62 protein-coding genes and 1 tRNA gene (1 of these 63 running past the window's edge) are annotated in these 53,250 nt (G+C 67.1%); 25 read left to right on the top strand and 38 right to left on the bottom strand.

Features of this window, described 5'->3' with window-relative positions; all coding sequences use genetic code 11:
- The 4 genes from AC2DFQ_RS14320 to AC2DFQ_RS14305 form a co-directional block, all read left to right on the top strand.
- Positions 1–628 carry the 3' portion of a hypothetical protein gene (locus tag AC2DFQ_RS14320; protein ID WP_484508072.1) on the top strand. 200 nt of this gene lie to the left of the window's left edge, so 628 of the gene's 828 nt are visible here — the last part of the coding sequence; its start codon lies beyond the left edge, outside the window; the stop codon is at positions 626–628.
- Entirely contained in the window at positions 625–1,056 is a 432-nt protein-coding gene (locus tag AC2DFQ_RS14315; RefSeq protein WP_484534343.1) for a hypothetical protein, read from the top strand. The genes AC2DFQ_RS14320 and AC2DFQ_RS14315 overlap by 4 nt, the downstream gene beginning before the upstream one ends.
- Positions 1,053–1,655: a hypothetical protein gene (locus AC2DFQ_RS14310; protein ID WP_484534342.1), complete on the top strand. Its 603-nt coding sequence runs from the start codon at positions 1,053–1,055 to the stop codon at positions 1,653–1,655. The genes AC2DFQ_RS14315 and AC2DFQ_RS14310 overlap by 4 nt, the downstream gene beginning before the upstream one ends.
- A 65-nt stretch (positions 1,656–1,720) precedes the next feature.
- A complete protein-coding gene (locus AC2DFQ_RS14305) occupies positions 1,721–3,256 on the top strand; it encodes a LuxR C-terminal-related transcriptional regulator (protein ID WP_484534341.1) in 1,536 nt (511 codons plus the stop codon).
- A gap of 14 nt (positions 3,257–3,270) precedes the next feature.
- Here AC2DFQ_RS14305 and AC2DFQ_RS14300 read toward each other — a convergent pair whose 3' ends face one another.
- Positions 3,271–4,671, bottom strand: a complete 1,401-nt coding sequence (locus tag AC2DFQ_RS14300) for a serine hydrolase domain-containing protein (RefSeq protein WP_484508068.1) — start codon at positions 4,669–4,671, stop codon at positions 3,271–3,273.
- An 85-nt stretch (positions 4,672–4,756) separates the two neighbouring features.
- Between AC2DFQ_RS14300 and AC2DFQ_RS14295 the strand changes: the two genes are divergently transcribed.
- A complete protein-coding gene (locus AC2DFQ_RS14295; protein ID WP_484508067.1) occupies positions 4,757–5,395 on the top strand; it encodes a TetR/AcrR family transcriptional regulator in 639 nt (212 codons plus the stop codon).
- A gap of 18 nt (positions 5,396–5,413) precedes the next feature.
- On the opposite strand, the gene AC2DFQ_RS14290 is transcribed toward AC2DFQ_RS14295, so the two are convergent.
- The 12 genes from AC2DFQ_RS14290 to AC2DFQ_RS14235 form a co-directional block, all read right to left on the bottom strand.
- A complete protein-coding gene (locus tag AC2DFQ_RS14290; protein WP_484508066.1) occupies positions 5,414–5,584 on the bottom strand; it encodes a hypothetical protein in 171 nt (56 codons plus the stop codon).
- Positions 5,585–5,695: 111 nt separating this feature from the next.
- A complete protein-coding gene (locus AC2DFQ_RS14285; RefSeq protein ID WP_484534340.1) occupies positions 5,696–6,118 on the bottom strand; it encodes a nitroreductase/quinone reductase family protein in 423 nt (140 codons plus the stop codon).
- 63 nt (positions 6,119–6,181) lie between these two features.
- The gene (locus AC2DFQ_RS14280; protein WP_484534339.1) at positions 6,182–7,300 is read right to left on the bottom strand and encodes an alkene reductase; all 1,119 of its coding nucleotides are present in this window, start codon (positions 7,298–7,300) and stop codon (positions 6,182–6,184) included.
- A gap of 122 nt (positions 7,301–7,422) precedes the next feature.
- The gene (locus tag AC2DFQ_RS14275; protein ID WP_484508063.1) at positions 7,423–8,220 is read right to left on the bottom strand and encodes an SDR family NAD(P)-dependent oxidoreductase; all 798 of its coding nucleotides are present in this window, start codon (positions 8,218–8,220) and stop codon (positions 7,423–7,425) included.
- Positions 8,217–9,545 (bottom strand): MFS transporter, encoded by a 1,329-nt coding sequence (locus AC2DFQ_RS14270; RefSeq protein WP_484508062.1) that lies wholly within the window; start codon positions 9,543–9,545, stop codon positions 8,217–8,219. Before AC2DFQ_RS14270 ends, AC2DFQ_RS14275 begins: the two co-directional genes overlap by 4 nt.
- A 72-nt stretch (positions 9,546–9,617) precedes the next feature.
- Positions 9,618–10,142, bottom strand: coding sequence for a MaoC family dehydratase (locus AC2DFQ_RS14265; RefSeq protein WP_484508061.1), 525 nt, complete (start codon positions 10,140–10,142; stop codon positions 9,618–9,620).
- Positions 10,132–10,584, bottom strand: coding sequence for a MaoC family dehydratase (locus AC2DFQ_RS14260; RefSeq protein WP_484508060.1), 453 nt, complete (start codon positions 10,582–10,584; stop codon positions 10,132–10,134). The genes AC2DFQ_RS14265 and AC2DFQ_RS14260 overlap by 11 nt, the downstream gene beginning before the upstream one ends.
- Positions 10,581–12,170: a class I adenylate-forming enzyme family protein gene (locus AC2DFQ_RS14255; protein WP_484508059.1), complete on the bottom strand. Its 1,590-nt coding sequence runs from the start codon at positions 12,168–12,170 to the stop codon at positions 10,581–10,583. Before AC2DFQ_RS14255 ends, AC2DFQ_RS14260 begins: the two co-directional genes overlap by 4 nt.
- 19 nt (positions 12,171–12,189) lie before the next feature.
- Entirely contained in the window at positions 12,190–13,083 is an 894-nt protein-coding gene (locus tag AC2DFQ_RS14250) for an SMP-30/gluconolactonase/LRE family protein (RefSeq protein WP_484508058.1), read from the bottom strand.
- A gap of 32 nt (positions 13,084–13,115) precedes the next feature.
- Positions 13,116–13,790: a GntR family transcriptional regulator gene (locus AC2DFQ_RS14245; protein ID WP_484534338.1), complete on the bottom strand. Its 675-nt coding sequence runs from the start codon at positions 13,788–13,790 to the stop codon at positions 13,116–13,118.
- A gap of 2 nt (positions 13,791–13,792) precedes the next feature.
- A complete protein-coding gene (locus AC2DFQ_RS14240) occupies positions 13,793–14,275 on the bottom strand; it encodes a MaoC/PaaZ C-terminal domain-containing protein (RefSeq protein WP_484534337.1) in 483 nt (160 codons plus the stop codon).
- Between the two features lie 130 nt (positions 14,276–14,405).
- Positions 14,406–15,434, bottom strand: coding sequence for an NADP-dependent oxidoreductase (locus tag AC2DFQ_RS14235; protein WP_484534336.1), 1,029 nt, complete (start codon positions 15,432–15,434; stop codon positions 14,406–14,408).
- A 136-nt stretch (positions 15,435–15,570) separates the two neighbouring features.
- Between AC2DFQ_RS14235 and AC2DFQ_RS14230 the strand changes: the two genes are divergently transcribed.
- The 3 genes from AC2DFQ_RS14230 (at position 15,571) to AC2DFQ_RS14220 (ending at position 18,322) form a co-directional block, all read left to right on the top strand.
- Positions 15,571–16,449 carry a helix-turn-helix domain-containing protein gene (locus AC2DFQ_RS14230; RefSeq protein ID WP_484534335.1) on the top strand — a complete coding sequence of 293 codons (879 nt, stop codon included), beginning with the start codon at positions 15,571–15,573 and terminating at the stop codon, positions 16,447–16,449.
- Positions 16,450–16,522: 73 nt separating this feature from the next.
- Complete coding sequence (locus tag AC2DFQ_RS14225) at positions 16,523–17,221, top strand: SDR family NAD(P)-dependent oxidoreductase (RefSeq protein ID WP_484534334.1); 699 nt, start codon at positions 16,523–16,525, stop codon at positions 17,219–17,221.
- Positions 17,222–17,350: 129 nt separating this feature from the next.
- Positions 17,351–18,322, top strand: a complete 972-nt coding sequence (locus tag AC2DFQ_RS14220) for an aldo/keto reductase (protein WP_484534333.1) — start codon at positions 17,351–17,353, stop codon at positions 18,320–18,322.
- A gap of 33 nt (positions 18,323–18,355) precedes the next feature.
- Here the strand turns inward: AC2DFQ_RS14220 and AC2DFQ_RS14215 are convergent, their stop codons facing one another.
- From AC2DFQ_RS14215 to AC2DFQ_RS14200, 4 genes are all read right to left on the bottom strand, one after another.
- Entirely contained in the window at positions 18,356–19,105 is a 750-nt protein-coding gene (locus AC2DFQ_RS14215; protein ID WP_484508051.1) for an SDR family NAD(P)-dependent oxidoreductase, read from the bottom strand.
- A 173-nt stretch (positions 19,106–19,278) separates the two neighbouring features.
- Positions 19,279–19,617 carry a DUF7882 family protein gene (locus tag AC2DFQ_RS14210; protein ID WP_484508050.1) on the bottom strand — a complete coding sequence of 113 codons (339 nt, stop codon included), beginning with the start codon at positions 19,615–19,617 and terminating at the stop codon, positions 19,279–19,281.
- A gap of 141 nt (positions 19,618–19,758) precedes the next feature.
- Positions 19,759–20,100: a DUF7882 family protein gene (locus tag AC2DFQ_RS14205; protein ID WP_484508049.1), complete on the bottom strand. Its 342-nt coding sequence runs from the start codon at positions 20,098–20,100 to the stop codon at positions 19,759–19,761.
- Between the two features lie 156 nt (positions 20,101–20,256).
- Positions 20,257–20,595 carry a hypothetical protein gene (locus tag AC2DFQ_RS14200; protein WP_484534332.1) on the bottom strand — a complete coding sequence of 113 codons (339 nt, stop codon included), beginning with the start codon at positions 20,593–20,595 and terminating at the stop codon, positions 20,257–20,259.
- Positions 20,596–20,759: 164 nt separating this feature from the next.
- Here AC2DFQ_RS14200 and AC2DFQ_RS14195 point away from each other — a divergent pair, with 164 nt between their 5' ends.
- From AC2DFQ_RS14195 to AC2DFQ_RS14180, 4 genes are all read left to right on the top strand, one after another.
- Positions 20,760–21,038, top strand: coding sequence for a hypothetical protein (locus AC2DFQ_RS14195; protein WP_484508047.1), 279 nt, complete (start codon positions 20,760–20,762; stop codon positions 21,036–21,038).
- Positions 21,039–21,125: 87 nt separating this feature from the next.
- A complete protein-coding gene (locus tag AC2DFQ_RS14190) occupies positions 21,126–21,458 on the top strand; it encodes a DUF7882 family protein (protein WP_484508046.1) in 333 nt (110 codons plus the stop codon).
- An 84-nt stretch (positions 21,459–21,542) separates the two neighbouring features.
- Complete coding sequence (locus AC2DFQ_RS14185) at positions 21,543–22,913, top strand: TrkH family potassium uptake protein (RefSeq protein WP_484534331.1); 1,371 nt, start codon at positions 21,543–21,545, stop codon at positions 22,911–22,913.
- Positions 22,906–23,604: a potassium channel family protein gene (locus tag AC2DFQ_RS14180; protein ID WP_484508044.1), complete on the top strand. Its 699-nt coding sequence runs from the start codon at positions 22,906–22,908 to the stop codon at positions 23,602–23,604. The genes AC2DFQ_RS14185 and AC2DFQ_RS14180 overlap by 8 nt, the downstream gene beginning before the upstream one ends.
- A gap of 83 nt (positions 23,605–23,687) precedes the next feature.
- On the opposite strand, the gene AC2DFQ_RS14175 is transcribed toward AC2DFQ_RS14180, so the two are convergent.
- Genes AC2DFQ_RS14175 through AC2DFQ_RS14165 form a run of 3 tightly spaced genes read right to left on the bottom strand, consistent with a single transcriptional unit; the run spans position 23,688 to position 26,609 of the window.
- Positions 23,688–24,374, bottom strand: a complete 687-nt coding sequence (locus tag AC2DFQ_RS14175; protein WP_484534330.1) for an NADPH-dependent F420 reductase — start codon at positions 24,372–24,374, stop codon at positions 23,688–23,690.
- A gap of 14 nt (positions 24,375–24,388) precedes the next feature.
- Positions 24,389–25,474: an LLM class flavin-dependent oxidoreductase gene (locus AC2DFQ_RS14170; RefSeq protein ID WP_484534329.1), complete on the bottom strand. Its 1,086-nt coding sequence runs from the start codon at positions 25,472–25,474 to the stop codon at positions 24,389–24,391.
- A gap of 22 nt (positions 25,475–25,496) precedes the next feature.
- A complete protein-coding gene (locus AC2DFQ_RS14165) occupies positions 25,497–26,609 on the bottom strand; it encodes an LLM class flavin-dependent oxidoreductase (RefSeq protein WP_484534328.1) in 1,113 nt (370 codons plus the stop codon).
- An 88-nt stretch (positions 26,610–26,697) separates the two neighbouring features.
- Between AC2DFQ_RS14165 and AC2DFQ_RS14160 the strand changes: the two genes are divergently transcribed.
- The gene (locus tag AC2DFQ_RS14160) at positions 26,698–27,180 is read left to right on the top strand and encodes a MarR family winged helix-turn-helix transcriptional regulator (protein WP_484508040.1); all 483 of its coding nucleotides are present in this window, start codon (positions 26,698–26,700) and stop codon (positions 27,178–27,180) included.
- Between the two features lie 820 nt (positions 27,181–28,000).
- Positions 28,001–28,717, top strand: coding sequence for an SDR family NAD(P)-dependent oxidoreductase (locus tag AC2DFQ_RS14155; RefSeq protein WP_484534327.1), 717 nt, complete (start codon positions 28,001–28,003; stop codon positions 28,715–28,717).
- Between the two features lie 293 nt (positions 28,718–29,010).
- Here the strand turns inward: AC2DFQ_RS14155 and AC2DFQ_RS14150 are convergent, their stop codons facing one another.
- The 5 genes from AC2DFQ_RS14150 to AC2DFQ_RS14130 form a co-directional block, all read right to left on the bottom strand.
- A complete protein-coding gene (locus AC2DFQ_RS14150; protein WP_484508038.1) occupies positions 29,011–29,427 on the bottom strand; it encodes a nuclear transport factor 2 family protein in 417 nt (138 codons plus the stop codon).
- Positions 29,428–29,480: 53 nt separating this feature from the next.
- Positions 29,481–30,101, bottom strand: coding sequence for an NADPH-dependent F420 reductase (locus tag AC2DFQ_RS14145; protein WP_484534326.1), 621 nt, complete (start codon positions 30,099–30,101; stop codon positions 29,481–29,483).
- Between the two features lie 79 nt (positions 30,102–30,180).
- Entirely contained in the window at positions 30,181–30,612 is a 432-nt protein-coding gene (locus AC2DFQ_RS14140) for an Rrf2 family transcriptional regulator (protein ID WP_484534325.1), read from the bottom strand.
- 66 nt (positions 30,613–30,678) lie between these two features.
- The gene (locus AC2DFQ_RS14135; RefSeq protein WP_484534324.1) at positions 30,679–31,446 is read right to left on the bottom strand and encodes an SDR family NAD(P)-dependent oxidoreductase; all 768 of its coding nucleotides are present in this window, start codon (positions 31,444–31,446) and stop codon (positions 30,679–30,681) included.
- Complete coding sequence (locus AC2DFQ_RS14130) at positions 31,443–31,868, bottom strand: nitroreductase/quinone reductase family protein (protein WP_484508034.1); 426 nt, start codon at positions 31,866–31,868, stop codon at positions 31,443–31,445. The genes AC2DFQ_RS14135 and AC2DFQ_RS14130 overlap by 4 nt, the downstream gene beginning before the upstream one ends.
- An 85-nt stretch (positions 31,869–31,953) precedes the next feature.
- On the opposite strand from AC2DFQ_RS14130, the gene AC2DFQ_RS14125 reads away from it, so the two are divergent.
- Entirely contained in the window at positions 31,954–32,496 is a 543-nt protein-coding gene (locus AC2DFQ_RS14125) for a TetR/AcrR family transcriptional regulator (RefSeq protein WP_484534323.1), read from the top strand.
- Between the two features lie 176 nt (positions 32,497–32,672).
- On the opposite strand, the gene AC2DFQ_RS14120 is transcribed toward AC2DFQ_RS14125, so the two are convergent.
- Genes AC2DFQ_RS14120 through AC2DFQ_RS14105 form a run of 4 tightly spaced genes read right to left on the bottom strand, consistent with a single transcriptional unit; the run spans position 32,673 to position 36,153 of the window.
- A complete protein-coding gene (locus tag AC2DFQ_RS14120; RefSeq protein WP_484508032.1) occupies positions 32,673–32,999 on the bottom strand; it encodes an ArsR/SmtB family transcription factor in 327 nt (108 codons plus the stop codon).
- A gap of 8 nt (positions 33,000–33,007) precedes the next feature.
- On the bottom strand, positions 33,008–34,390 hold the full coding sequence (locus AC2DFQ_RS14115; RefSeq protein ID WP_484534322.1) for an MFS transporter: 1,383 nt from the start codon (positions 34,388–34,390) through the stop codon (positions 33,008–33,010).
- 39 nt (positions 34,391–34,429) lie between these two features.
- Entirely contained in the window at positions 34,430–35,275 is an 846-nt protein-coding gene (locus AC2DFQ_RS14110; RefSeq protein WP_484508030.1) for an HpcH/HpaI aldolase family protein, read from the bottom strand.
- The gene (locus tag AC2DFQ_RS14105; protein ID WP_484508029.1) at positions 35,275–36,153 is read right to left on the bottom strand and encodes a beta-keto acid cleavage family enzyme; all 879 of its coding nucleotides are present in this window, start codon (positions 36,151–36,153) and stop codon (positions 35,275–35,277) included. The genes AC2DFQ_RS14110 and AC2DFQ_RS14105 overlap by 1 nt, the downstream gene beginning before the upstream one ends.
- Positions 36,154–36,243: 90 nt before the next feature.
- On the opposite strand from AC2DFQ_RS14105, the gene AC2DFQ_RS14100 reads away from it, so the two are divergent.
- Positions 36,244–36,828, top strand: coding sequence for a TetR/AcrR family transcriptional regulator (locus AC2DFQ_RS14100; protein WP_484534321.1), 585 nt, complete (start codon positions 36,244–36,246; stop codon positions 36,826–36,828).
- A gap of 53 nt (positions 36,829–36,881) precedes the next feature.
- On the opposite strand, the gene AC2DFQ_RS14095 is transcribed toward AC2DFQ_RS14100, so the two are convergent.
- Positions 36,882–38,009, bottom strand: coding sequence for a glycosyltransferase (locus tag AC2DFQ_RS14095; protein ID WP_484534320.1), 1,128 nt, complete (start codon positions 38,007–38,009; stop codon positions 36,882–36,884).
- 54 nt (positions 38,010–38,063) lie between these two features.
- Between AC2DFQ_RS14095 and AC2DFQ_RS14090 the strand changes: the two genes are divergently transcribed.
- A complete protein-coding gene (locus AC2DFQ_RS14090) occupies positions 38,064–38,639 on the top strand; it encodes a TetR/AcrR family transcriptional regulator (protein ID WP_484508026.1) in 576 nt (191 codons plus the stop codon).
- Between the two features lie 154 nt (positions 38,640–38,793).
- On the opposite strand, the gene AC2DFQ_RS14085 is transcribed toward AC2DFQ_RS14090, so the two are convergent.
- From AC2DFQ_RS14085 to AC2DFQ_RS14075, 3 genes are all read right to left on the bottom strand, one after another.
- Positions 38,794–38,967: a hypothetical protein gene (locus tag AC2DFQ_RS14085; protein WP_484508025.1), complete on the bottom strand. Its 174-nt coding sequence runs from the start codon at positions 38,965–38,967 to the stop codon at positions 38,794–38,796.
- A gap of 127 nt (positions 38,968–39,094) precedes the next feature.
- The gene (locus tag AC2DFQ_RS14080) at positions 39,095–40,150 is read right to left on the bottom strand and encodes a LacI family DNA-binding transcriptional regulator (RefSeq protein WP_484534319.1); all 1,056 of its coding nucleotides are present in this window, start codon (positions 40,148–40,150) and stop codon (positions 39,095–39,097) included.
- Between the two features lie 49 nt (positions 40,151–40,199).
- Positions 40,200–41,297, bottom strand: a complete 1,098-nt coding sequence (locus tag AC2DFQ_RS14075; RefSeq protein ID WP_484508023.1) for a zinc-dependent alcohol dehydrogenase — start codon at positions 41,295–41,297, stop codon at positions 40,200–40,202.
- A gap of 195 nt (positions 41,298–41,492) precedes the next feature.
- On the opposite strand from AC2DFQ_RS14075, the gene AC2DFQ_RS14070 reads away from it, so the two are divergent.
- Genes AC2DFQ_RS14070 through AC2DFQ_RS14060 form a run of 3 tightly spaced genes read left to right on the top strand, consistent with a single transcriptional unit; the run spans position 41,493 to position 43,626 of the window.
- Positions 41,493–42,512: a zinc-dependent alcohol dehydrogenase gene (locus AC2DFQ_RS14070; RefSeq protein WP_484508022.1), complete on the top strand. Its 1,020-nt coding sequence runs from the start codon at positions 41,493–41,495 to the stop codon at positions 42,510–42,512.
- On the top strand, positions 42,509–42,937 hold the full coding sequence (locus AC2DFQ_RS14065; protein ID WP_484508021.1) for a hypothetical protein: 429 nt from the start codon (positions 42,509–42,511) through the stop codon (positions 42,935–42,937). The genes AC2DFQ_RS14070 and AC2DFQ_RS14065 overlap by 4 nt, the downstream gene beginning before the upstream one ends.
- Positions 42,934–43,626, top strand: a complete 693-nt coding sequence (locus tag AC2DFQ_RS14060; RefSeq protein ID WP_484508020.1) for an SDR family NAD(P)-dependent oxidoreductase — start codon at positions 42,934–42,936, stop codon at positions 43,624–43,626. The genes AC2DFQ_RS14065 and AC2DFQ_RS14060 overlap by 4 nt, the downstream gene beginning before the upstream one ends.
- Here the strand turns inward: AC2DFQ_RS14060 and AC2DFQ_RS14055 are convergent.
- Positions 43,621–44,643, bottom strand: a complete 1,023-nt coding sequence (locus AC2DFQ_RS14055; RefSeq protein WP_484508019.1) for a ketopantoate reductase family protein — start codon at positions 44,641–44,643, stop codon at positions 43,621–43,623. The two genes, AC2DFQ_RS14060 and AC2DFQ_RS14055, sit on opposite strands and share 6 nt — an antisense overlap.
- A gap of 111 nt (positions 44,644–44,754) precedes the next feature.
- Between AC2DFQ_RS14055 and AC2DFQ_RS14050 the strand changes: the two genes are divergently transcribed.
- From AC2DFQ_RS14050 to AC2DFQ_RS14030, 5 genes are all read left to right on the top strand, one after another.
- On the top strand, positions 44,755–46,383 hold the full coding sequence (locus tag AC2DFQ_RS14050; protein ID WP_484534353.1) for a sugar ABC transporter ATP-binding protein: 1,629 nt from the start codon (positions 44,755–44,757) through the stop codon (positions 46,381–46,383).
- Entirely contained in the window at positions 46,383–47,417 is a 1,035-nt protein-coding gene (locus AC2DFQ_RS14045; protein WP_484534318.1) for an ABC transporter permease, read from the top strand. The genes AC2DFQ_RS14050 and AC2DFQ_RS14045 overlap by 1 nt, the downstream gene beginning before the upstream one ends.
- Before the next feature lie 60 nt (positions 47,418–47,477).
- Positions 47,478–48,479, top strand: a complete 1,002-nt coding sequence (locus tag AC2DFQ_RS14040; protein ID WP_484508017.1) for a sugar ABC transporter substrate-binding protein — start codon at positions 47,478–47,480, stop codon at positions 48,477–48,479.
- A 69-nt stretch (positions 48,480–48,548) separates the two neighbouring features.
- A complete protein-coding gene (locus AC2DFQ_RS14035; RefSeq protein WP_484508016.1) occupies positions 48,549–49,526 on the top strand; it encodes an ABC transporter permease in 978 nt (325 codons plus the stop codon).
- A 63-nt stretch (positions 49,527–49,589) separates the two neighbouring features.
- Positions 49,590–50,312 (top strand): helix-turn-helix domain-containing protein, encoded by a 723-nt coding sequence (locus tag AC2DFQ_RS14030; protein WP_484534317.1) that lies wholly within the window; start codon positions 49,590–49,592, stop codon positions 50,310–50,312.
- A gap of 298 nt (positions 50,313–50,610) precedes the next feature.
- On the opposite strand, the gene AC2DFQ_RS14025 is transcribed toward AC2DFQ_RS14030, so the two are convergent.
- The 4 genes from AC2DFQ_RS14025 to AC2DFQ_RS14010 form a co-directional block, all read right to left on the bottom strand.
- A tRNA-Ser gene (locus AC2DFQ_RS14025) sits at positions 50,611–50,699 on the bottom strand.
- Between the two features lie 79 nt (positions 50,700–50,778).
- Positions 50,779–52,068 carry an LCP family protein gene (locus tag AC2DFQ_RS14020; protein WP_484534316.1) on the bottom strand — a complete coding sequence of 430 codons (1,290 nt, stop codon included), beginning with the start codon at positions 52,066–52,068 and terminating at the stop codon, positions 50,779–50,781.
- A gap of 105 nt (positions 52,069–52,173) precedes the next feature.
- Positions 52,174–52,590: a nitroreductase/quinone reductase family protein gene (locus AC2DFQ_RS14015; protein WP_484507969.1), complete on the bottom strand. Its 417-nt coding sequence runs from the start codon at positions 52,588–52,590 to the stop codon at positions 52,174–52,176.
- Positions 52,591–52,599: 9 nt separating this feature from the next.
- Positions 52,600–53,199 carry a TetR/AcrR family transcriptional regulator gene (locus tag AC2DFQ_RS14010; RefSeq protein ID WP_484507968.1) on the bottom strand — a complete coding sequence of 200 codons (600 nt, stop codon included), beginning with the start codon at positions 53,197–53,199 and terminating at the stop codon, positions 52,600–52,602.
- Positions 53,200–53,250: the final 51 nt, after the last annotated feature.

The raw sequence follows: 53,250 nt of genomic DNA, 5'->3' as shown, positions 1-53,250 counted from the left end.
CGACCAGAGGTCCCGCGACACCACCCTCTCGGCCGCGGCGGTGGTGGCCCTCGCCCACCGCGGCGACCCCGACCCGCAGCGTAACGCGGCCCTGCGTGCCGTACTCGACACACTCGGAACGCCTCCGGCGCACCGAGGAGGGCTCTCTGAATGGGCGGACGCAGTCACACACCTGCTCGCCACGGGGGATGTGGGCGCCGACATGGTGTCGGAGGGCGCATCGCCGGCCCCGGATCAGGCGATCGCGCACGCTCTGCAGACGGCGAGCATGGAGGGCGCTACCGCGCGAGAAAGAGCGCTCATCGCACTATCGCCGCGGTGGGTCGCGATGCAGATCGTGCCGGCGGCAACCGGAGCACTTGTCGGCGCGATGTTCGGGGTGGGCGCGCTCCCCGAGGCCCGCGCCGCTCGCCTCTCCGGGTGGCCGGGGACCGACAGTCGTGCGCTCTTGCGGGTGGCGTCCGCCGTTGCCGCACCGCGCGAGCGTGGCGTTTCCGGCACCGACGTGCCCGTGGGCCGCGGGCGGACAGTCGGGGACGAACCCTCCCCCGCGGCGTCCGCCGGTGGGAGCGGTTATCGCGTGAGACGCGTCGCGCTGACCGCGCTCGACACGGAGACGACGCGATGACCATGGAGAGATCGCTCTCGGCGGTGAGGGTTCATCGCATCCCGCCGGCGTGGCGCGCCGGTGAGGGGGCCGGTGAGTTCGTCGCCACCGCGCTGCCCGGTGGAGAGCAGACGGCCGTCATCACCGTGCGGGAGGCCGAGAACGCGAATCCGGACTACCTGCTCGAGCGGTACGGCGCTCGAGCAGCGGGACCTCTCGGGCGGCCCGTGGTGCAGAGCCTGCCCGACCTGCTCGCCGACGGCGTCTCGATCGTGTCCTTCCCGCAGGCGCAGGACGGCGCGCTGTACGCGCGCATCGATCTGGTGCGTCGCGCCTGGAATCTCGACGTCGTGGTCTCAGCCCGAGGCGTCGCCATCGAGAACGCCCATGCGCTGTTCTCCGACATGTTGGACCTCCTGTGGGAAGTCCGTCCGGAAGGAACCCCGTGACCGCGTATGACATCGTTCAGATCCCCGGATGGGAGAACCTGTCCCTCCGGGCAGCCGACGCGGCCGAGCTCGACCGCCGCCTGAACGAACTCGCCCACGACGCGGTGCCCGACGAGGTTCCGCGCGACACGGCGACTCCGTTCCGGGCAGAACTCCGCAAGCACCTCGTGCGGCTCGTTGACCGCGCGCGCTCGGCGGGGGCGGGGGTGCTGTGCCTGCCGACCCAGCGCATGGGCGAGGTGGCCGTGCCCGCCTCGTACACCGTGTCGGAGTGGCACGACCCGGATGCGGGGACGGTCACACCCGACGAGGTGCTCGCCGCGCTGAGCGCCGACAGCGCGGCAGCGGCCTCCGTCGTCGACATCGACGGACAGCCGGCGCTGCGCGAGGAGGACATCGAACCTCCCGACCCGGAGGCCGACCCCCTCGCCACCTATGCGGGGCGGCGCGTGACCTACACGATCTCCGCGCCCGACACCGGGGGGGCGTGGCTCGTGTTCTCCTTCGTCACCATCGGCGACGGCCGCGCGGACGGCCCGCTCGCCGAGGTACTGGTCGAACTTTTCGACGCGCAGATGGGCACGATCCGGTGGCGGTGATCCCTCTCCACAGGACAGGTCGCGTCCAGAGCCGCGGGCCTCTCACGCTCGTAGACTGGTCGGCGATGGGCCTGGACGGACGTACCGAGGATCTCGCCGCGGTGATCACCCGGGCGGAGCACTATCTCCGAGCATCCCGCCACGGCGAGGCCGCTGCCCTCATCCAGAGCACCAACCCTGCAGAGCTGCCGCTTCCCCTCCTCGACCGCGCCCTGCCCGTGCTTCTCATGGCCGTGAGCGTCGACGCGGGCGAGTTCGAAGCGCGTCGCGTTCTGGAGACGATCGCCACCGGCTCGGGCAACCCAGCCGCGGAGAGCATCGTCGATACGTACCGTGCGGAAGCGGCCAACGACCCGGAAGAGCGGATCCTGCTGGCCGAGTCCGCACTCGAACGACTGGATGAGGCGGCTCCGGTATCCCGGCACCGCGCGCTGTCGGCCGTGGTCACGGCGAAAATCGACCTGGGCAGGGGACTCGACGAAGAGCTGCTGGACCAGATGCTGGCTCAGGAGTCCTCCGTCGACCTCCTCGCACCCGTTGACAGCGCGCTGGCGCACCGCGGCTTCTACGCCTACCAGGTAGGAGAGCTCGATCAGTCGCGTACGGCGCTGCGCACGCTGGCACGCCAGGCGCACGATGCGGATCAGCCGTTCATCGAGAGGATCTTCCGCACCCACCTCGCGACCGTCGACGTCTACGCCGGCCGGCTCGGAACCGCCCACAGGGCGCTCGAGACCGACAGCACCGACCCCCTCTTCCCGGCAGAGGCGCGCGCGCGGGGCCTCCTCGCCATCCGCGTCGGTGACGAGGATGCGCTCCAAGCGGTGCTTCTCGAGCCGACGCTGCAAGGCTCGGAGGCCGTCGGGGAGTTCTCCCGGGCCGCGCTGACCGGGCTGGCCGCCGCAATGCGCGAAGACTGGCGCGAAGCGCACGTGCAGTTGGGGCGCGCGAGGGAGATGGCGGAGAGACTCGGGCTTCACGAGCCCGGTCGACGCCTGTGGATCGACTTCGATCTCGCCCACGCCTCGGCCGAGCTCGGCGACACGGTCGAAGCCACGCGGATCGCCGACCGCCTCGACGATCTCGCACGGGACGAACGGCCGCTTCTCACGGGCGTCGCTGAGCGCATCCGCGGGGTCATCGAGGCGTCCGTCTCCCGGTTGGAGGCGTCAGCGGCGATCCTCGCCGGCGCGGGATTCCCCGACCAGCACGCCCTGACGCTGCTGGCCCTCGGGCGCGCCCATACCGCGGCGGGACACGCAGCTCAGGCCCGACGCGCCCTCGAGCGGGCCGAGGTGCTGGTGCGGCGCACGGGGGATGTGGCGATCGGCAAGCTCATCGCGACAGCGCTCGCATCCGCGTCGTCCGACGGGCGCCTGGCGGTCCTGACCGCTCGCGAGCGCGAGGTCGCACGTGCTGCTGCGGCGGGCGCTTCCAGCCGCGAGATCGCGACTGCCGGGTTCACCAGCCGGCGCACGGTGGAGTCCCAGCTGTCGTCGGTGTACCGCAAGCTCGGCATCCGCTCACGCGCGCAACTGGCCGCTCTGCTGGCCGATGGCACGCGCGGCGGCCTGCACGACGCCGGCCACCGGGACCAATAGGCCCCCGGTCGCGGCTAGCCCGCCACGCCCGTGCGTCGGTGTGCCCGGCCACCGAAGTGCAGGTAGGTCGGTTCAGCGCCTGCGCCGGCGGGATCGAAGAACACGGCGAGAAGAGGTTCGTCGGAGATGGGGAGCTTGAGGAGGAACGAGTCATCCCGCGCCACCGGCTCCAGGGGCAGGTCGACCATCGGCGGCCAGCCCTGGTCTTGCGCGACCCCGTGCGAGGGCGTCACGGTGGCCCGCAGGCGGCCCTCCTCGTCCGCGGAGATCTGGAAGCTCAGCCCCTCCCGCTCGTAGGTGCCGGTGTATCGGTCGGGCTGGGTCACCCGTTCGTCGTCGAGCGCTGCAGGGTCGGGGCGCGGGCCGACGCCCAGGCGGCGCCCGAACAACCAGCCGGCGAGCTCGCGGTACATCCCCAGCGCGCTTTCCACGTTGGTCTGCAGGCAGAATCCGAAGCGCTGCTCGGGGGCCACGCGCATGAAGGCGTTCTGTCCGATGGAGTTGCCGTCATGGCCGATGACACGGACATCACCCCACTGGTCCAGGATCCAGCCCAGGCCCCAGCCCTGCCCGAGCACGGAGTCGTCAACCAGCTCGACCTGCTGCTCGAGCATGCTCGCGGCCAGAGCCCCGTCCAGCAGCCGGGCGCCGTCGGGCGCCACCCCGCCGTCCAGATGCATCCTGGCGAACGCGAGCACGTCGCCGGCGGATGCCACGACGGCCGAGCCCATCGGCCCGAACGCGCGCCACAGTCCCCACGTCGGGCTCACCACCGGCGTCGAGGGATCGTTCGGGTCGGGCACGTGTCCCACGGCGGTGGGGTGGACGATCGCCTCGTCCGCGAACGACACGGTGTGCTCGAGTCCGAGCGGCGTGAAGATCCGATCGCGCAGCGCCTGCTCGAAGGTCGTTCCCATGAGGACTTCCACGATCCGCCCGAGGATCGAGTAACCGCTGTTGCTGTAGCTCCAGATCGCACCGGGGGCGGCGATCTGCGGCAGGTCGGCGCATCCGGCGACGTAGGCGGCGAGCGCGTCGTCGCCGCGGCCGGTGTCGGTGAAGTGATCGCCGTCGAAGCCGCTGGTGTGGGTGAGGAGGTCGCGCGGAGTCACTTGGTCGCGGGCTCGCTGGTCTGCCACCTCGAAGTCCGGCAGGTAGGTGCGGATCGGGGCGTCCAGGTCGAGCCTGCCTTCCTCCACCAGCATCATGATGAGCGTCGCGGTGTAGAGCTTGCCGATCGAGCCGGGAAGGAAGAGCGAGTCGGCGGTCACGGCGAGCCCCGTGCGCACGCTGAGCACGCCCGCAGCGACCTCGGTCACCGTGTCTCCGTCCAGCACCGCCAGCTGCGCGCCGGGGACGTTGTGCTTCGTGATCAGCTCGGTGAGCTTCTGTTCCAGTTCCTGTGACGCGAACATTTCGGCTCCTCATGGGTAGACCTACAGTGTAGGTACAGCATACCTACACTGTAGGTGTCCCTGTCAACGACGTTATGCTCATCCGGTGGCGGCACTGACGCGAGAGCGGATCCTGGACTGCGCGGTCGCCATGGCCGATCGCGAGGGATTGGACGCGGTGACCCTGCGCCGGATCGCCGGCGAACTCGGTGTGCACGTCACGTCGCTGTACAACCACGTCGAGACCCGGGACGCCATCACCGACGGGATCGTCGATTCGCTGCTGGAGCGAGCACACCTGCCCGCGACGCCCGTGCACTGGGAGGAGTGGGTCCGCACGTTCTTCTCGGCGATGAGCGATCTGGCCACCCAGCATCCGGGCGCCTTCGCGGCACTATCGCGCCGGCCGGTGCAGGGTGTGCGCGCTGCCGCCTCGTTCGAGGCCGCCATGGCCGCCTTCGCCGCTGCAGGGCTTTCCCCCGGGGATGCCTACAGCGCGGTCAAGGCAGCGGTGTTCCCCGCGCTGATGGTGGGCGCCGAGCGCAGCATGCTGGCCCGGGGGGAGCTCCCGGAAACGGGGATGGAAGACCTCCCACCGGAGAACTTCCCCCAGTTTCACGCGCTCAAGGACTACGACCCCACCCTGGCGTGGTCGTTCAGTCTCGAGACCCTTGTGGCGGGCCTCCGGGAGCGGATCGCCCAATACGGCGCCGCCCAGCAAGGCAGCGCCGAAGAGACTGGATGAGACGCGGCTGAGGGGACGTCAGTCGGAGTGCCCGCTGTGATCGCGGGTGTCCGGTTCCGCACGAAGGACGTCGGCGACTTCCTCCTCCGGCCGCGGCGCGATGGTCTCGTCAAGCTCCAACTCGGGAACGGCCGGCTCATCCGACGCCGGAATGCGCTGCTCGGACGAGTGCTCGCTGGGGGAAGACATGGCGGATCCTTTGGTCGACGACATCCACAGCGTAGGCCGTTGAGCGCCGGAACCCGACCAGCCCGGGCCCGGCCCTGCTCAACGAGCGCGAGTCGCCCTCCTGTCTCGCGATCACGCGGAGGGCGATCGGGGCACGAACCGGATCACCGGCAGGAGCCGGCCTGCGTTCGCCTGGTACTGGCCAAAGGAAGGCGCCATCCGAACGAAGCGAGCGAACGCCCTCTCCCTTTCGGTGCCGCTGAGTTCCTGCGCGGTCACGGGCACCTCGCTGATGCCGTCGGCCTCGGCGACCTCGATCACGGTGCGCGGATGCGCGCGGAGATTCCCGACCCAGGCAGGGTCGCTCGGAGCTCCCATGGCCGATCCGACCACCATCCACGTCCCGCCGTCTCGCACCGACATCGCGGGGTTGATGCGGGCGAGGCCGGTGCGCACACCCCGATGATGGATCAGCACCAGCCGGTCGCCCCAGGCTCCCACAACGCCGTTGCTCTGCCGGAAATGAGCGATGACCCGCTCGTTGAATTCGGACATGTCGATTCCTTCCGCGTCAGGTCATGACCGTGACGCCTTGCCGGTTTCCTTTCCGGATGAGGGTCAGCGGACCGCCGCGGTCTCGGCGGAGCGGGGGTAATCCGTGTACCCGGCACTGCCGCCGCCGTACGCCTTGCTGAGATCGGGAAGAGCGATCTCAGCGCCCCGGGCGAGCCGCTCGACCAGGTCGGGGTTGGCGATGAAGAGGCGCGCGAACGACACGAGGTCCGCTGCCCCGTCGGCGACCAGCTCGACGCGCTGCGGATGTGTCAGCGGGTCGGCTGCGGCGGAGTTGAGGATGAGGGCGCCGTCCCAGAGCTCGCGCACCGTGGCGGTGAAACTCGGGTCTCCCGCCTCGACGAGGTGCAGGAACGCCAGGTTCAGCGCTCGCAGGCTCGTGACCAGCGCCGGATACACGTCGCGGTAGTCGGTCTCGACGGTGTCGCCCAGGCCGTTGTGGGGGGAGATTCGGAGACCCGTGCGGTCGGAACCGATCGCCTTCGAGACCGCGCGGGCGATCTCGACGGTCAGGCGGATGCGGTTCTCCACGCTGCCGCCCCACCGGTCGCTGCGCTGATTGGCGTTCGGGGCCAGGAACTGGTGCAGGAGGTATCCGTTGGCACCGTGGATCTCGACGGCGTCGAAGCCGGCGGCGACGGCGTTGCGAGCGGCGGCGACGAAGTCCTGGATCGTGGTCTGGATGTCGCCCTCGGTCAGCGCCACGGGCACGACGTAATCCTTCATCCCTGCGGGAGTGAAGATCTGGCCGGCGGCCTTCACCGCGGACGGGCCGACGGGGACGAGACCCTTGTTGCCGACAGCATCCGTGGTGGCCGGATGTCCGATGCGGCCGGTGTGCATGAGCTGAGCCACGATGACACCGCCTTCCGCGTGAACGCGGTCGGTGACGGCGCGCCACGACGCGACCTGCTCGGGAGAATGCAGCCCCGGGGTATCGGGGTACCCCTGCCCGACGGCGCTGGGTTGGATGCCCTCGGTGATGATGAGCCCGGCACCGGCGCGCTGCGCGTAGTACTCGGCCATGTCGTTCGTGGCCGTGGTTCCGACGGCGCGGCTGCGGGTCATGGGTGCCATCGCGATGCGGTTGCGCAGCTGAAGGCGGCCGACCGTGACCGGCTCGAACGCGGAAACGGTCTGCGTGCCGGAATCTGACGTGGTCATTGTTCTCCTTTTCGCGACCCGAGGGCAGGGCCGTTACTTGTTCGAACAACGTATACGCCCGCGCATTCCTTGTTTGAGCAACTTTTTATGCGGGGGGCCGCGATGCGGCTTTCGAAGCGGCGTCAGCGATGGGGTGTGCGCAAGGTCGTCACCCCCCCGTCCACGTCCAGGATGGTTCCCGTCGTCGAGGCGCTCATCGGCGACGCGAGGTAGAGCACCGCGTTGGCCGTCTCTTCGGCGGAGATCAGCCGGCGAATGGGGTTGCGACCGTGGAGCGAACGCTTTTCCGCTGCGGGGTCTGCGGCGCCGACGAGGAGCTTGTCGAGGAATGGCGTGTCCACGGTGCCGGGGCAGACGGCGTTCACACGGATTCGGTCGGAGATCAGGTCCACCGCGAGGGCCAGGGTGAGCGAGATCACAGCGCCCTTGCTTGCGCTGTAGAGCACGCGATTCGGAAGTCCGTTGCGTGCCGCGACTGACGACATGTTCACGATCGCGCCGTGACGCGAGCGTCTGAGGAACGGCAGGCTCGCTCGCGTGGTCCGAGCCATGCCGGTGACGTTGACATCCAGGAGGTGCGCCCACTCCTCGTCGCCGTTGTCCTCGACCGAACCGGTGGCGACGATTCCGGCGTTGTTGATCAGGACGTCGATGCCCCCGAGACTCCGCGCGGCGCGTTCGACGCCGGCTCGGACAGCGCCGTCGTCGGTCACGTCGGCGCCGATCGCGAGAACGTGGTCGGGCACACCGGAGCAGTCGACGTCCAGCGCGGCGACCTCGGCGCCCCGACGGCGCAGGTCTTCCACGACGGCGAGTCCGATTCCGGATGCTCCGCCCGTCACGATCGCTCTGATCCCGTTGAAGTCGCCGCCGTGCCCTCGCTCACCCTCGGGCCGCGCGGCGGATGAGGCGCTCGTCATGATTGCAGGGGCTGCCCCGAGCGCTCCCGCATGACCAGGACAGCGGGGATAGCGACGATCGCAAGCGCGATGAGGTAGAAGGCACCTACCAGGGTGCTTCCCGTGACGGCTCCCAGCCAGATAAGCAGATACGGCGCGGATCCGCCGAAAACCGCCACGGCCATGTTGTAGGTGATTCCGTGACCAGTGACCCTCACGTTGGTGGGGAAGAGCTCGCTGAGCGCGGGGTTCGTCACGCCGGCGTACCCCCCGATGGGGACGCTGAGCAGGATCAGCCCGACAACGATCAAGCCGAACTGTCCGGTCGAGATCAACAGGAAGCAGGGAAGTGCCAGCAGGAGCTGGCCGACGGCAGCGGTGATGAGCACGGGTTTCCGGCCGACCTTGTCGGAGAGCCACGCGGCGACGACCTCTGCGAGGATGGCGCAGGCGACGGCGATGACGGCTGGTGCCAGCGCCTGGAATCCCGTCAGATTCAGGCTCGCCGTCGCGAAGCTCGGCAGATACCCGGCGAGCATGTAGAACGAGGCGGCGTTGAGCGACGTGAGGAAGAATGCGATCGCCAGCAGCCGCCATTGTGCCCGGCCCGTGAGGGCGGTCTTCAGCGGGTTCTCCGAGCGCCGGCTTTCCTTCGCGAGGGCTTTGAAGTAGGGCGTTTCATCGAGCCGGCGACGGATATAGAGGCCGATGATGCCCAGCGGCAGCGCGATGAGGAGGGGAATCCGCCATCCCCACTCGACCATCTGCTCGGGCGTGAGGGTGAGCAGCATGATGCTCGGGACGACGGTGCCGAGGAGGGTGCCGAAGCCGGCACCCACCGTGATCATCCCCACGTTGAACCCCCGGCGGTTGGCCGGGGAGTGTTCCGCGACGAACGAGACGGCGCCGGAGACCTCGCCCCCGGCCGACACGCCCTGCAGGAAACGCAGGACGATGAGCACGATGGGGGCGAAGATCCCGATCGCCGCGTACCCCGGCGTCAGCCCCATCACGGCGGTGAAGACGCTCATGAGGATGATCGTGAACGCGAGGGTCTTCTTCCGGCCGATCCGGTCTCCGAGGGCACCCCAGAAGAATCCGCCGATGGGCCGCGCGAAGAAGGCGACCGCGAAGACGGCGAGTGTGGAGAGGAGGGCGGTTGTCGGGTCGCTGGTGGGGAAGAACACCACTGCGAGCGTGCTGGCCAGCACGCCATACGTGGAGAACTCGTAGAACTCGACGACGGAACCGACGGCCCCGCCGAGGACCGTTCGTCGGACGGCGCGGCGCGTGGCTGGAGTGAGTGTGCTGGTTTCGAGAGTGTGGATCTCGGCTTCGATGGACATGCATGACCTCTCTGTCGATGCGTGCGGGCTCCGTGTCCGTTGACACTGCCGCGGTGTTCGGGTCGTCCCCCGTCAGCGTTCGCTGAGGAGAGTGGTGATGCGGTGGACCTGCTGGCGTGTGCGTGCATCGTCGAGGTCTCCGAAGGCGGCTCGACGTTTGAGAAGAACGGTTCTGATGGCGGTGAGGACCTCCCGCTCGCGGACCATCGCGGTGATCCTGTAGGTCAGCACGCCGTTCGAGGGATCGGGACCGTCGGCGAGCTCGAGCACTTCGCTCGTGGCCATGAGGCTGTCGCCGGCCACGATCGGGGTGGGCGTTCGTACGTTGGTGCAGGAGACTTCGGCCAGTGCGTGCTCGCTCATGTCCTCACTGGTCAAGCCGACCGCGATCGCGAGAGCGACGGGCGCGCTCAGCGGTAGCTGCTGGAAGCTGCCGTCGAAATAGTCGGCGAGGGAGGCGCGGTTGAAGTGTGTCTGGGCCGTGTTCATGGTGAGCAACGACAGGATCTCGTTGTCCGACTCCGTGACCGTGTGCCCTCTGCGATGGTGGACCACTTCGGCCACTGCGAAGTCTTCGAAATAACGCTCACTGGCCATGGCGGCTCCTCACGAGGCTGGTTCGTCGGAATCTCACGACTTCCCGGTCACCGTCGTCGCCGATGGTCTCCCACTCGACGACTCCCCAGCCCGGCCGCGACGAGGACGGTCGCCGCGAGATGACCCGGCTTCCGGCGCTCAGTGTGGTGCCGACGTGGACGGGCTCGGCGAAGACGACGTCGTCCGCCCCGAGGAAGGGGCCACCCGACTCCGACAGGTCCTCTACCGACAGGCCGATGACGATACCCAGCACGAGATAGGGGCTGACCGGGAGCACGGCATGACCCGCGGATCGCGCGATCTCCGCGTTGAAATAACGGGGTTCGTAGAGATGCGTGAGTGTGGCGAAGAGGATTGCGTCGGCTGTCGTGACCGTGCGTCCCCAGTGGTGGACGAAGACGCGGCCCGGCTCGAAGTCCTCGTAGTACGAGATCGCGCTCATCCCTGGATTCCCATCTCTGCCAGGACGTCGGTCCGCAGCGCCAGCAAGGACGCCTTGCCGCTGGCCAGCTTCGGGATGCTCGCGTCGTCGCGGAAAAGGACGTGCGCGGGCGTGTTGTAGCCGGCCGAGTGCTCTCGGACGAATTTCTTCAGTTCGGCCGGCTGGGTGCTCTCCCCTTCGAAGAGCTCGACGACGGCGGCGATGGCCTCACCCTTTTCCGCATCCGGCACACTCACGACGAATGCCTGGCGCACCGCGGGGTGGCGCTGGATGACAGATTCCACTTCGCGCGGGGATACGCTCACGCCGCCCACCTTGATGAGGTCCTTCAACCGGGAGTGGTAGTGCAGCGCCCCCGACGCATCGATGCGGACCAGATCACCCGTGCGGAAGAATCCCTGCGCGGTGAAGGCTTGTCGCGTGGCCTCAGGGTCGTCGAGGTAGCCGGGACTGAGGGGGCCCCGTACGAGCAGATGTCCGACCTCTCCACCGGGCACTTCGCTCTCCGTCTCCGCGTCGACGACCCGGAATTCCCACCCGGGGAGGGCGGTGCCGTCCATTCCCAGACGGACATCCACCGCGTCCGTCGCCGACGACATCGCGCAGAGACCGTGGCACTCGCTCAGCCCGTAGATGCCGCAGATCTCCGTGACGCCGAGATCCTCGATGGCCAGACGCTTGTCCTCCCGCGAGTACCCCGTCAGCCCTTTCCGCAGCGCCAGACGCCTGGGCCGCTCTCGCTGGGCCTTGATCAGCGCCCGCGTCATGTTCCCGAGCCCGTAGTACGCCGTCGCGTTCGTGCGCTCCATCGTGTCGAGGGCCTGGTCGGCGTCGAACGCCTCCTCCAGGACGAGCGCCGTGCCGTGCGTCCAGCAGGCGGCGATCGCGTTGGCGGCGGCGAACGCGTAGAAGAGAGGAACAACCAGCCACAGACGGTCCTCGGCGTTGAGCCCCTGCCGCTCCCCGATCCAGTAGTCGTTGCGGACGGTGTAGTCGTGTCTGGTGATGACGCCTTTGGGCTGTGCCGTGCTTCCAGAGGTGAACAGGATGAAGAGGTCGCTGTCGCCGTCGACGGCCCGCTCTCGCTCGGCCAGCGCGGCAGCTTCCACGGCGTCCCCGCGTCGGAGGAACTCCGTCAGAGGAAGCGATGCGGCGGGCCCCCGCTCCCCCATTGCCACGGTCAACCGCACGGACGAGCGGTGAGGGAGGATCTCCTCGAGCATGGCTGTGAAGTCCTGGTTGCGGAGCCGGTCGGCTGCGAGAATCGCCACCGACTTCGAGCGATCGATCGCCGATGCCAGCTCGTCGGACTTGTGCCAGGTGTTGAGTGCGGTCACCACTGCCCCGATCCGCGCTGCAGCGAAGGAGGCCAGCAGCCACTCGGGACGGTTGGGTGCGAGCACCGCGACGCGCTCACCCGGCCGGATGTCGGCGGCCATCAGGGCCCGGGCCCATTCATCCACGGCGGCATCGAACTCGCGGAAGGTGAACTCGCGGTCTTCGAAGATGACCGCCGGCCGGTCGGGCCAAGCCGATGCGGCGTCGCGGAGCATCCCCCCGAACGTGGTCGCAAGCTTCGGTTCCATGATCCGTCCGTCCGCGTTGTCAGAGTCCCAGAGAGAAGGAGAGTGCAAGACCTCGACGCTCCACGTCGAGGGCGACCACGCGGCCTCCCTTGGCCAACGTCACCACGAGCTGGTCCAGATCCGTCCCGGCGAAGCAGAGGTTCGTCGGCATGGAGCCCCCACCGAAGTGGAGGCTTTCAACGAAGGCGCCGTCGGCGTCGTAAATGTCGACGGCGCCCGAAGACGTCCCCGCGACCAGGACCTCCCCGTCCGCGGTGATGGCCAGGCCGTCAGGGTAACCGTGGTCCATGGTGATCGTGCCGATCTCCTCGAGGGGACCGTCGCCGAGGGCGAAATGACGAACTCTTCCGTAGCGCGTTTCCGCGACGTACAGGGACCGGCCGCCCGGACCGAAGGCGAGCCCATTCGGATACCCGTCAGTCACCAGCTGTGTCTCGAGCTGCGCTGTGCGCGGATCCCACGCCTGCACGCGGCCATTGCGCTTGTTCGAACCGTGCGGGTCGCCGTTCGGCTCAGTGAACCACAGCCTCCCGTCGGGGCCGATGGCGCAGTCGTTCGGCGCGCCGGTGGAGACGACCAGGGGTTGCTGAAGCGCTCCTTGGCTGACCATCTGGATTCCGGCGATGCGGGGCGTCACACTCGCTCGCGGGGGCATGTGGACGCGCCCATTCTGTGCGATCCAGATCGTCCCCGTTTCCGGGTCGACGGCAAGGCCGTTCGGTCCGCCCCCGACCTCGGGCCCGGGGGAAGCGCCCGTGCCGTCGAGACCGACTCGGTAGAGCTGGGCCCGGGTGATACTCGTGACGATGACCGCGTCCCCGGTCCAGATCGGACCCTCTGTGAAGCCGATGTCGGATGCCAGTGGGCGCATCGCCGCCCCTTTACGGCCGGATCCGAGAGACGTCGTCGTCATGTCTGATATTTGATCAAATATCAGACATGGTGTCAAGAGGGCAGAGGCGCGCGCCATAGCCCCTCCCGAGCGAGCCGCTCGATCACGAGGTCAGCCTCGACCTCCAAGTGGCGGCGCGTGAGGCCGGCTGCCCGTTCCGGGTCCCGGAGCTCGAGCGCCCGGATCAGCTCCGAGTGCGCCGCCGCCGCGTCCACATCGCGCGGCGAGATGGCGGTGAACAGGCTGCGCGGGAGGTTGTGGGAGAGCTGCTGCAGGATGGCGCGCAGCCGCCGCGTCCCCCCGACCCGGTTGATGAGCTGATGAAACCGCCAGTGCAGATCGTAGAGCCGCCCGGGGTCTTCCTCCACCGACATCTCGTTGTGCAGGCGGCGCAGTTCTGCGAGGTCCTCCTCCGTCATCTCCGTCGCCGCGCGCGAGGCCGCCAAGCCGTGGACCAGTCCGCAGACCGTGTAGTGGTCTCGAAGGTCTTCGGGCGTGAACACGGCAACGAAGGTTCCCCGATGCTGCTCCGTATAGACGAGGCCGTCGGCTTCCAGGGCGATCAGGGCCTCACGCACGGGCAGCCTGCTGATGCCCAGCTGCTCCGCGATCGCGTCCTGGGGAATCTTCTGGCCCCCGGCCAGGCTGCCGCTGAAGATGAGTTCGCGAATCTCGTCCGCCACGCGTTCGGACGTACTCGCCCGCTTCACGCGACGGCGCTCAGTCACGGTCACTCATCGTCTGGGACCGACCCTTCCTGTGTCGCGGCGTCGTCCCGGAGGACGAGGGCGACCTCGACTTCGAGAAGATGGTTCTCCCCGCGCACAAGCGCCCCGGACAGCGTCACATCCACGGTGTCCCCCGTTCCGCGCCGCACGTCCATGACCTCGACCTCTGCATGGACGACATCCTCCGGCATGGCGGGACGAAGGAACTTTACGGAATTGAGAGCCCTCGCGGCAACGATCGGCTGTCCGTGCAGAACGTCATCGGACACCAGAGACTGGTAGACCGCCAGCGTGTACAGCCCGCTTGCGATGATGCCCCCAAACCTCGTTTTGCCCGCGGCTTCCTCATCGACATGTGCGGGGAGCGGATCCCACGCTTGGGCGAAGGCCATCATCTCGTCCCGCGGCATTGCGCGCTCGCGAGTCTGCCACCGTGCGCCCACGGTGGTGATCGGCTCCACACGCGACGCCGGTAAGCCGCTCATTTCGCAATGATATGACAGGGGCGCCGCACCACATCCCCACACTGCGAGGACGGGTTCGGGAGGGTTGCGCTCTCGTGCTCGCCGAAGGGATGCGGGGCACTCCTGCGGCGAGCACGCGCGGATGGACGGGTCAGGCGATCCTGGCGATCATCTTCCCTGCGCCCCGGCCCGTGAACATCTGCGGGAACGCAACCGGGATCGCCTCCAGACCCTCGATGATGTGCGTCTCGTTGTGCATCTTCCCGGCCGTGACATGCGGGGCGATGTCGTCGAGGAACTCCGGGTACGAGCCGTAGAACTGCGTCACGTCGAATCCGTGGACCGACAGGTTGCGGTAGAAGATCTTGCGCAGCACATCGGGCAGGTCGTTGGCACCGGCCGTCAGATCGGTGTTCGTGATCTGCGACATGACCCCTCCCACCGCCACGTGGCCGTTGACGTTCATGTGCTGCATCATCAGCGGGAACTGCGTGGCACCCACGTTCTCGTACAGGAAGTCGATGCCGTCCGGCACCGCCCGAGCGAGCTGCTCGGCGAAATCGGGCGCCTTGTAGTCCACCGCGGCATCCAGGCCGAGGTCGTCGAGAAGGTGCCGGGTCTTCTCCGGGCCGCCGGCGACCCCGACCACGCGAAGGCCGCGGATCTTGCCGATCTGCGCCGCGGCCGAGCCGACAGCGCCCGCGGCTGCCGTGACGACGAGCGTCGCGCCGGGAACGGGGTGGATGATCTTGGTCAGGCCCACCCAGGCGGTCAGGCCCGTCACGCCGAGGAGGCCGAGGTGCGCGGTCAGAGGCGCCGCCTCGGGGTCAACCACCCGGATGTCGGAGCCATCCGAGATCGCGTAGTCCTGCCATCCCGTGGTGCCGAGGAATCCGACGACGTGCTCGCCGACGGCGAAGTCGGGGTGGTTGCTCTCCGCCACGATGCCCACGGTGAAGCCGAACATCGTGTCGCCGACGTCGAGGGGGGCCTGGTCGCTGTTGGCGTTGCCCATGAGGATGCGGTTGAACGGGTCGAGGGAGAGCAGCGTATTGCGGACGAGGACCTGCCCGTCGCCGGGGACCGGTACCGGCCGTTCCACGATCTCGAAATCGCTCTGCTGGGGATTTCCCTGCGGTCGTGCGGCCAGAAGGATCTGACGATTCATCGGAGTGCCCATGCGGTGTCCTTTCATCGGTGAGCAAGTGGTGCGATACCCACCGAACGCGTTCGACCCCACCCGGACCAGTACCCCGACCTGCCTAGGGCGTGACAGGGCCATCCCACGCGGTCCGACCTCGGGTTACGGTTCCGGTATGACCGACAAGTCGAACCCTCTCGGCGACTACCTTCGCGCTCGCCGCGAACTCGTCACTCCCGACCAGGTGGGGATCAGCGACCCCGGCGACCGGCGCGTGCCGGGCCTTCGCCGCGAGGAGGTCGCGATGCTCGCCGGCATCAGCGTCGACTACTACCTGCGTCTGGAGCGCGGCCGCGACCGGAACCCCTCGGTGCAGGTGCTCGAATCCGTGGCCCGCGTGCTCCAACTGGACGAGGACCACATGGCCTACCTGCTCGGACTCGTCGCGGACAAGCCGAGTCGTCGCCGCTCTCGCCCGCGCAGGGAGGTCGTTCCCGCCAGCACGAGGGAGCTCGTCGCGAGCCTTCCGCATCCGGCCTTCATCGAGGGGCGGTACTTCGACATCCTGGCGGCGAACGCCCTGGCAACCGCCCTGTCCCCCCGCCTGGCCGTGGGCCGCAACCAGCTGCTCGACGTCTTCCTCGACCCGGCGGAACGCGAACTGCTGACCGACTGGGATGGCACTGCCCAGTGTTATGTGTCGAGCCTTCGGCAGGCGGTGGGCACCGATACAGACGATCCGCGCTTCCTCGATCTCGTCGGGAAGCTCTCCGTGGCCAGCCCGCCTTTTCGGCGCCTGTGGGACCGCCACGGGGTGGGTTCGCAGCGCAGCGCTCCCGTGACCTTCGACCACCCGCAACTCGGCGAGATCGAGCTGCATCGCGAGCGCCTCGCCCTCAGCGGAACGGAGGGCATCACGCTGGTGCTCTACCACGCAGTAGCCGGTTCCCCCGCCGCGGAGAAGCTGACGCTCCTCGGCGCGACCATCCCGGCCCCGGCCGATGACCCCGGCACGCGCTCGCGCGCAACGGTCGACAGCGACGAACAGCACTGATTCGTCGCATCCCACCCACCCTCCCGCCGAGCGCGTCGGGGGGCGGTTCATCGTGAAAGAAAGCAGGCTCCCCATGTCCACCGAACAACGAATCGCCGTCATCACCGGTGGCACCGGCGCCATCGGCAACGCGATCGCCACCGCGCTGCAAGCATCGGGATACCAGACTGTGGCGCTCGGCCGCCGCGGGGGCGATATCCGCGCCGACCTGACCACCGAGGAGGCGACGCGAAGCACCGCCGCGGCCGTGCTCGAGCGCTACGGACGCGTCGACGTGCTGGTGCACTCCGCCGCGGTGATCGATCAGATGCATCTGCACGAGCTGACCGCGGATCGCTGGCGCGCCGTCCAGGCCGTGAACGTCGAGGCGCCGCTGTGGCTGGCGCAGGCCTTCACGCCGGGGATGATCGAGCGGAAGTTCGGCCGGATCATATTCATCGCCTCCGACACGTTGTGGTCACCGCCCGGCGGAGAATTCCTCCCCTACGTGGCCAGCAAGGGGGCCATGATGGGCATCGTGCGCACCCTGGCGATGGAACTGGGCGGCGATGGGATCGCTGTCACCGCCGTCGCGCCGGGACTCACCGACACCCCGATCGCCCGCAGCGTGAACGATTCCGCCCAGATCGAGGCCGTGGTCGCCACGCAGGCGATGAAGCGCCCGCTCGTCCCCGAAGACACCGCGCACGCGGTCGCCTTCCTCGCCTCCGAGGGCGCCCAGGCGCTCACCGGACAGGTGCTCGTCGTCGACGGCGGGTCCACCATGCGTTGAGGGCGGAGCCCCGGCCGCATCCCGTCAACAGAAGAAGGAGAAGTCCATGTCGGACAATCTCATAGCGCGCGTCGCCACTCCTATCGCGTCGACGGTCCGCTTCGGCCGGCCGACTGAGGGGGTGACCCTATGAAGACCACGAACCTCGGAGCCCTGACCGTGTCCCGTATCGGCTTCGGAGCCATGGGGATGTCGGCGTTCTACACCGGCGCCGGCCAAGCGGAGTCCGAATCCCTCCGCACCATCCGGCACGCACTGGACCTCGGTGTGACTCACCTCGACACCGCCGAGGTCTACGGCCCCTATGTCAACGAGGAGCTCGTGGGGCGCGCCATCCGCGGTCGACGCGACGAGGTCGTGCTCGCCACGAAGTTCGGCCACATCTCCCACACCGGGCGCCCGGGACGAGACAGCAGCCCCGCCAACGTCCGCGCGGCGATCGAAGGATCCCTGCGCCGCCTCGGCACCGACTCCGTCGACCTGTACTACCAGCATCGCATCGACCCGAACACCGCGATCGAAGACACGATCGGGGCGCTGGCCGAACTCGTCACCGAGGGAAAGGTGCGCTTCATCGGCCTGTCCGAGGCGAGCGCGGCGACCATCCGTCGCGCGCACGCGGTGCATCCCCTCGCGGCCGTCCAGACCGAGTACTCCCTCTGGACGCGGGATGTCGAGTCCGATGTGCTGCCGACCCTGCGCGAACTCGGAATCGGGTTGGTGCCGTACGCGCCGCTCGGTCACGGCTTCCTGACCGGCCGCATCCGTTCGCTGGATGAACTCGACGCGGACGACTGGAGACGCACCAACCCTCGCTTCACGGGCGGGAACCTCGAGCGCAACCTCCGGATCGTGGACGAGGTACGAGACATCGCCGATGAACTCGATGCGACGCCGGCGCAGGTGGCGCTGGCCTGGCTGCTCGCCCAAGGCGAGGGCATCGCGCCCATCCCCGGCACCACCCGTGCCGACCGGGTGGCGGAGAACGTCGCCGCCGATGCCCTGTCGCTGTCGGCTGCTCAGCTCGAACGGCTGAACGCCTTGCCCGCGCCCACGGGGGATCGTTTCGACGAATCGGGCATGACCGAGATCGACGCGTGAACGCCGGCCGGCGCGCACCGAGGCGACCCGGGGTTACTCCGCCTTCAGGACCGCGAACCCTCCGTCGACGTTGAGAATGTGACCGGTGACGAAGCTCGCGTCTGCACTGAGGAGGAAGGCGATGGCGGCGGCGACCTCTTCCGGGGCGCCCAGCCGCTTCATCGCCGTCCATGAGGCGCCTACGGATGCGTCGACCAATCCGATGCGCTCCACCTCTTGCAACATCGGCGTGGCGATGTAGCCCGGCGTGACGGCGTTGACTCGAATTCCGCGCTGGGCCCACTCCACGGCGAGGGTCTTCGTGATCGAATGGACCGCGGCTTTGGCGGCTCCGTAGGCGACACGACGCGGATGCCCGAACTGGCCGGCAATCGATCCGATGTTGACGATCGAACCGGGTCGCCCGTCGAGCATTCGAGCGACCTGCTGGCACCACAGCATCGTGCCGTCGACGTGGACGGCCATCACCGCGCGGAAGTCGGAGATATCGATGCTGATGCTGTCGTCGTTGCGGACGATGCCCGCACCGTTGACGAGGCCGTCGACGGGTGGCGTGTCGCGCCCGATCCGCTCGGCGGCAGAGGCGACGGCTGCCGGGTCCGTCACATCGCACTCGAAGAGCCCGAGGCGGTCCTGGAAGGGGCGGAGCTCCTCCGGCAGCGAGGGGATGGTCCGGTCCACGAGCGCGACGTGGCGGCGCTCGTCATCGGTGAGCAGGCGTAACGCCGTGGCGGCCCCGATGCCTCCGACCCCTCCGGTGATGATCGTGGTGTGTGACGACATCGATGCGTCCTCCGTCCTGTCGTGCGCGGCGCGCGGGTGACACAGCGCGCGGCTCACGCTCGAGGGCGCGCGGGTGTAGTCGCGCACATCCTATTGTTCGGCTGATCCCCTCCCCGCACGCAGCAGCCGAACTCCGATCACCCGCACGACACCCACGCCATGACCGAGTACGGCTAGACCAGCGAATCCTCGTTCTGCAGGGCCGTAGACGGCACCTCCTGCGGTTCGCGGATGATGTACAGCCCGGTGGGCTGATTGGCGGTGTACGCGAGCGCGTCCAGCCACGGTCGGCTCATCTGAGGGCTGCGGCTGCCGCTGTACTTGAACTGCAACGCTGTCGCGGGATTGAGCCACACGGAGCGGCGGCCCCCACCCACGCTGACATCTTCCTTCCAGGTGAAGAAGAAGCTTTCCTGTCGGCGGAGCTTGGTGCCGATCACGACCTGCAGGTGCGCGAGGAGCCGGTCGTCCAGATCGATCTTGGCGGTGTTGTCGTAGGTGAACGTACCCATCTGACCCTCCGGTCAGACACGCTCAGGCGTTGGATGATCCGGGGTCGGACACGAAAGGCCCACGCCTGCCAGCATGCCGCATCCCTCACCACGGTCCTCGCCCCGCGAACGCCTGTCAAGCACGCCCGCGGTCATGCCCCGCTACGGTCTCGGCGGCGCGTCGTTCGCCGGCTCCGGAATGAGCCGGAGACCCTGTGCACTGTTCGCCGAGTCGGCCAGGAGTGCGAGCCATCGCCGATTCAGCGGGCGATCGCGAGGCCGGTCATAACTGAAGTAGAGGGATGAACTTTTCGATATCCACACGGTGCCGTAACGCCCGGTTTCCGGGACGGCGGCATCTCCGTCGACATCTGGTTCGTCGTCCCAGCTGAAGCTGAAGCTCTCGTTGCGGCGCAGCCGTGTGAGCATGACGGACTGAAGATGCCGAAGCCCCCAGTCGTCGATGCCGATGGCGGGCGCCACGCCGTAGATGAGATGGCCCATACTCCCCCCTTTCGTTGCCGGCAGCCGCCGAGGACGGCGGGAGGTGCGCTCAAGATCGCGTCTGCTCCAGGATGATCCGGTGCAAGGAGCTTACGCCTCGTCTCCGCTGCGGGAGAGGGCTCGCCCGGTGTACCTCGGGAGCGGCGCCCGTCGCCCCTACGCGATCTCCTCGTCGTCCATATCGACGAGGTGTGGTCCGTCGTCGAATCCCGGCGAGGGGGGATTACGAAGCTGGGAGATGCGCTCCCTCATATAGGCCAGCGCCTCCTCGTTGCCCGGCAGTCGGCCCTGAAAGTTGGTGGACTCGGCCACCAGGTTCGTCGCGGGGTTGAGCACGAACGTGGCCTCGCTCTCGTTGCCGTCCTGCCCCATCACGTGGAGGGTCACCGTGTCGGCGATGTTCTCCGTGCCGAGGAGCGCGGCGTACTCCGTCAGGCAATCCGCGGTCTCGTCGTCCACGAACATCGTCTTGTCGGCAAATGTGATGTGTTTCACGCGGGCTACTGTGGCCCGATCCCCCAGCAAACCGTGAAGGGGTTGACAGCGCGCTCTAACGCCGTCCGCGCCCACTGGGCCGCCGCGGTGCGGCCTGTTATATGGGCGCGCTGGCCCCGGCAAGTACCTGCACCGCCCAGATCGTCTAGTTTAGGGTGATGCGGGTGACCGAGACTCAGACGATGGTGCGGACCGAATTGACGGTCAACGGTGAGAGCTATCTGCTTGCACAGGGCCAGGACCTCGACGAGTTGCGCCTCGCGATGGAGGAAGCGTCCCGCGACGGCGGCCGCTTCGTCGACTTCGTCGTGGTGGGCAACCGGTCGGTTGCTGTTCTCGTCTCGGCCCGCACGGAAGTCGTGATGTCGGTTCAGACCGTCCAGTTCGACGCGCGCGACACGGGAGACGACGACGTGCCGTTCGGCGGCTTCTTCGATCTCTGAGAGGAGGGGCGCCCCGGCGGGCGCCCGCGCTCATGACCAGACATGCAGACACTGCGTGCAGTCGCACGGAGTAACCCAGGAGCCAGAATGGGTAAGTTCTCCTACAACACGCAGGCCAGCGCCACCTTCGAGGATCGGCTGCTCGCCCACCTTCAGATCGTCATCGGCACCAAGCTCCGCCGCGCCGAGCCGTTCTTCTTCACCTGGAAAGACGATGTCAGCCTGGGGAGCGGCCGCACCTCGTTGTGGATACATCCCGAGGCCTCGCTGGTCTTCAAGTTCAGCGGAAACCGCCAACCGCAGATCAACCGCGCGTGGCTGGAAGTGCTCACGACGGCGGCGAACTCGCCGACAGGCCTCTACATCATCAGCGAACCACAGCGAGTCGAAAAAGAAGGCGACCGTCCCCTTTACGGCTGACGCGTCCGCCGGTCCCGACCGACGCGTCTGCCACGCCACGCGAATACGCGCCGTCGTCGTACAGCGCCCCGCTAGAGTCTGCTCGTGACCAGAGTTGCGCCCGCCACGACGTCGGCCAGCCGAGGTCGTCGGTGGCGACCGCATCCAGCCCAGGCGGTGCTCGGCGGATTCGTTCTCGTCATCGTCGTCGGGACGGGGTTGCTGTCGCTTCCGATCGCCAAGGTCGGGCCGGGCGGAGCGTCGTTGATCGAGGCACTGTTCACGGCAGTTTCGGCGGCCTGCGTCACCGGCCACGTCATCGTTGACACCCCCACCTTCTGGATGCCGTTCGGTCAGGCGGTCATCCTGCTGCTGATCCAGATCGGCGGATTCGGTGTCATGACGTTCGCATCCGTCATCGGCCTCACCGTTATGCGGAGGCTCTCGTTGCGGTCCACGCTCGCGGCCGCCGCGGAAGTGAAGAGCGTCGGTCTGGAAGATGTGAGGAGCCTTGTCCTCGGGGTCGTCCAAATCTCCCTGACGATCGAAGCGGTGGTGTTCGTCCTCCTGTTCGCACGGTTCGCCACCGGGTTCCAGCACACGATCGGGGAGGCGGCCTGGCTGGCGCTGTTCCATGCCGTGTCGGCCTTCAACAACGCGGGGTTCGCGCTGTTCAGCGACAACCTGATGTCCTTCGTCGCCGATCCGTTCATCTGCCTGCCGATCGCCGCCGCAGTGATCCTGGGCGGGCTGGGGTTCCCGGTGATCATGCAGCTGCGAAGGTACGCGCGGTCGCCACTGAAGTGGACGATGAACACCCGCATCGTGCTGACCGCCACGGTGACGCTCCTCATCGCCGGCACGGCGTACATCACCGCCATCGAGTGGAACAACCCGGCGACGCTGGGCCCACTGGCCTGGCCCGCGAAGCTGCTCGCGGGCTTCTTCCAGTCGGTGCAGACCCGTACGGCGGGGTTCAACAGCCTCGACATAGGGGCGATGGACGAGGCGAGCCTCCTCGGGATGGACGCGCTGATGTTCATCGGTGGTGGACCGGCCGGCACGGCCGGTGGCATCAAGGTCACCACCTTCGCGGTGCTCTTCTTCATCCTCCTCGCCGAGATCCGGGGGGACGGCGCGGTGAATGTGTTCGGCAAGCGGCTGTCCCGGGCGGTACACCGTCAGGCGATCACGGTGGTACTCCTCTCGGTCGCCGTCGTCATGACGGCGACGGTCGCGATCATGCTCATGACCGAAATCAGTTTGGATCGCGTGTTGTTCGAGGTCGTGTCCGCCTTCGGCACGGTGGGCTTGTCCACGGGTATCACGGCCGACCTCCCTGTCGCAGCGCAGATCATCCTGATCCTTCTCATGTTCATCGGTCGACTCGGGCCGATCACGTTCGCGTCCGCCCTCGCGCTCAGAGAACGACGGGTGCTCTACGAACTCCCCAAAGAAAGGCCCATCATTGGCTAAGCTCCCCTTTCTCGGCGGCAAAGACCTGACCCGGATCGCAGAGGCGGATTCCGTTGCCGTCATCGGACTCGGCCGGTTCGGTCGAGCGCTGGCGCTCGAACTGATGTCGAAGGGCACCGAAGTGCTCGGCATCGACAGCCGAGAGGACATCGTTCAGAGCTTGAACGGGCAACTCACGCATGTCGTGACGGCCGACTCGACCAGCGAGGAGGTCCTCCGGCAGTTGGCTTTGCCTGGTTTCGACCGGGTGGTGGTGGCGATCGGCAGCGACATCGAGGCGAGCATCCTCACCACGTCCCTCCTCCTACGTTTCGACATCGACCAGGTCTGGGCCAAAGCTGTCAGCGACGCCCACGGCACGATCCTCGAGCAGCTCGGAGTGACGCACGTCGTCTACCCCGAGAAGGACATGGGCAAGCGGGTGGCGCATCTGGTGCGCGGCGCGATGCAGGATTACATCGAGATCAGCGATGACTTCGCACTCGTCAAGGCCGCGGCCAACCAGACCGTCAGTGGAGTCTCCCTGGGAGAAGCGAAGATCCGCTCCAAGTACGGCGTGACCATCACCGCGGTGATGCGGCCCGGGGGCGAGTGGACGTACACGACTGCGGAGACGGTGGTCAACTCGGGTGACCTCATGCTGATCGCAGGACCGACCCGGAAAGCCGAAGCTTTCAGCCAACTCCGCTGAGGCGTCATGCCGACCACCAACTGCGGAGGCGAGCCACACCTGCCGTCCGATGGCGGTCAGCCCCCCCGGTCGCTGGCAGGTGTTCAGGAAATCGACTGGGAAGTCTCCGGGTTCGCGGCGGCCGTGGCATCGATGAGTGCGCGCAGATCTTCGGCCGGGAGGTTGGCGCCGAACGTGGGATTGCCGGGCTGCAGGACGACACCCGCGGCGAGGGGACCGGCGATGACGGGGTCGAACCCGAGCGCGTCGATGAACTCTGCGATCTGCGCGAGGTCGACTTCCCGGTCGCCCGCGATGGCGATGGCCTTGCGGCCCGAGGAGCCGGCGGCGCGGGCTTCTTCCTCGAGATCGTGGTACCCCATGTGGTTCAGCGCCTTCACGACGCGGGAGCCGGAGAGGAAGTCCTGGACGACTTCGCTCGTCGAGGTGCGCGGATCGTTCAGGTCGTCGCGAATCCCGTCGGTTTCCCACCAGTAGTTCATGGCGTCCACAACGAGCGTGCCTTCGAGCTGCGCCGCCGGTATCCGCCGGTACTTCCCGAGAGGGAGCGCAAGCACGGCAATGTCGGCCTCGCGGGCGGCTACTTCTGCGGCGACGGCGGTCGCGCCGGGTGCGAGCACATCGATGGTGAGGGCGATCCGCTCGGGATCCCCGGAGCCGGCGATCAACACCCGGTAACCTGCGGCGACGGCGAGGCGGGCGAGCACTGTGCCGACCTTGCCTGCCCCGAGGATCCCCACCGTGACGTCTTTGCTGATGTTGGTGTCCATGTCGTTCCTCTCGCTCATCGCCGGAACGCCGCTCCGGTCATGGTCGGCCGCGCCGGCGTCTCGGCGAGCATTTCTCGGACCATCGGGATCACCTGCGTGCCGTACAGCTCGACAGCGCGAAGGCGTGCGCTGGCGGACAGCGCGCCCCCGGCCGTGTAGATCAGGTCGAATCGGCCGACGTCCAGCGTGCGGATGGCATCGGCCATCCTGCGGGCAACCGTCTCCGGCGAGCCGACGTACAGCGACCCGTGCTCGACGTCGGCTTCGAACTCGGAGCGCCGCACCGGGGGCCATCCGCGGAGCGCCCCGATCCGGTCCCGGATCACCTTGTACCCCGGGTAGAAGAGCTCCTTGGCTTCGTCATCCGTCGCAGCGATGAAGCCGGGGGAATGCATACCCACCGGATGGGCAGTCGTGCCCAGCTGCTCGGTCGCTCGACGATACAGATCCACATATGGCGCGAAACGGCCGGGGGCGCCTCCGATGATCGCGAGCATGAGTCGGAACCCGTACTGTGCGGTTCGCACCACGGACTGCGGGGTTCCGCCGACGCCGACCCACGTGCGCAACCGCCCCGAATCGGTCTTCGGGAAGACATCGGCCTCGTGAAGGGGCGCCCGCGTCGCGCCTTGCCAGGTGACCGGCTTCTCATCGAGCAAGGCGTGGAACAGATCGATCTTCTCGTCGAAGAGCAACTCGTAATCGGCGAGGTCATACCCGAAGAGCGGAAACGATTCGGTGAAAGAGCCGCGCCCCAGGATGACTTCGGCCCGCCCATTCGAGAGCGCGTCCACTGTCGCGAAGCGTTGGAACACCCGCACCGGGTCGTCGGAGGACAGCACGGTGACTCCGGAGCCGAGACGGATGCGGTTCGTCGCCGTCGCGATGCCGGCCAGTACGGTCTCCGGGGAGGAGATGGCGAACTCCGGGCGGTGGTGCTCTCCGATGGCGATCGCGTCGATCCCCAGCTGGTCGGCCAGTACCGCCTCCGCCACGGTGGCGCGGATCGCCGCTGCGTAGGAGACGACCGCGCCTTGGTCGTCGCGTGGCAGGTCTCCGAATGTATCGACGCCGAACTCGAGGTCGGTGTAGTCGCTCATGATCGCTTTCCTTTCGTGAATGTCAGGCATGCGCGGCCTTGCCGCCCTTGACGATCTCCGCCGTGCTGCGCCCGGTGAGGCGCCAGTCGCCGGGATCCTCGTGGAGCAATTCGCGCACCCGAGGGACGACTCGTTCGCCGAACAGACGGATGCTGTGCTCACGCGCTTCCCGCGGCAGATGCAGCAGGTCGTACTTCAGGTCGAAGCGCGACAGGTGGTTGGTACGGACGATGCCCGCGATCTTCTGCGCCACCGTTTCGGGCGATCCGACATACAGCGCTCCACGACCGACCTCCGTCTCGTATCTCTCGGCGGTAGGGGGGTAGAAGCCTCGCTCCTCATTGAGCGCAGCCACGACCGGCTGCCAGTGCGGCCAGTGCGTGTTCTTCGCCTCCTCGTCACTGTCGGCGATGAAACCGAGGGAGTGCTGACCGATCGGCAGTTCCGGGCGCCCGAACTGGGCGAGCGCACGCAGGTACAGCTCGGCATGCCCGGCGAAGCGCTCCGGACGTCCACCGATGATCGCCATCATGAGCGGAAGGCCGTGGCGGGCCGCACGAATGACGGAGTCGGGGCTTCCGCCGATCCCGATCCACGTAGGGATTCCTCCCTGGGGCATTCGAGGATGCAGACGCACGTTCTCCAGCGGAGCGCGGTAGTCGCCGGTCCACGAGACACGGTCCTCACGCATCAGCCGCAGGAACAGGCCGAGCTTCTCCTCGAAGATCTGCTCGTACTCGGCGATGTCGTATCCGAACAGGGCGAACGACTCGATCGCCGATGCGCGGCCCAGCACCAGCTGCGCGCGGCCTCCGGACAGGCCGTCGACCGTCGCGAACTGCTGGTACAGCCGCACGGGATCCTGCGTCGACAGGACGGTCACCGAGGTACCGAGACCGAGGGTCGAGGTCGCCTGCGCGATCGCCGCCAGGATCACCGGGGTGGCCGAGTCGACCATGCCCTCCCGGTAGTGCTCCCCGACGCTGAACACGTCGATCCCGACCGACTCTGCGAGCTGCGCCTCCTCGACGAGCAGCCGGAGCGTCTCAGCATCCGACATCACCCGCCCCCCGTCGGTGGCGATGTCGCCGAACGAGTTCAGTCCGAACTCGACGTCCGCGATGTGGATTGCCATGATCAACGCCTCTCTCGCCACCGGCGGCCCGGATTGACGTGTCAATGCTGCAACATGGAGGTTGACATGTCTATTCCGAGGAGAAGAGATGGCCGATCACCACCGGAAGACGCCCTCGCGCGAGCAGTTGCGCATCTGGCGGGACTACATCGAGACCTCGGAAGTGCTTCGTACGCGCCTGGGTGGTCGCATGCAGAGCGAGACATCCCTGTCGGCCGGCGACTACGGGGTGCTCCTCGCCCTCAGCGAGGCGCCGCAGCAGACTGTGCGGTCATCGGAGCTGGCGGAGCTCGTCGGATGGGAGCGAAGCCGGCTCTCGCACCACCTGGGCCGGATGGAGAAACGCCACCTGATCCGGAGGATCCCCTGCGCCGGCGACGTACACGGGGTGGACGTGACAGCCACGGAACTCGGTCGCGATAAGTTCCGAAGGGGATCCATCCCACATCTGCGCGCCGTGCGCGAGCTCTTCGTCGACGCGCTGACCCCCGAGCAGTTCGCCCATCTCGACGACATCTCCGCCGCGCTGCGTCGCCACCTCGGATTGGACGGCACTGCCACGGAGGAGTGAGCAGCGTCGAGGAGAACCCGCGAACTCCGAGCCGGGGGTCCGTAGGCTGACGTCGTGAACGAGCGCGCCGCGGATCCGCGGCTATGTCCGACCTGCGGCGACCCGCTCAGGTTCGAGATCCTCGACGACGAGAGGTTCCTCGTCGCTTGGTCCTGCGTGCACTGTGGCCTGATCCGCACCTCCGAGCCGTCATAAGGAGTCGCGGGTACAGCGACGTGTCGCAAAAATGAAGCCCCCGGCTTGCACACTTTCGCATGCGGGCCGGGGGCTTTTCGTGTTTTCCAGGCGTTGCCCGGGTCACAGCTCGGTCTGTCGCACGCGTTCAGCCTCTCCCGCAACCCCAGGCGGTTCGACGCTGACTGCGTGCATCCGACAGTCCGTCCTTGCCGTTCGCCCCACTCCCCAGTGGCCCGAACGCACTTGCAACGCTATCGGCCGGTTACCCGCCGTTTCGCCGTCTTCGGGATTCCTTCATGGACCCTCGCGCGCATCTTGCGGGACGCCGAACCAGCGGCTGCACCCCCTGCCGCCAGGCGCTGCGTGTCACCCCAGGAGCCCCTTCATTCCACCCCCGCGAGTTGGTTCTGTGCCATTCATTCGGGATGCCCCTTCTCAAAACGGACTATTTCGTCCCCCAGGCCGATATTTGCCAGAACCGGGCCCGGGAATCTGAGGAGACGTGCACCAGCAGGGCACCCCTCCAGCGCTGCGGTCTGCCACCGGCCGGTCTAGCCTGAGGCGCACGACCTGCTTGTGGCGCGGCCGCCGATCGGAGAACGAATGCGCTTTCGCTCCACGTTCCACGAATGGAAGTCCTGAGATGGCGCGCATCTTCATCACCGGGTCCTCCACCGGCCTCGGCCTGGGCGCCGCCCGTGCCCTCGTCCTCCAAGGCCACGACGTCGTCGTGCACGCCCGTTCGGCCGGACGCTTACCTGAAGTGCCCGCGGGCCACGCATGGCACGGCGCGGTTACCGGCGATCTCGCCGATCCGGCGCCGACGCTCGATGTCGCGGCGCAGGCCGCCGCGTTCGGCCGGTTCGATGCGGTCATCCATAACGCCGCTGTCCTGGACTCTCCAGGGGTGGCTTCGGTGAACGTGATCGCCCCGTACATCCTCACCGCCAGAATGGAACGGCCCGCCCGGCTGATCTACCTCAGCAGCTCGCTGCACCGCGGCGGATCCACCGATCTTCGCCGGCTCACCCGCCGGGCCGCGACCTACAGCGACACCAAACTGTGGGTCACCGCGCTCACGATGGCTCTGGCGGACCGGTGGCCTGAGACCACCAGCCACGCCGTCGACCCCGGCTGGGTGCGCACCAGGATCGGCGGCCGGGGAGCCCCCGATGACCTCACCGCTGGATACCAGACGCAGGTCTGGCTCGCCACCCACCCCGACGTCACGCCCGTCACCGGCGGGTACTGGCATCATCAGCGCACGCAGCACCCGGACCCCGCCGCCCTGAACGAGCAGTTTCAGGACACTCTCATCGACCTGCTCGCCCAGCAGACGGGGATCTCGTTGGATCCGTGAAGCATGCCCCGACCGGGGTCGCTCATCGGACCGGACGGATTCAGCCTCGTCGTGCCCACCGCGCCTGCCCGCCCGGGATCCGCGCCCGGCAGCCGCGGGCGCGGTCGGCCCTCCCGCGATCTCCGTATGCTTTCTTGGTCCACCGGGAAGGAGAACGATCGTTCAAGACGTCGGCGTCGCCCTCGCGCGACGACTTTTGCTCACGTCGAAGAAGCCGCCAGGATTCGCCTGCCGAGCGAAGAGGCCGGGCGCCATCTGACCCCGACCCCTTCCTCGTCCCTGCGGCGGGTCCGTCACGCGGCGGCGAACGCCTCCGCGACGACGAGAGTGTCCTCGTAGAGATGCATGCGCACGATCTCGCCGTCTTCGATCCCCAGGTGCATCGCGACCGGGGTGGTGTATCGCCGGCCGGTGTCCACGACCGTGTGCCCGAATGTTGCCAGTACGATCGCGTCGCCGCCGTCGATGAGGAGCTTCTCCAGGGTGACATCGCTCTCACCGGGCACGAAACGGGGCCACATCGTGGTGAAGTACGGCGCGACCTCCTCCCGCCGGATCCGATGCCCCGTCCACGGCAGCGTGTCGCTCCCGGGGACGTACCAGTCGATGTCTGCCGCGAACAGCTCTTGCACCGCATCCTGGTCTTGCCGGCCCAGCCGCTCCAGGAATTGCTCGGCGATGGCGCGTGTGGTTGGGGTGTCTGTGGTCATAGTGGGTGTTCCTCTCTTGTGGTGATGGTTGGTCAGGTGGAAGCGCGCCCCGGTCACGTCTGCGCGAGGAAGTGCTTGCCGCTCAACGCGCCGCCGAGTTGCATCAGGGCACCGCCCTCCCGCAGCGCGCCGAGGTCGACCGGTGCGAACCCGAACCCCGCCACCATCCGCGCGAACGCCTGCTTCGCTTCGTTCTCGTCGCCCGCGAGGAACACGACCTGGTTGCCCTCCTCGTGCCGAGGGTCGGGTGCCATGAAGGTCGCGAACATGGCGTTGAACGCCTTGAGCACGGTGGCGCCGGGCAACTGCTGCGCGACCCACTCACTTCCAGTCAAGGGCGAGACGTCCGCGAACCCGCGGTAGGGGTTGACCTCGGCGAATTGGTTCGTCATGTCAACGACGACCCGCCCGGTCCAATCGTCCAGCCGCCGACCGACGGCCGGCACGTTGATGAACGGGACTGCGAGCAGCACGAGATCTGCCGCCACGGCCTCCTCGAACGTGGCCGCGGTGGCACCGGGTCCGACGGCGTCGACGGCTGCTGCGAGTGTTTCCGGTCCGCGGGTATTGCTCAGCAGAACCGGATGACCCGCCCGCGCCGCGTGCGCTGCGACGGCCCGCGCCGCCGCGCCTGCGCCGATCGTACCGATGGTGGTGAATTCCATGTCTCTCATGTCCTCGTCCTCCCTTCTGTCGTAACCCTTTTAGTTACAACAAAGGGCAAAAACGATCGGCACGACCCACGAGCCCGCGTCACGCGGCGCTCAGCACATCTCGCAGGACATCCTCGAGCGTGACCTTGGCGAGCTCTTGGTTCACGGCAGTCTCGGCGTGCGCATAGACCGCCGTCATGGCCGAGCCGATGCGTGAGCCCACGACGCAGTCGGGATCCGGGGTCGAGCGGTGCAACGCGAACAGCGGACCGGGCTCGATCGCTCGATAGACGTCCAGCAACGTGATGTCGGCCATATCCCTCGAGAGCATCCACCCCGCGCCCGCTCCGCGTCGCGACTCCACAAGGCCGGCCGCGCGCATCTCCGTCAGCAGACGGCGGATCACGACGGGGTTCGTGTTGACGCTCTTCGCCACCTGTTCCGACGTGGCGACATCATGACCTCTCCGCCGATAGAGGCCAATCCACGTCAGGGCGTGCGCCGCAATGGTCAGCCTGCTGTTGGCACTCACCGGTCACCGCCCCTTCCCGATCGAGTTGTAACCATAACAGTTACATCCAACCCCGTCCACCGGACTCTAGAGAAGACTGCCGCCGGAGACCTCGATGCGTTCGGCCGTCATCCAGCGCAGCTCGCTCGACGCGAGGGCTGCGATGGCATCGGCGATCTCGTCGGGCTGGCCGACGCGGCCGAGCGCGGTCGTGGCGCTCAGGCTGCTACGCAGCTCGAGGTCGTCCCGCATGGCGCCCCCGTTGAAGTCGGTAGCCGTCGGGCCGGGGGCGATGCTGTTGATGCGGATGCCGCGGGGCCCGAGCTCCACGGCGAGGCTGCGGGTGATGGCCTCCACCGCCTTCTTGGACGCGGCGTAGAGCGAGGTTCCGGGGCTGACGTGGCGGGTGAGCGAGGTGGAGACGTTGATGATGCGACCGCCGTCGCCGATGTGGGGTGCCAGTGCCTGGATGAGGAAGAACGTGCCGCGCACGTTCGTTCCGATAAGAGCGTCGAACTCGTCGACGGTGGCGTCTTCGAGCCGGCCGAACAGCCCGATCCCGGCATTGTTCACCAGCACATCGATGCCGGAACGCCCCCACCGCTCGTCGAGGTCGCGCCGCAGCGAGACCGTGAAGTCGGCGAAGGAGGCGACATCCGCCAGATCGAGTCGCGCGGCCATGGCCTCACCGCCTGCGGCGTGGATCTCCTCCACGACGCGGGAGGCCTCGTCGGCATCGCCCCGATAGGTGAGCGCCACCGCGAAGCCCCGCTGGGCGAGAGCGCGGGCGGTCGCTCGGCCCAGGCCCCGGTTGGCCCCGGTGACGACGGCGATTCGAGGGGTGTTCTCGGTCATTCGGTGTCTCCTTCCGGGAAGTTCACGCTGATGAGCGGACTTCCCTGCATCCATTCGTCGAGGGGTGCAACCGGCTGCCGGATCCCGGCCGGGTTCCACGGTTGATTGAGGTCGTCGATGATCGACGAGAACACGGCCTCCCGCTGAGCGCGATCGAGCACCGGAGTGCCCACTGCCGGCAGATCCGCCCGCACCCCGTTCTTGAGATGGAACACGAAGTCGGGGTTCGCCACGATGTTCGCGTACCAGCTGCGCCTCGCCGGCGTGGTGGAGAGATAGATCCGCCCGTCGACCCGGTAGAACCACACCTCGATGCGCCGCGGCTTGCCGGTGCGCGCGCCGGTGGTGGTGATGTCGATCGTGCGCTCCCGAGCGCGTGAGGCCGGGGTAATAGCCAAGGCCCGTTCGATTCTCAGTTCCATCACACTCCTAAGTAAGTAGCAATTTACTTATAGACTAGACGCGAGACGGAGATCCTGTCAAACGACGGCACCGAACGGAGTGAGCATGGCGCAGCGCGACGCGGAGGCGACTAGGGCGCGGATTCTCTCGGCCGCGGTGACGGAATTCGCCGCGCATGGTTACTCGGGCGGCAGGATCGACCGCATCGCGAAGGATGCCGAGAGCAATGTGCGCATGATCTACGCGTACTTCGGCAACAAGAGCGGCCTTTTCGACGCGGCGCTATCGGACGCGATCATGCGGATGGCGGGAGAGGTTCCCCCTCATCCGTCCGATCTGCCAGCCTGGGTCGGCGAGCTCTTCGACTTCCATCAGCGTCGGCCCGAGGTGCTCCGCATCTGCCTCTGGGCTCAGCTCGAACGGCCGGAGGCGGCCTCCGAGCCGCTCGAGGCGTATCTGGCGAAAGTCGAATCAGTGCAGCAGCAAGCGTCGCCCACCATCGGCGCCGTTGACCTCCTCGTCATCATCTACGCCGTCGCCCAAGCCTGGCAGCTCGCGCCGATCGGCCTCCTGTCGGCCGACGCGCGTGCCAGCAGCGACACGAGGCGGGCCGCCGCGGTCGAAGCGATCACTCGCCTCCTCGCCTGACCTCAGGCCGGGCGGCCGGCGAAGAAGAGCCCGAAGGAAGACGTCCCATCAGGAAAGCCGACTCCCGAGGTCGCGACATTCGGGTAAATCATCTGCGCGTCGTTCATCCGGGGAGATGCTCCGAGATGAGTGCGCCGAGATGGAGAGCAAAACGCAACCTCCCTGGGTATCGAGGGCTATGCACTCGAGGACTGCGTCGCGGCTGCGGCGTCAAGCAACGGGTACAGCCAGTCCTCGAGGGCGTTCAATGACCCCGAGGTCAGGCTGTGGAGCGCCTTCCGGTCCGACCGAACGCACTCGACGAGACCCGCTTCGCGGAGGACGCCGAGATGGCGGGACGCCGAAAACCGGCTCATGTTCACGCGAAGCGCCACCTCGGATATGGTTCTGGCGCCCGACCCCTGGGGCACGGATTCGGCGGCTCGAGAGAGCTCTGCGAGTATCGCCAGCCGATCCGCGTTGGCAAGAGCCGAGAACACCCGGGCAAGCTCTGGGGAGCTCATCGCCCGGCTCACTCACCGGAAATCTCCTCGAGGGCGCGTTTGGCTGTCCGCTCTCCCAGCAAGCCGATGATGAGCCCGACCACCACCACGATCACCGCCAGGGCGAGGTAGAGGCCCTGGAAGCCGATGACGGCGAAGATTCCCGCGACCACGAGTCCCTGCAGAACGCCCCCGATTCGGCCGACGCCGTTGATGAGCCCTGCACCAATACCTCGAACGTGCGTAGGCAGGATCTCAGGGATATAGGTGTAGAAGGCCGCCGAGCCCACTGCCAGCATCGTCTGACCGATGAAAGCGGAGACGACCATCACGATCGGAGAGATGGCGAACGAGAACACCGTGAAGCTCGCTGCCGCCACCAGGCAGGCGATCATGATCGTCGTCCTGCGGTTGAGTCGATCGGCGATGGGAAAAAGCAGCACCGGGCTGAGGAAGGACGAGAAGGACAACACAGAGACGAAGCTGAGCGCCTCCGTTTGCGACATCCCGGTCTCTACGAGCACGGTTGCCACCCATGACAGGTGCCCGTAGACGACGAAGAGGAACAGGAACCACCCTGCCGTGGCAACCCCGATGCGCTTCAGGTAAACCGGTGACAAGAGTTCCCGGTAGGTGCCCTTGGGCGTTGCCAGCTCGGGCACCGCGGCCGGGTCGGCCAGCGGCCGACGCGTATAGGCGACGGCTCGGCTTTCAAGATTCGACACAATCTGGTCCGCGACAGCGTGGCGTCCCACTGATTGAAGCCACCGAACCGACTCAGGCAAGGCGATCGCTGCCAGGATGGCGACCACGAGACCTGCGGCGCCCAGCACGAACAGCCACCGCCAGGAGCCGGCGTCGCCTTCGGTCGCGAGCCGGAGCGCGAGGAGAGAGGTAACAGGACCTGCCGTGAGGCCAATGAATGTGAGCGCGCTGAAGAATCGGCCCCGTGAGAGCCGAGGGAACATCTCGGCAAGGTAGACCATGATGACCCCCGTCGCTGCTTGCACTCCGATCCCGGTGACGACGCGGCTCACGGCGAGGATCTCGTAGTTCGGAGCGAGCGCTGACATGAGGGACCCGAGGGAGTAGAGCACCGACGACCACACGAGCAGGCGCTTTCTTCCGAATCGGTCAGAGACTCTGCCGCCGACGATCGCGCCGATCATCATGCCCACGAACACAGCCGACGTGATGACTCCGATCGACTCGAGGGGAAGGCCCCACTCGGCGCGGATCGTGGGCGCCGCGTAGGCGAAGACGGAGTTGTCGAAGGTCTCGACGAAGTAGGCGAGGCCCAGCACGATCACCCAGAAGACCTGTATCCGGGTCACCGGGAGACGATCGAGGCGGGCGACGATACGCGCGCCGGTGTCTGGTAGCGGCTGCGTAGCGCCGGGAATGGTGTTCATGTCTTCTCCTTTGAAGCGATGGACGGTTTGCGGGTTCGGTCAGCTTTGCCGGCGGGCGCGTGCGTAGGCCCGGGCTTCCGTGATGCTGGCCTCGTCCCAGTTGGGCGTGGATATGAAGTCGAAGCCTTCATCGATTGCGCGGTGAAGGTCGGTTGCGGCGGGGTTGCCGACGGGGATCCCCGCTGCCTTGCACGATGCGACGACGGCCGCCCGGTAGGGATCGAGTACCGGGTCGGCGACGTCGAAGGTGTGGATGCCGAGGCTTACGAGACCGTCGCCCGGTCCCCAGAGCACGGCGCCGACACCTGGCACGGCGACCAGTTCGTCGATGTTCTGCCAGGCTTCGACGCTCTCCACCAGCAGGACGAGCATCAGTTCGCCCTGCGGGTTGAGCGGCCAGAGATCCGCACGGGCGAAGTACTCCGTGTGTGAGTCCATGCCCAGGTACCGCATCGCTGTACCGGGTAGCGCACCACGCCGACCGGTGGGACCGTCGTCCTCCCGCCGGCGATATCGCATGGACTGCACCACCTCGCGGACATCTTCGGCCCGTGACGCTTGCGCGAGCAGGAGACCCATCGCGCCGTAGTCGAGCGTTTGCTTATGGACCCACGCTGCCCGATCGTCTGCGGTGACAGGGGTTCGCACGATAGGCGAGGCCGGGGCCGGGCGGAGATGAGAGGTGCGCCGGCTGAGGAGCCATTGCAACGTGTGGCCGAGCTCGGTGAATCCGAAGCCAGTATGCTCCATGTCCACGATCACGAAGTCCGCGGAGGAATCCCCCGCGCGCTGCGCGGCGGAGAAGTCGCCGTTCTGGAGCCACGCGCCGAAGGCGACATCGCCCTGTTCCAGCGTTGCGATGAGCCCATTCACGCGATCAGACATCAGGGCACGATCCCGAGCATTTCGCGCGCCTCGTCGGGGGTCGCCAGCTCGCGTCCGTGCTTCCGCGCGAGGTCGACGACAGCCTGAGCGAGTTCTTGGTTGGTGGGCAGGCCGAGCTCGGGGTAGGCGTAGTCGCCGATGCCGATCGAGATGTGCCCCCCGTTTTCGAGGACGTCAGGGGCGATCTGGAAGAGATTGTCCGCGAACACGGTGGCCGACCACTCCCCCCGCAGGTTCTCAGGCACGAGCGAGCGGTAGGCGTGCAGGCCTGCGGGGGTGGGCGGGTGATTGATGAAGGACCGCCCACCGCTCATCCCGAACGTCATCCACACCGGCGAGTCGAGAATCCCCATGTCGACGAAGATCTCGGCCAGCCTCAGGTTGGGCGCGTTCCAGATCTGCAAGTACGGCTTGATGCCCTCGTCCCGAAGGATCTCGGCGAACTGCTTGAGCGTGCCCGTGGTATTCACGTACACCTTGTCGGTCGTCTCGAAGTCCGAACCGTCCGGAGTCAGCAGGTCGAAATTACTGCTCCCCATGTCCAACGGGATGAGATCCGGCCCCAGCCCGTCCCGGACCAGACGAATGACGTTCTCCAGCCGAGTCGCGGGGTCTGCGACCTGCATCTCCGCTCCGAGCGAGGTGTGCACCAGGATGTCCGACCCGCCCCGCACCCGAGCCATCACGTCCCGATACGTCTCGTAAGAAAAGTCAGGATCCCCTGCCGGCGTCCGCGAATGGAAGTGGAACATCGATGCGCCGATCTCCCGGCAGTCGTCCGCGACCTGGCCCAGTTCCTCCGCGGTGAACGGGACATGCGGGTTCACGTCACGAGAGGCGAACTCGTTCACACGCATCTCAAGGATTAGCTTCTTCATCGAACCTCGCTCAGTAAGGGAACTTTTACTTCACCATATGATCATGCGAGGCCCGCGGTCAAGAAGAACTTACTTCGCTAGACTTGCGGGGTGCCCTCCTCTCCCCCCGATACCTCGACACGGATCCTCGATGCAGCGGTGAAGGAGTTCGCATGCCACGGGCTCGCCGGTGCGCGGGTGGAACGGATTGCAACGCTCGCTAGCGCGAATGTGCGTTCGATTTACGCGCACTTCGGCAACAAGGAGGAACTGTTCTTCGCAGCCCTGAACTCCGCGCTCGACAGCATGGCCGCGAGCGTGCCGCTGACAGACGACGACCTCCCGCAGTGGACGGGGCGCCTCTTCGACTACCATCGCGCTCACCCTGAAGCGCTGCGCATCCACTTATGGCGCCAACTCGAGCGGCCAGAGCAGGGTCACAATTCGACTCGGTCGTACATCGAGCGCGTGCGAGCCATGTCAGCGGTAGACACCGTCTCCACGCAATCCGTCGATACCCTCGCCTTCCTTTTCGGGCTGGCTCAGAGCTGGTACCTGTCCCCCGCCGCACTGCTCACAGCGGACGGAAGCGACCCCACCTCCGTCCAGCGCCTGCAAGATCACCGGCGCGCGCTGCTGGAGGCCGCCGCAGCCATCTGCGAGCGCGCCTCGGTTCACGCCGGTACGACGGACTGATCCGCCGGTGGCGGAGCCGCGCGGGAGTCGGGCCGCACGGGAAGCCCAGAGGCTCATCGGCTGGGTGATGCCACGCGGTTGCCAAGCAAGCTGACCAGGCGCGCGAGCACCTCCTCTGCGCTCGGCATCTCCCTGATTGCGGCCGCGATTCGAGCGGCGGATTCCCGGTAGGACGGTTCCGTGACCAGGCGGTGCGCCGCGTGCACCACGTCCGCCGGGTCCTCGATGGCGATCGCGACGCCGGCGTTCGCGAGTCGTGTCGCGTTCCAGGGCTGATCCGCCAAGAAGGGGCGGATGACCATCGGCACCCCCGCGGTGAGAGCGGCGAGCGTCGTTCCGGTTCCCCCCGCGGACACGACCACATCCGCCAACGGCAGAAGCCGCCCCAGCGGGATGAAGCCGACGCGATGCACGTTCTCGGGAGACGTCTCCGGCTCTGCGGCACCACGCGGGCTGGTGATGAGGACCTGGAACCCCGCTCCGGCGAGCCCCTGCACCAGGGCGGACTCGATCTCGGGCTCATCCACGCTCGTACCAAGGCTGACCACCGCGACCGGCCCGGAGCGGTCCAGCTCGAAGCCCCGCGGATACGACTCCGGTTCTCGGTAGACGGCGGGCTGCATCGCCTCGTGAGCGGAAGCTGCCTCCCGCTCCTCCCCGTCAAGCAGCGCCGCGGGGAACGGGTCGACGACCGCGATCGGCGTCGGGCGCGTCAGCTGCCGGGTGCTGAACGACGACGACGCTCGGTCCTCGATCGCCCGCATGAGCGGGCTGGGAATCGGCCCGGAGGGGATGAACTGCACGAAAGGCACTTGCAACGAGGCGGCCACCAGTGGAGCGAGCTGGTCGAGCAGATCGCCGATGACCAGGTCGGCATGGAGGCCGTCGATCGCTTCCCGCACAGCATCCGCGCCGAGGTCGGAACGCACTCCCCCGAAGAGCTCGATCGCACCCGCACCGGGATGCCGACCGTCGTCGCCGACGAGGCGATGCTCGGTCTCCGTCATGCTCTCCGCGACAGAAGGACCTGCCTCCACGACGCGGTGATGCGGGAGGAGTGCAGCGCCGCCCCCACCCGTGATCACGGTGACGTCGTGACCCGCGGATACAGCCGCGTCCATCAAAGGAGTCATGGGGTACAGGTGGCCGGCAGCCGGAACACCCAGGAAGATGATGTGCATGGCCCAATGGTACCGCGAACGTTCATTCGCTTTGACGATGATGGGGCGGCGCTCGTGCCGAGGCTGACCCCGCAGACAGCGGCGTTGCGACGGGCGACGATCATCGACGCCGCGCGACGGGTGTTCGCCGATTCCGGATTTGGGAATGCCTCGATGCAGCGACTGGCGGCAGAGGTGGGCATGTCGGTGGGCGGACTTTACCGGCACTTCCCCTCCAAGGCAGATCTCATCGCCGCCGTCGTCCGCGGCCGGGACGGCACTTCCGACCCGGCGGTCGACGAGCCTGCAGGCGCCGTCGCCATCCTCGACAGACTCCTCGAATACATCGACCCGTCAGCCGGGGGCGATGACCAGGCGCGGTTGACGACGTTCATCTGGGCCGAGGCGCTCACGGACGACGCGGTGCGCCACCTCGCAGTCGAGCGGCACTCCGCCCTTCACGCGTTGTTCGCCAGGGCGCTCGGCGGCGGCGGTTCGGATGCCACCCCTGAGACGAGCGCGGCCATCGACTCCGTCCTCGCCGCCCTGGTCGGATTCAGCGCGATGACGAGTGCCGGTTACACCGTCGACTTCCCGAGGTTCGCCGACACGCTGCGCCGGATTCTCGCGGGAGCCACCGAGACGGCATGAACCGACGTCAGTGACCGGCGCCACGACGTTGACGATGGCGATGGGTCCTGACAGCCTCATTCCCTCTCGCGATGGCGGGCCACTATGACCAGCCCGTCCAAGGCAGCCGTCAGCATCATCACCGGGCACCTCGCGGCGCGCCAGCGCCGCCGCGTCAGGCGCTGATGTCGAGCTCGTGTTCGATCGCTTCGAGGAGGCGGTCGCGCGACTCGAGGACATCGCTGCGCAGGCGGTCGGCATCTTCGACCAACAGTCGGCCTTCCCACTTGCGCGGCCGACCCGCCACGAAGACCGCATCGACGCTGCGCGTACCGGCGCCGAGGACCACCGCGCCAGCGACGCTAGCGGCGTGACTGCTTCCGCTAGATGTACCAGCTCAACGGGTCGGTGGCAGCGGCGTGAGGAGAAGTCCGCCAAGCTGGTGATGTCCAGTCATCCACATGCCGGAGATCTCCTCAGGTGGGGGAGCCCGCAGGGCGGGTCGACGTGCGTTCGACGAACTCGGGGGCGAGCACGATCCGCTCAGGCGTGGCAGCACCGTTGGCCAGTGCCGCGAGAGCGAGACGGGCGCTGTGCCGGCCGAGTTCAAAACCGGGCAGCCGCACGGTGGTGAGCGGCGGATCGAGGTGATCGCTGAGCGGCGCATCGTTGTAGCCCACGATGGAGACGTCGTCGGGGCATCGTAGGCCTGCGTCGCGCAGAGCGTCCAGCGCGCCGACGGCCATGAGGTCGTTGTGCGCGAAAAGCGCGGTCGGCCGGCGGTCGACGGGTCGGCGGAGGAGCTCCGCCGCGAGACGCCGACCTTCGCCGATCGTGCTCGCGATGGCGTGCCCGCCCGTCGACACGTCCTCGACCTCGGGATGCGCGGCCACGGCGGCCCGATACCCCTCTGAGCGACGGATGAACGACCAGATGCGATCGTCGCCGGGCAATTGCGCGATGCGACGGTGCCCAAGTCCGATGAGATGAGTGACCGCGGTCCGCGCCCCGAGCACATCGTCCTGGAGCACCTCCATATGCGTCGCCTCCGAGACGTCCAGAGCGTCGAACCCACGCACCGCGAGTACGACGGGGACGCGGCGCTCCAGCTCGGTCACGAACTCGCGGTCGGTGGTGTGGATGGCGCTCAGAATGACGGCGTCGACCTGGTAGCGCAGAAGGCGGGTCACAACGCTTCGAAGAATTTCGGGGTCGTCGTGCGTCTCCGCCACTAGGGGCAGGACACCGCGGGCTCGCGTTTCCTGCTCCACGCCCCGCAGGAGCGAGAGCACGAACCCGTTGGAGAGGTCCGCCACGACGACACCGACAGCTCCCGTCGTTCCCTTCCGCAGCGAGCGGGCGACCGCATTCATCCGGTAGCCGACCGCTTCCGCGGCGGATCGGACACGGGCGCGGGTCTCCTCGTTGACCAGGTGGGCCCGGTCGTCGTTCAGTGCGCGAGACGCGGTGCCGACGTGCACGCCCGCGCGGTCCGCAACGTCTTTCAAGGTCGGCGGGCCGAATTTTGACATCGGAACTGCCTTCTTCCCCGCGTACGGCGGTGCGCACGCGCTCCGCCCATTATGGTGAGGGCCGGACGAGCGTCTTGATGGCCGGCGGTTTCCCCTCCGATATGGGGCGAAGAGCTCCCTCGACGAGCCGGTCGAGAGACAGCGGCTCGGGCGCGATGATCCCCCAACGCCCCCGTCGCTCCGCGACGAGCCGGGCCGCCTCGGGGAAGTCCGTCTCACGAACCATCGCGTTAGTCCCGATCAGGCTGAGCTCGCGGACCGTCACGCGCGCCAGGTCGACGGTGCGGGGCGCTTTCTGTATGCCGACCATCACGATCGCCGTCCCCATCGGGACGATGTCGATCGCGAGCTGGAGGCCCCGATCCGTCCCGGTGACCTCGAAGAACACCGGGACGACTTCTTCGAACTGAGCCCGGATGAGCGCTTCGGCCTCCGTCGTTCCGGCGACGATCGTGACCGGTGCGCCCAGGTCTTTCGCGATGTCGAGGCGCTCGGGCGCGAGATCGACGGCGACGACGTGCACACCGGCGTCGACGAGGGCATGGATGAGGAACGCCCCGATGCCGCCGACGCCCTGGACGATCGCGACGTCGCCTGCCTTCAAGGGAACGCGCCGCATGGAGTGGACGGCGATCGCCATCGGCTGTGCCAACGCCGCCTCTTCAGCGCTCAGCCCAAGAGATCCCACGTCTACGCAGCTACGCACGGGAGTGGAGACGTAAGTGGCCAGCGCGCCGTCTCGGTGCAGCCCTACCGCCGCGTACCGGCGGCACAGATTGGAGCGACCGGAGGTGCATTCGCCACATTCCCCGCACGGGACGGACCCGCAGGAGGCCACGAGCTTGCCGAGCCACGACGAGTCGACGCCCTCGCCGACCGCCACGACCGTTCCCCCGAACTCGTGGCCGATCACCATCGGGCCGACATGCCCGGTGACGGGGTGCTGCGCGTCGGTGGGGAACGCCTTCGGGCCGTACGCCCACTCACTGGCATCGGTCCCGCACACCCCGACGACACCGACCTCGAGGAGGAGTTCTCCGGGGAGGGCCTCAGGAACGCGCACGTGCTCGATACGCACATCCTTCTGGCCGTGGAACACGGCGGCGCGCATCGTCGGAGGATCGGGCATAAACGTCTCGGCGGTCATCGGTGAACTCCTGTGGTCGTGGCGGATCAGTACGGGTTGGCGACGACGAGTTCATACGCTACTGCAATCGATTGCGACTCTAGAGACGAAGTCACGCGCGAGGACGCCGACGACGCACTGCAGGGCGTCGGCCTGATAGCGATGAGGTTGTCCCGTTCGCGTTCAGTAGCGGTGCGGTAGTATCCTCTGTGTGCAGTGTGGCTGTACGCCACTGGATCGATCGACCTGCGAAGGAGCAGTATGAAAGCCCTGCGTTACCTCAGCGAGAACTCCCCTGAGATCGTTGAACTGGGGGTGCCAGAAATCGCGGACGACGAAGTCCTCGTTGCCACGCGCTCGCTGGGCGTGTGCCACTCTGACATCGAGTTGCTCGAAGGTCGCTACATCATTCCGTTCACGTATCCGATCATTCCCGGCCACGAGTGGGCAGGCGAGGTGGTCGCAATCGGAGCGAAGGTGGATGATTTCGCCGTCGGAGATCGTGTGGTCGGCGAGTGCGTGATCGGCGTCGAGCACTTCGGTTTCTCCATCAGCGGGGCCGCAGCCGACTTCTTCGTCGCGAAGTCAGCGTGGCTGCACAAGCTGCCCGCCAGCGTCTCGTGGACCAACGGCGCTCTGGTCGAACCGTTCAGCGTGGCGTACGGGGCGCTCCGCAAGGCGAACAATGTCGATCCGAGCGACGTCGTCGTCGTGCTCGGCGCCGGCCCGATCGGGCTGATGACGGCCGCCGCGGCTGCCGCCCTCGGCGCCACGACCCTGGTCGTCGAGCCGTCTGAAGAACGCAGGAAGGCAGCCCTCGCCCTCGGCGCCACCGAGGCCGTGAGTCCGGATGACATCGCCGCAGTGCTGGCAGAACGATCGGGCGGGCGCGGCGCGGACGTCGTGATCGAAGCCAGCGGACACCCCGGTGTCATGGCTCAGGCGCTGGAACTGGCGGCCTTCCACGGCCGCGTCGTCTATGTGGGAATCGACGTCGGTCGAGAAGCCCCAGCGAAGCTCGGTCTGATCCAAGCCAAGGAGCTCTTCATCACCGGCGTGATCGGGGCTCCGGGCGACTGGCCTGCCACCCTGCGATTCCTGGAAGCCACCGGTCTTGATCTCAGTCCCCTCGTGACCCATCGGTTCCCCAGTGATCAGGCCATCGAGGCACTCGAGGCATCCCAAGATCGCCAGACGGCCATCAAGGTGCACATCGAATACGCGGCACAACTGTGACGGGATCGTTCACCCTCGAGGCGGAATTCGGCGAGCAGGGCGTCGCGCGAGCGGTCGTCCGGCCGCTCCGCGCCTCGACGCCCGCGGATCGGGATTCGCTCCTGACGGATGGGGTCTTCGCCGTCATCGAACAGCTCGCGCGTGCGTCTGGACTAGCAGCGGGTGGCCGGTCAATCATCGATCTTCGAGTGCCAGAGAGGATGCTCCCGGACGCGATGCCCGGCACCGAGGCGTTCATCGAAGCGGTGCGGGGGCTCGTTCAATCGTTGACGCTCGAATCGGGCCCGGACTCGCCCGCGTGCACCCTCCTGATCTCCAGCGAAGAGCAGCAGTCGGGGCGCGACCGCACGGTGGACTACCTCGAAGGGGCGCACGGGGGTTTCTCGCGGGGCACGACGTACGATCTGAGGGAGAAGGCGCTGTGAAGGTTCTCGTCACCGGCGCTGCGGGAGGGATCGGCTCTGCCATCGCCAGCGCACTCAGAGCGGGAGGCCACACGGTCTTCCTCCACGACCTGAGCGGCGACGTCGACCTCAGCGGCGATCTGACCGATCCGGACCATCTCGCCGCCGTGCGCGCGGCCGTCATCGACCGGGGCGTGGACGGGGTCGTCGCAGCTCACGGCATCGCCGCAGCCCGCAGCATCGCCGGCGTGGATCGCGCCTTCGCGGAGCGGGTCATGCGTGTCAACACGATCTCGGTGTTCCGTCTGCACGATGTTCTGCAGGACGTGCTCGAAGACCGCGACGGTGTGTTCGTCATCGTCTCGAGCCAGGCAGGGCTCTACGGGGAGGCGAACAACGGAGCGTACGCGGCATCGAAATTCGCTCTCATGGGATGGGCCCGCGGTCTGGCCGCGCAGCCTTCCGGTCCCCGGATCCGGGTGCTCTGCCCCGGTGCGACCGACACTCCCCTGCTGCGCCGCGCGTTCGAAGGAATGGCCGAGAGCGCGGGAGTCACCTATGAAGACGTGCTCGCGTCGCGCTCCGCCCACATCCCGGCAGGCCGGCTCGGCGAACCATCGGAGCTCGGAGCGGCAGCCGCGTGGCTCGTCGAGGTTCCTGAACCCCGCTTCCTTGTCGCCGCCGTCACGGGTGGTGAAGTGCTGTCATAGAGGCGCGGTGAGGCGCGCCAGGTTGTCCGGCGATCCCGCCAGGGCGCCCTGCTCGATCTCGTGCGCCAGCTCGACCGTCCTCGCGTTCGCCGGAGTCGGCAGGCCGATCCGGGCACCCTCGCTCACAACGAAGCCGTTGAGCTCATCGACCTCACCGCGGCGCCCCTTCTGCCAGTCCTGGAGCACGGTCGTCTTGGTCTGCGGCAGCGACCACTGCGTGTACACCGCGTCGAGCATCGTCTCGACGAATTGGTCCGGCCGGCTCGGGTCGACATCGGTGAGCCCGAAGATGGGAACGACCGATCGCCCGGTTCCGACGGCTACGCGGATGGCCTCTTTGCCGGTGGCGAGCATGAAATCGTGCATTCCGGGAAGCCTTGCGGCGTCCAAGAGCGGGAGGTCGAGGATGGCGGAGGTCACGAGTTCAGCCGCGTTCACGACGAGTTTCATCCACTTCGCCGACCGGATGTCGTCGACGACAACCGCTGTGCCCGAGTGCTGCAGGAGGCTCGTCGCCTCGGTCTCCCGGCCCCGGGTGGACTCGTCCAAGCTGCCGACCGCGAACCACGTGCCGGAGGGTGGTGTGTGGCGTTCCACAACGCCGGGGGTCCACATCGCAGCAGCGATCTCGATGACCGCACCGAGGGTGCGGTGCGGTCCGAACACGTCGGCCATGATGTCGACGGTCATGCCGTTCTGCAGACCGATAGCCAGGCCATGGTCGTGGAGGTAGGGCTTGACGAGTTCACACGCCCATCGGGTGTCGTACGCCTTCATGACGACGAAGATGATGTCGAACTTCTCCCCACGAAGTGTGGCGACGTCGCTGAGGTTGAGTGCTCGGACGGGAGCTGTGCTCGTCGAATCCGGCATCTCGATCCGCACGCCGGCCGATCGCATGGCGGCGACGTTCTCCGGCCACTGCTCGATGATCGTGACGTCGTGTCCCGCGTTCACGAGGTCGCACGCGAGGCTCGCACCGTTCGCGCCGGTACCCAGGATGGCGATGTGAGGCACAGCAACCTCTTCTTTCCGATCGAAACGACATTGTCCGCCTCCAGCCACTCCGCCTGATCCAGACATGCAGAGGCCTTCGGCGCACCAATTGTCGCACAGTGTTCATTGGTGATGGACAAGACGCCCAACTGTGCAGTCTTATTTGTGAGGCCGTGCAGTATTAATGTACGGTCGTCTCTACGATCACAAGGTTGTATCGAGTTGGAGTTCCAGTTCATGTCATCTGAGATACCCGCAACCCGCGCCGAGCCGCTGCTAAGTCTCCGCGGCGTGAGCAAGGCCTTCGAAGGCACGACGGTTCTGAAGAGCCTCGACCTCGACGTGTACGCCGGCGAGACGCTCATCCTGCTCGGCGAGAACGGCGCCGGTAAATCGACCCTCAAGAATATCCTCTGCGGCCTCATCCCCTCCGACTCGGGTGAGATCTCGTTCGCCGGGACCCCGGAACCGCGATGGAACGCGGACAGGGCTGTCGAACTCGGCCTCGGTGCGATCCACCAGGAGTTGAGCCTCTTCCCCAATCTCTCGGTGGCCGAGAACGTCAACATCCGGTCCCTGGGTTCGCGCGTCGGCATCGTGAGCGAGAAGGGGCTTATAGCTCGCACCGACGAACTCTTCCGAGACCTCCTGGGCGTCGAACTCGATACCTCCCGGCTCGTCAGTGAGTTGCCCCTCGGCCAGCGGCAGCTCGTCGAGATCGTCAAAGCGATCCAGGTCTCCTCGAGCGTTCTTGTGCTCGACGAGCCCACGACATCCTTGAGTTTGAACGAGCGCCAGCAGCTGTTCACGGTGATGCGCCGACTCCGCGATCAGGGGTATGCACTCATCCACGTCACGCACTTCCTCGAAGAGGTCGCCGCCGTGGGTAATCGGGTGGCCGTGATGCGCGACGGCGCGATCGTCGTCGTGGCGGAGGCGGGAGACCTGTCCACGCACCAGATCGAAGAAGCCATGGTGGGGCGGGAACTCAGCGAGGTCACACGCGATTCGAGCAACGTCACCGCCCAGAGCCCGGTCGTGTTGGCGGTGGAAGGTCTGAGTGACGACTACCTCCTCGATGATGTGTCGTTGTCGGTGCGTTCGGGGGAGATCGTCGGCATCGCGGGTCTCACGGGAGCCGGTCGCAGCGAACTCATGCAGTCGATCGTTGGTATTCGCCCGGCCACAGGACGCGTGCGGCTCGCAGACGGGCCGTTCGAGAAGCGCTCCATCTCGCGTGCCCGGAGGCGCGGCCTCGTCCTCGTCTCCGAGGACCGCCGGGAGGAGCAGGCGTTCCTGGAGCGCTCAGTGCGTGAAAATCTGACCTCGGCGATGCTTGATCGCATCTCCAGCAAGTGGGGTTGGATCAAAAGCAAGGTCGAACGCGCCCTCGCCACCGACATGGTGGCCGACTTCGACGTGAAAACCGACGGTATCGAGGCGGACCTCGGGTCGCTCTCGGGAGGCAACCAGCAGAAGGCCATCCTGGCCCGCTGGCTGACCCTGCGTCCGAAGGTCTGCCTGTTGGACGAGCCCACCAAGGGCATCGACGTCGGCGCGAAGGCGCAGGTGCAGCAGACCGTGTTCGCTTTGGCGGCGCAAGGCGTCGGGGTGGTCGTGGTCTCCTCCGATTTGCCGGAGCTGTTCACGATGAGCGACCGCATTCTCGTGATGCGGCAGGGGCGGATCGCCGCCTCGCTGGAACGCTCGCAGTTCGACGCGACGGCGATACTCCGCGCAGCATCTTCGGGAGGCAAGTGATGACCGGTACTACAGTTCGCGGCGGACGGGTGCGCCTTCCCGTGCAGTCGCTGGTGCTCGTCGGCGTCATCGTGGTCGCTGCTCTGGTGTTCGGGCTCCAGTCGCCGTCGTTCCTCAGCCCGGGCAACGTCGGCAACATCTTCCTCCAGGCCTCGCCGACCATCATTGCCGCGGTCGGGATGACCTTCGTGATCATGACCGGCGGCATCGACCTCTCCATCGGCTCCCTGATCAATCTCGCGATGGTGGTCGCCATTACGGCTTCTGGCGTGACCTCGGCGGCCGCCGGCGAATCATCGATCTGGACGTACGTGATCGCAATCGCGGTCGGTGTCGCCTGCGGCCTCTTCAACGGGTTGATGATCAACCTGCTCCGCGTGCATCCGCTGCTGGTCACGCTCGGAACCCTTACTCTCTACCGCGGAGTCGCCCTGCACATCAGCGGCGCAGGTGACCGCGCCGCTGCCGGCCCGATCACCGCGCTCGGGCGAGGCGAGATCTTCGGCGTCGCGCTGCCCATCATCCTCGCCGTCCTCGCCGTCCTCCTCGGATCACTCGTGATGCGCCGCACCGTCTTCGGGCGCCAAATCGTGGCTCTGGGCGGCTCGGAGCGGTCCGCGCGCGAGTCCGGGCTGCCCGTGAAGCGACTTCGACTGGCCGTCTACCTGATCTCGGCCGTGTGCGCCGTCATCGCGGGCATCCTGACCGTCGGCCAGATCGGCACGCTCCAGGTGTCGCTGGGCGTCAATTACGAATTCACCGTCATCACGGCTGTGATCGTGGGCGGGACGAGTCTCTTCGGAGGCAAGGGCTCGATCGTCGGGACGGCACTCGGCGCTCTGCTGCTGACGATCATCGACAACGGGCTGAACAGCATCAATGCATCGATCTACATCTACGACGTCGTTCGCGGCCTCGTCCTCGTGATTGCAGTTCTCGCCGACTCCATCGCCACAGACCGGCTCAAACTGCGTCGCCGCACGAAGCAGAAAGAGTTCCTCGCCGATAGCGCATCGGCCGGGGTCCGCGCCTAGGCTCCACGCCTCGGCGTTCACACAGTACGTACTTCACAGTACGCAATGAAGGGTATCGACATGAGAAAGTCTCTCGCATCCTCCGTCGTCTTCGGCGCCGTCGCCGTCGCCGTCGTTCTTTCCGGCTGCAGCTCAGAAGCACCTGGCTCGTCGGGGTCAGGCGGCGACTCGGCTGACGGGGAGACCACCATCGGTGTCTCGCTGGACAACCTGACCGCTTTCCGAGAAGGCGAGCAGAAGTACTTGGACATTGCCGCCGAAGAGCTCGGAGTGAAGCTCGTCTATCAGGTAGCTCAACTCGACGCGCAGACGCAGTCGAGCCAGATTCAGACCCTGATCTCTCAGGGCGCGAAAGCCATCGTCGCCATTCCGAGCGACATCCAGGCGATCAAGGCCGACATCGACTCGGCCGATGCCTCAGGTGTTCCGATCGTCACGCTTGACCAGGCGCCGGCCGAGACGGACTGGGTGCCTTACCACGTCGGCGGCGACCCCTACGCTGACGGCTTGGCGGCAGGCAAGAAGTTCGTGGAGATCGCTGCCGGGCAGCCCTTCAAGCTCCTCGAACTCCAGGGAGCTCTCAACAACGACAATGGCATTCGACGCTCACAGGGCCTCCAAGACGGTGTCAAGGATGCGGCAAACATCGAGATCGTCGCATCCGTCCCCACCGACTGGAAGCCGGAGCCCGCGCTGACGGGCATTCAGAACGCTCTTCAGCAGCACTCGGACCTCGGCGGGATCTTCATCCCGACCGACGGCCAGTTGCCCCCCGCCATCTCGGCCTTGACGGCCGCCAACAAGCTGTTCAAAGTCGGTGAGCCCGGGCACGTTGCCCTCGTCGCAATCGATGGAGATCCCAATGGTTGCAAGGGCGTCCGAGATGGCTACGTCGACATGGACATCGCGACTCCGATCCCGGAGATGACCATGCGCGCGCTCGAGGAGGCGGTCAAGGCAGCAAACGGCGAGCCCGCCGACTCAGCGGACTTCCTTCCCGGCACGCCGTACACGCCGGCCGATGTCGAAGAGAACGCGTCGCTCGTCTGGGGCTGCAACTAAGCACTCGTTCGGTGGCCGGCGTCCACGGCGCCGGCCACCCACCACTGTCACATGAGGAAGAGACCCATCATGATCCGTCGACTGGCGACCGGAACGCTCCGGAACGCTCCGATGATTCCCGTGCTCATCATCGCCTTCATAGCCTTCGCGCTCCTGGCGAACGGCTTCACCTCATCGACGAACCTCTTCAACATCCTCCGAGACTCGTCGGTCTTGATCGTCGCCGCGACCGGGACCACTCTCGTCTTCCTCATCGGCGGTCTAGACCTCTCGGTCGGCTCGGTGGTGGCGTGCTCCGCGGTCGGGGCTGCCATCGCAATGAGCTCGACGGACAACGTAGTCCTGGGTGTCTTGGTCGGCGTCGCGATCGGGGCAATCGTCGGTGCGCTCAACGGCGTGCTCATCGGGTACGCCCGCCTCGTGCCATTCGTGCTCACTCTCGGCATGCTGCTCGTGGTCAGAGCCATCGCCTACCTCGCGGCGGCAATCACGGCCGGTTCCGGGGGCACTGCCGCCGCTGTCGGCGGACTCCCTGACGCTGCCACGGTCTACGGGCGCGGCTTCTTCGCAGCCGTCCCGAACCTCTTCGTGCTCGCCGTCATCATCGTGGCTGTCGTGGCCGTGGTGCTGGCCAAGACACGGTTCGGCCGCTATGTGAGACTGGTGGGTCAAAACGAGACCGCGGCGCGGTTCAACGGAATTGACGTGCCGCGAGTGAAATTCATCACCTACACGCTCGCCGGGCTGCTCAGCGGCATCGCCGGCATCATGCTCGCGATGCGGCTCGGGTCGGGGAATCCGGCGTCGGGTGACGACCTCTTGCTCAAAGCGATCACTGCAGCCATCATCGGCGGCACCGCTCTCGTCGGCGGACACGGCGGCGTGGTGAGAACAGTCTTCGGCGCCCTCGTCATCACGATGCTCGCCAGCGGAATGAGCCTCATGGGCTTCCAGTTCTGGGATCAGGCGATTGTGCTGGGTGTCGTGATCCTCCTGGGAACCACGCTCACCCGGCGGTGGTCGAAATCGCGTCGTGCCGTGGCGTAGATCGGCGAGCCACGGGCGACGAGCGCGCGTTCTGCTTGTATCGCCTCTCCGAAGTGGGTGTTCATGATCGTTAGCGAGATCGGCGCGCAACTCCGAGCAGCACGCATGGCGCGCGGCTTGAGCGTTCGGGCAGTCGCCAGCGCGGTCGGGGTCTCGGCGAGTCTGGTCTCGCAGGTCGAAACCGGAAAGACGTCGCCGTCGGTCAGCACCCTCTACGCGCTCGTGAACTACCTCGGCGTCTCGCACGACGATCTCATGGCCAAACGAACCGAAGCCACGACGCCGTCCTCTGCGCCACCAGAGCCGCACCCCGCCCCGCGCCCCGTCGGCAGCGGGACAAGGCACTCCTTCTATCAGCGCTCGTCGGAGAACCCCGTGATCGAGATGGAGAAAGGCGTGCGCTGGGAGCGTCTGTCCGCACTCGTGGGGGGAAACGTCGACCCGATGCTCGTCACCTACGAGCCGGGCGCATCGAGCTCAATCGAAGGCCGCATGATGCGGCACAGTGGGGTCGAGCACGCTTACATCATGAGCGGAGAGTTGACCGTCCGCCTGGAATTCGAGGAAGTCGTCCTAGGGCCGGGAGACTCGCTCAGTTTCGACTCGGTGCGCCCGCACACGTACATCAATCGCGGCTCCATACCAGCGCGCGGTCTCTGGTTCGTCGTTGGTCGGCGCGAGTACACGGACGAAGTCCCGCCGGCGTTCGGAAGTGACACCCGATCTCAGGCGCCGCAGATCAACTCCGCGGTTGATGTTCTCCATGCAATGGACCGTCTCCGATGACTTCACGGCTACGTGCGAACCGTGGTTCCCTGTCGAACTCGCCTGAGGAACAGCGGCGGTAACGTTTCCGGACGCGGACAGCGCTCCCAGCCGCGCCGGAAACGCAGATCCAGGCGCCGCTAGCCGTGTCAGAGACCTCTGTGCGCTGCGGTGGGGCGCAATCGAACGCCGCATGCCTGCCGCAAATCGGAAGGCGTGGGGACGCTCGGAGTGGAGGTGTCCCCCACCGAGGCCGTAAGACGCCAGCAAGCAAGGATCCCACGCGCAGGAAACGAACGTTTGACCGGGGGATTTTCTGCGGAGACGGAGGGATTCGAACCCTCGGTCCCCGTAAGGGGACTCCACCTTAGCAGGGTGGTGCACTAGGCCTGACTATGCGACGTCTCCAGGCATCCGGCGCCGAAACGGCGGACGCACGCACTAATACTAACGGGCGCGACGCGCCTCCTCGAACGGCCGGATGCGGCTAACGCAGGTTGCCGTTGGAGCAGGTGTCCTGCGCGGCCGTCTGGCCGGATATGTTCGACGGCAGCGCGACGGGACTCTCCTCCGGGGACGGCGACTCCGTGGCACCCTCGGTCGGCGCAGCACCCTCGGTCGGCTCGGTGGGTTCAACCGGCTCGACCGGGGTCTCCCCCTCCGGCGCGCCGGCCTCGATGACGCCGCCGCCGAGCTCGCCCGTCAGCTGCAGCGGCTGATTGGCTTCCAGGGCCGCCCACAGCGCGTCCGCGGCATCCATATCGGGCACCACACGGTTCTCGTCGGCGGGGTCAGGGTTCGTGGGGTACTGCACGAAGACGATCTCTTCGAACGGCACATTCTTCACGGCGAGGGCGATCTGCACGAGCGTCAGGGGGTTGGTGAGGGTCGTCGACGGGTCGACGTTCTCCAGCGCGGTAGACGCCAGCTTGTAGAGGGTGCCGGGGTTGGAGAGCACCTCCTCGCTGACGAGCTTGCGAGCGAGCTTGGACATGTACTGCTGCTGGTTGCTGATGCGCCCCAGGTCGCCGCCGTCACCCACGCCGTGCCGGGTGCGGAGGAACTGGAGGGCCTCGATGCCCTGGATGTTGCGGTTTCCGGCGGGCCAGTCGATGCCGGTGTACCGGTCGCGGATGCCGTTGGCGATGCAGACATCCACGCCGCCGACGGCGTCGGTGATGTTGATGACGCCGCCGAAGCTCACCTTGGCCGCGAAGGGGATGTCCTGTCCGCTGAGCTCCGACACCGTGTTCACGACGCACGCCAGCCCGCCGGTCGTGAAGGCGTTGTTGATCTGCTCCTTGCGCATCGCCGCCGTCGGGCTGCCGTCTTCGCCCGTGCACGCGGGGATCGGGACCATCAGGTCACGGGGAAAGGACACCACCGTCACCCGACGCGGGTTGTCCGAGATGTGCACGAGCATGTTGACGTCATTGAGAGTGCCCTCGGCGTCGGGGCCCGTGCAGCGCGCCCCGAAGTATCCCGCGAACTCGGGCTCGCACTCATCCGTCCCGGCAATGAGCAGGTTGACGCCGCCCTCGATCTCGCCGATGTCAGGCGGCACCGGGCCTTGCCCCTCCAGCTCCACGGCGTCGGCGTTGAAGCTGGACGTCAGGTCGTACGCGACGTAGGCAGCCACACCCGCACCAGCCACCAGCACGACCGCGAGGCCGATCGCGAGGATGCGCATGATCTGGGCGAAAGGATGCGGCGAGGTCAGGCGACCGTGGCGGGCCACCGTACGGCGACCGCGCTCAACGGGCTTAATGGAGCTCACTCGTGTCCTTCCGGCGTGCGGGCGGCGCTATCTTATGGTCGCCCACCTGAAAAGCCGGTGAGGACGGGCTGAAGAAGGCTGTGCTCGGCGATCAGCGCCCGGCTCTCACGCGTCGTCGAAGGTGACCTCCGCGAGCGGGCTGCCCGCCAGCCAGTCTTCGACGTACTGCGGCTGCGGCACGTGACCCGGATTGCTCGGCTGGTTGAGATCATCGATGAAGACCTGGAAGATGCGCCGCCGCTCCTCGGGATCGGTGATCGGCGTGGCGACGGCGGGAAGGTCGGCGCGGATGCCGATCTTGAGATGGAAGATGAAGTGCGGGTTGGCCAGGAGATTGGCGTACCAATCCCGCTTCGCCGGGGTGGTGCTGAGGTAGATGCGCCCGTAGGCGCGATAGAACCAGACCTCGATGCGGTGCGGCTTTCCGCTGCGCCGGCCGTACGTGGTGATGTCCGCGAGCCGATCCTCCGTCGAGGAGGCGGGGGTGATCGCGAGGGCGCGCAGTACTTCGGGTGACAACATGCTTTCTCCTCAGGCGTGGGTTCCAGCGGGCGGATTCGTGGGCGCGTACGCCCGCGCCACGAGTGTCCGCAGGGCCTGCCGGCGTCGGTCGTGTGCGTTCTCGGGGTCGGTCGTGCTGGCTGTAAACGTGGTGCTGGCCGGCCCCCACGTGAGGGAGAGAGCGATCACGGTGGCGTGTACGTCGGCGGGGTCGAGATTCTCGTCGATGTAGCCCGCACGCTGGGCGGCGGCGAGGTCGGCCATCTTCTCCGGCTCGCTCGGCAGCGGCCCCGGGGTGAGAGTGCCCGTGGGTCGCCGCTCCAGCCGCGACCACGTCGCCAGCCGAACCAGCTCCGGGCGCTCGAGGTACTCGTCGTACAGGCGCACGGCGTAATCGGGAAGGTCGGTGGCGTCGAGAGCCACGGCGTTCACGATTGCGTTCAGTGCCCGGTCGAAGACGGTATCGAAGAGGGCCTCCTTGCTCCCGAAGTACGCGTACAACTGCGCCTTGTTCGCGCGGGCGTTCTCCGCGATCCGATCCACGCGCGCCCCGGCTATGCCGTACTGCGCGAATTCTGCGTGAGCCGCATCGAGGATACGGACACGCGTCGCTTCACCAGCTGCTCTCATGCGGCGACGGTAGCAAACAAACTGGTTGGTTGCAATCGGCCACGCGTCGTG

The organism is Microbacterium sp. Z11_20 (assembly GCF_057197605.1).
The sequence above is the reverse complement of the archived record's forward strand: the minus strand, read 5'-3'. Positions and strand labels throughout refer to the sequence as shown.

Excerpts from the sequence above, each read along its gene's own strand:
- AC2DFQ_RS14190 (WP_484508046.1), top strand. The coding sequence starts at position 21,126 with ATGGGTAAGTTCTCCTACAACACGCAGGCCAGCGCCACCTTCGAGGAT.
- AC2DFQ_RS14315 (WP_484534343.1), top strand. The coding sequence starts at position 625 with ATGACCATGGAGAGATCGCTCTCGGCGGTGAGGGTTCATCGCATCCCG.
- AC2DFQ_RS14260 (WP_484508060.1), bottom strand. The coding sequence starts at position 10,584 with ATGAGCGCGATCTCGTACTACGAGGACTTCGAGCCGGGCCGCGTCTTC.
- AC2DFQ_RS14160 (WP_484508040.1), top strand. The coding sequence starts at position 26,698 with ATGGCCGATCACCACCGGAAGACGCCCTCGCGCGAGCAGTTGCGCATC.
- AC2DFQ_RS14170 (WP_484534329.1), bottom strand. The coding sequence starts at position 25,474 with ATGAGCGACTACACCGACCTCGAGTTCGGCGTCGATACATTCGGAGAC.
- AC2DFQ_RS14205 (WP_484508049.1), bottom strand. The coding sequence starts at position 20,100 with ATGGGCCATCTCATCTACGGCGTGGCGCCCGCCATCGGCATCGACGAC.
- AC2DFQ_RS14210 (WP_484508050.1), bottom strand. The coding sequence starts at position 19,617 with ATGGGTACGTTCACCTACGACAACACCGCCAAGATCGATCTGGACGAC.
- AC2DFQ_RS14270 (WP_484508062.1), bottom strand. The coding sequence starts at position 9,545 with ATGTCCATCGAAGCCGAGATCCACACTCTCGAAACCAGCACACTCACT.
- AC2DFQ_RS14110 (WP_484508030.1), bottom strand. The coding sequence starts at position 35,275 with ATGTCTGATCGCGTGAATGGGCTCATCGCAACGCTGGAACAGGGCGAT.
- AC2DFQ_RS14255 (WP_484508059.1), bottom strand. The coding sequence starts at position 12,170 with ATGGAACCGAAGCTTGCGACCACGTTCGGGGGGATGCTCCGCGACGCC.
- AC2DFQ_RS14300 (WP_484508068.1), bottom strand. The coding sequence starts at position 4,671 with ATGTTCGCGTCACAGGAACTGGAACAGAAGCTCACCGAGCTGATCACG.
- AC2DFQ_RS14050 (WP_484534353.1), top strand. The coding sequence starts at position 44,755 with ATGGACAAGACGCCCAACTGTGCAGTCTTATTTGTGAGGCCGTGCAGT.
- AC2DFQ_RS14235 (WP_484534336.1), bottom strand. The coding sequence starts at position 15,434 with ATGGGCACTCCGATGAATCGTCAGATCCTTCTGGCCGCACGACCGCAG.
- AC2DFQ_RS14175 (WP_484534330.1), bottom strand. The coding sequence starts at position 24,374 with ATGGACACCAACATCAGCAAAGACGTCACGGTGGGGATCCTCGGGGCA.
- AC2DFQ_RS14125 (WP_484534323.1), top strand. The coding sequence starts at position 31,954 with ATGGCGCAGCGCGACGCGGAGGCGACTAGGGCGCGGATTCTCTCGGCC.
- AC2DFQ_RS14015 (WP_484507969.1), bottom strand. The coding sequence starts at position 52,590 with ATGTTGTCACCCGAAGTACTGCGCGCCCTCGCGATCACCCCCGCCTCC.
- AC2DFQ_RS14265 (WP_484508061.1), bottom strand. The coding sequence starts at position 10,142 with ATGGCCAGTGAGCGTTATTTCGAAGACTTCGCAGTGGCCGAAGTGGTC.
- AC2DFQ_RS14035 (WP_484508016.1), top strand. The coding sequence starts at position 48,549 with ATGATCCGTCGACTGGCGACCGGAACGCTCCGGAACGCTCCGATGATT.
- AC2DFQ_RS14240 (WP_484534337.1), bottom strand. The coding sequence starts at position 14,275 with ATGAGCGGCTTACCGGCGTCGCGTGTGGAGCCGATCACCACCGTGGGC.
- AC2DFQ_RS14230 (WP_484534335.1), top strand. The coding sequence starts at position 15,571 with ATGACCGACAAGTCGAACCCTCTCGGCGACTACCTTCGCGCTCGCCGC.
- AC2DFQ_RS14130 (WP_484508034.1), bottom strand. The coding sequence starts at position 31,868 with ATGGAACTGAGAATCGAACGGGCCTTGGCTATTACCCCGGCCTCACGC.
- AC2DFQ_RS14155 (WP_484534327.1), top strand. The coding sequence starts at position 28,001 with ATGGCGCGCATCTTCATCACCGGGTCCTCCACCGGCCTCGGCCTGGGC.
- AC2DFQ_RS14280 (WP_484534339.1), bottom strand. The coding sequence starts at position 7,300 with ATGACCACGTCAGATTCCGGCACGCAGACCGTTTCCGCGTTCGAGCCG.
- AC2DFQ_RS14305 (WP_484534341.1), top strand. The coding sequence starts at position 1,721 with ATGGGCCTGGACGGACGTACCGAGGATCTCGCCGCGGTGATCACCCGG.
- AC2DFQ_RS14290 (WP_484508066.1), bottom strand. The coding sequence starts at position 5,584 with ATGTCTTCCCCCAGCGAGCACTCGTCCGAGCAGCGCATTCCGGCGTCG.
- AC2DFQ_RS14010 (WP_484507968.1), bottom strand. The coding sequence starts at position 53,199 with ATGAGAGCAGCTGGTGAAGCGACGCGTGTCCGTATCCTCGATGCGGCT.
- AC2DFQ_RS14215 (WP_484508051.1), bottom strand. The coding sequence starts at position 19,105 with ATGTCGTCACACACCACGATCATCACCGGAGGGGTCGGAGGCATCGGG.
- AC2DFQ_RS14275 (WP_484508063.1), bottom strand. The coding sequence starts at position 8,220 with ATGACGAGCGCCTCATCCGCCGCGCGGCCCGAGGGTGAGCGAGGGCAC.
- AC2DFQ_RS14150 (WP_484508038.1), bottom strand. The coding sequence starts at position 29,427 with ATGACCACAGACACCCCAACCACACGCGCCATCGCCGAGCAATTCCTG.
- AC2DFQ_RS14145 (WP_484534326.1), bottom strand. The coding sequence starts at position 30,101 with ATGAGAGACATGGAATTCACCACCATCGGTACGATCGGCGCAGGCGCG.
- AC2DFQ_RS14045 (WP_484534318.1), top strand. The coding sequence starts at position 46,383 with ATGACCGGTACTACAGTTCGCGGCGGACGGGTGCGCCTTCCCGTGCAG.
- AC2DFQ_RS14075 (WP_484508023.1), bottom strand. The coding sequence starts at position 41,297 with ATGACCGCCGAGACGTTTATGCCCGATCCTCCGACGATGCGCGCCGCC.
- AC2DFQ_RS14220 (WP_484534333.1), top strand. The coding sequence starts at position 17,351 with ATGAAGACCACGAACCTCGGAGCCCTGACCGTGTCCCGTATCGGCTTC.
- AC2DFQ_RS14120 (WP_484508032.1), bottom strand. The coding sequence starts at position 32,999 with ATGAGCTCCCCAGAGCTTGCCCGGGTGTTCTCGGCTCTTGCCAACGCG.
- AC2DFQ_RS14080 (WP_484534319.1), bottom strand. The coding sequence starts at position 40,150 with ATGTCAAAATTCGGCCCGCCGACCTTGAAAGACGTTGCGGACCGCGCG.
- AC2DFQ_RS14135 (WP_484534324.1), bottom strand. The coding sequence starts at position 31,446 with ATGACCGAGAACACCCCTCGAATCGCCGTCGTCACCGGGGCCAACCGG.
- AC2DFQ_RS14225 (WP_484534334.1), top strand. The coding sequence starts at position 16,523 with ATGTCCACCGAACAACGAATCGCCGTCATCACCGGTGGCACCGGCGCC.
- AC2DFQ_RS14105 (WP_484508029.1), bottom strand. The coding sequence starts at position 36,153 with ATGAAGAAGCTAATCCTTGAGATGCGTGTGAACGAGTTCGCCTCTCGT.
- AC2DFQ_RS14115 (WP_484534322.1), bottom strand. The coding sequence starts at position 34,390 with ATGAACACCATTCCCGGCGCTACGCAGCCGCTACCAGACACCGGCGCG.
- AC2DFQ_RS14040 (WP_484508017.1), top strand. The coding sequence starts at position 47,478 with ATGAGAAAGTCTCTCGCATCCTCCGTCGTCTTCGGCGCCGTCGCCGTC.
- AC2DFQ_RS14095 (WP_484534320.1), bottom strand. The coding sequence starts at position 38,009 with ATGCACATCATCTTCCTGGGTGTTCCGGCTGCCGGCCACCTGTACCCC.
- AC2DFQ_RS14250 (WP_484508058.1), bottom strand. The coding sequence starts at position 13,083 with ATGACGACGACGTCTCTCGGATCCGGCCGTAAAGGGGCGGCGATGCGC.
- AC2DFQ_RS14165 (WP_484534328.1), bottom strand. The coding sequence starts at position 26,609 with ATGGCAATCCACATCGCGGACGTCGAGTTCGGACTGAACTCGTTCGGC.
- AC2DFQ_RS14030 (WP_484534317.1), top strand. The coding sequence starts at position 49,590 with ATGATCGTTAGCGAGATCGGCGCGCAACTCCGAGCAGCACGCATGGCG.
- AC2DFQ_RS14285 (WP_484534340.1), bottom strand. The coding sequence starts at position 6,118 with ATGTCCGAATTCAACGAGCGGGTCATCGCTCATTTCCGGCAGAGCAAC.